Origin of the sequence: Pseudomonas auratipiscis (assembly GCF_036324085.1) — a bacterium.
Lineage (GTDB): Bacteria > Pseudomonadota > Gammaproteobacteria > Pseudomonadales > Pseudomonadaceae > Aquipseudomonas > Aquipseudomonas auratipiscis.
Map to the genome: position 1 here is coordinate 1 of NZ_JAZDCU010000025.1, position 49,955 is coordinate 49,955.

Below are 49,955 nucleotides of genomic sequence, written 5' to 3' on the forward strand. Positions count from 1 at the left end.
ACATAGCTCAGTTGGTTAGAGCACCACCTTGACATGGTGGGGGTCGTTGGTTCGAGTCCAATTGTGCCTACCAAATCTCGACAAGAAGGGCGATCCGAAAGGATCGCCCTTTTTGCTTTCATCAGGCCGCCGATTGTAACCTTTGGCCTTGCCGCCAATGTTAAAATCCGCCGCTTGTATCCAGGAGATAAACGCGTGCGCAAAGTGGCGATGGTAATGGCAGTTCTGGCTCTGGCCGGCTGCGAAAATGCAGTCGAAGGCGTGCACAAGCAGATTGCCGAGCAGTTGCCCAACCCCAAGACGGCCAAGTTCGGCAACGTGCGAATCGACAAACAGGGTACCATCTGCGGTCAGGTGCGCAGTAAAGACGACGCCGGAACTTTTTTGCCCTACCGCAGCTATGTGGCTTTCAAGCAAACCGAGGGCTACGAGATCGTTCTCGCCGACAAGGGTAGCAACCTGCGCATTCGCGAAGCCTGTGGTGGCGCCGAGCTGCAGCGCAGCGCCGAAGCCGTGGCAGACAAGCCTGCGCCTGAAGGTTGGGACGTCGAAATCGTCCAGGGTGCGAACATGGGTGCCTTGAGCGACATGACTGCCCGCCTGATCGAAAAGCAGATCCCTTCGTCAGTGGTGTACCGCGACGGCAAGCCAGTGGTTTTGCTGGGTCCGTTCCCGAGCAAGGCTGAAGCCCAAGCGCGGCAGGCTGATGTAATGGCACGTCTGGGCACCGACTCGATCGTTATCCAGCACGACGCACCACGCTAGCCACAGCCTTCCCGGGCCCCGTACACTCACAGCTCTACGCAAGGAGAGCTGTGATGAAGGAATCGTCCCCCGCCATAACCCTGCAACCTGTCGAATCGACTGCAGGCGCCGACAAACAACCGGCGCTCACGCTTTACCTGCGCCATGACTTTGATGTCGAAGGACAATTGCTTGACTATGCTATGCATGAGGACTGGCTGAACAACGTCCACAGTAAGGCGCGCCATAAGCCGCGCGAGCATTGAGCAGGAGGGCTTATGTCTACGCTGGAGCGGGCAATTGCGGTGGCAGCGAGGGCGCATGAGGGGCAGCAGGACAAAGGCGGTGCTGCCTATATTCTGCATCCGCTGCGGGTCATGTTGCAGGTCTCGACAGTCGAGCAACGCATTGTCGCGGTGCTACACGATGTGCTCGAGGATTCTTCGATGACGTTGCCGGACCTTGCTCGCGAAGGCTTTACTCTCAAGATCCTCGCCGCGGTGCAGGCACTGAGTCGTCGAGATGAGGAAAGCTATGAGGCTTTCGTTATCCGCGTAGGCGACGACCCGTTGGCGCGCGTAGTGAAACTTGCTGATCTTGCCGACAACAGTGATCTATCACGCATTGCCTCTCCCAGCCCCGAAGACCTGGCTCGTCTGGCTCGTTACCATCAGGCCAGCGCCTATTTGCAGGCGCTGGCCTGATGCTCAACCGCAAGCGCTGAGGTTTACCGGGCCGACGAACTCATTGCCGTGTCCCATCACGCAGGCCACTCGCTGATTGCGCTGGCGTTCCCAGGGTTGCGGCGGGTAGGTCTTGTTCCAGGCTTCATAGAGTTGGCGGTCTTGCTTGGACAGTTTGAGGCTGTACTGCTTGCTCATATAAAAGTAGGTGCGCGCGATCATCCCGCGAATCGATGGCCGCGGCATGACCTTCTTGGCCTTGAAATCCACTTGGGTCAGGCATGATCCATATTGTCCGCGTTGTTCGGGCAGCCAGCCGAAGCTGAAGTTGCTGCGATCGCCGTTTACCTCACCAATACTTGGTACCAGATTGTGCAGGTCGGCCTCGGCACGCTGGAACACTTTGTCATTGCGTGTGCAGTTCTTGCGCCCGCCACTTTGCCAGCACTGGCGCTGGTGGCCGATCTGCCAGGCAGGAACGATATGCTCCCATTCGATGCGCGAGGCGCGGTTGGCATTCTTGCGCGGAATGTACCCGCACGCGGCGAGGTCGACCCTGTTGCCGTTGTATTTGCAGCCACAGTAGAACTCGGTGGACTGCGGTGCGTATAAGCGCCAGGCAATTTTTTTGGCTTCGCTGAAAGTGCGGGGTGCGTCGGCGTGGGCATTGGTGAAGCTGAACAGTAGGCAAGCGACTGCAAAAAACGAAACTCTCATGCGGGTTCAATCTTCCTTTGGCACAACCCAGAAAATCTGCACGCCACCGTCATCGCGGTAGGCGAGGGTGACGTTGTCGTTCTCAGCGATTTCCTCAAGCAGGGTCGCCCAATCGTCGGGGGATTCATGCTCCAGGCGAAAGATCAGTGCGGCTCGCGCTTTCTGTGCGGTCGGTGCGTTGATGATTTTCTGGATGCGGATGCCCAGTTGCTCGTAACTGCTGGCAGGGGCGGAAGTGGTGGCCACGAAACGTTCCTTATTTAGCTGTATGTGCGTACAGTATTTTACTGTAAGCAATTTCGCAACAGCTCGTCAGTAAAAGAGCGCATGAGACCGCAAACCGCGCACTTTGCTGCGGTCTGTTTAAAGTATTTATGCATAGGGTTGGTGGGGGAGTGCTTGCCCCGTCCTACAGGAGGGGCAAGCGCTTGGAAGCGAAACTCAGTACTCCCAGAAAATCCGCTGCAGCTCTTTGCTGTCCTGGGTCTTGGTCAAGGCGACCATTGCCAGAATCCGGGCTTTCTGTGGGTTGAGGTCGTGGGCTACCACCCAGTCGTTCTTGTCGTCAGGCTGTTCGGCGTTGCGCAATACGAAGCCGCCGGCGTTCACATGCGAGGAGCGAATGATTTGCACGCCTTCCTTGCGTAGCTCTTGCAGTGCAGGCACCACGCGGGAAGATACTGAGCCGTTGCCGGTGCCGGCATGGATGATTGCTTTAGCGCCACCCTGTGCCAGCGCTTTGTAAGCGGTGTCAGTAACGTTGCCGTAACCATAGGCGATGTCTACCGCAGGCAGGCTGCTGATTTTCTTGATATCGAATTCGGAATCCACGGTGTGACGCTTGGCTGGCAGGCGGAACCAATAAGATTTGCCTTCAACCACCATGCCAAGTGGGCCCCATGGACTCTTGAATGCTTCGGTCTTGATGTTGACGGTCTTGCTGACGTCACGGCCCGACTGGATTTCGTCGTTCATGGTGACCAGCACGCCTTTACCGCGCGACTCTTTGTTGCTGGCTACGGCTACGGCGTTGTAGAGGTTGAGCATACCGTCGGCAGACATGGCCGTACCGGGGCGCATGGAGCCGACAACGACGATTGGCTTGTCGGTTTTTTCTACCAGGTTGAGGAAGTAGGCAGTCTCTTCCAGGGTATCGGTACCGTGGGTGATGACGATGCCGTCGACATCTTTACTGTCGGCAAGCTCGGCGACGCGCTTACCCAGTTGCAGCAGGTTGTCGTTGCTGATGCTTTCGGAGGCGATCTGCATCACCTGTTCGCCGCGCACATTGGCAAGGTTTGCCAGCTCCGGAACACCGGCAATCAGCTTGTCCACGCCCAGCTTGGCGGCTTGGTAAGTCGCGCTGTTGGCGGCGCTGGCGCCGGCACCTGCGATGGTGCCCCCGGTGGCGAGAATGACCACATTGGCCAGTTTCTGTTGGTTCTCGACTTCTTTGGCGTTGACGCCTGCGGGCAGTAACAGCAGCAGGGCCAATGCCCCTGGAACGAAGGAGTTAAGCGCAGCTTTCATTATTGATCTCTCTTATGAGTGGAGTTCGCTGTGTAACTCGCAGGAGGGAGCAGAAAGCGGGCCAAGTCTGCCGTTCGTCGGATTAAGCGATCAACTAACTGATATATCTAGTTTTTTTGAAAGAAAAAGGAGTCCATGAGGGTTTTTCCTGTTCGATAAACCGAATGTTCCATTTTTGGGGGTTCGGTTTTCCGAGCATTTTGATGATAATTCTTACGGGCAACTTCCAAGGCATTGACGGTAGCGAATTTGACAAAGTCTGGTTGCATTCCCATAGTGAGTTAACGCAAACGTTTGCGACCCGATAAATAACTATAAGATTCGGAGTGAATTCAATGAAGCTGCCGTTCGCAGGACGCCTTTTGGCGCTCGCCGTAATGTCTTCGCTGTCCCTGGCAATGCCTCTTTCCTCGGCCATGGCGCAGGAGAAGCCCAAGGTTGCGCTGGTCATGAAGTCCCTTGCCAATGAGTTCTTCCTCACCATGGAAGACGGAGCCAAGGCCTACCAGAAGGAGCACGCCAGTGAATTTGATCTTGTGTCCAACGGCATCAAGGATGAGACCGACTCAGGCAATCAGATTCGCATTGTCGAACAGATGATCGTTTCTGGAGTCAATGCCCTGGTTATCGCACCTGCCGATTCCAAGGCGCTCGTACCTGTGGTCAAGAAAGCCATGGACGCGGGCATCACCGTGGTCAACATCGACAACCGCCTCGACCCTGAAATCCTCAAGAGCAAAAACCTCAACGTCCCTTTTGTTGGTCCTGACAACCGCAAGGGCGCACGTCTGGTGGGCGAGTACTTGGCCAAGGAAAAGCTCAAGGCTGGCGAGGAAGTCGGCATCATCGAAGGTGTCTCGACCACTACCAATGCTCAGCAGCGCACCGCTGGTTTCAAGGAGGCGATGGAGGCGGCGCAAATCAAGGTCGTTTCGGTGCAGTCGGGCGATTGGGAAATTGCCAAGGGCAATGCCGTTGCGGCCTCCATGCTAAATGCCCACCCTGAAATCAAAGCGCTGCTGGCTGGCAACGACAGCATGGCGTTAGGCGCGGTTTCGGCGGTACGGGCAGCGGGCAAGGCTGGCCAGGTGCAAGTCGTCGGCTACGACAATATCAACGCCATCAAGCCTATGCTCAAGGATGGTCGGGTGCTTGCGACCGCTGATCAGTACGCGGCCAAACAGGCAGTGTTCGGTATTGAAGCCGCGTTGAAGATGCTCAAGGGCGAAAAGCCAGAAGTAGATGCTGACAACGTCATCCAGACCCCAGTCGAGCTGATCACCCACAAGTAGTCGCACTGCAAGCGCCTGCCTATGGCAGGCGTCAGGAGAACAGCTAATGTCAGCGACTGCGCAGGTAGTGCTTTCGGTCAGTGCAATAGGCAAAACCTACGCTCAGCCGGTGCTGGGCGATGTCAGCCTGAGCCTGCGTCGAGGTGAAGTGCTGGCCCTCACTGGCGAGAATGGCGCGGGCAAAAGTACTTTGTCGAAAATCATCGGTGGTCTGGAAACGCCCAGCACCGGGTACATGAGCTATCAAGGCCAGCCTTATCTGCCCGGCAGTCGCGCCGCCGCCGAGCGTCTGGGCGTGCGCATGGTCATGCAGGAGCTCAATCTGCTGCCGACGCTGAGCGTGGCCGAGAACCTGTTTCTCGACAACCTGCCTAGCCGTGCCGGTTGGATCAGCCGCAAGCGTCTGCACCAAATGGCTCAGGCTGCGATGGCACAAGTCGGCTTGGATGCTATCGATCCAGATACCCCGGTTGGCGAGTTGGGTATCGGCCATCAGCAAATGGTGGAAATTGCCCGCAACCTGATCGGTGAATGCCGCGTGCTCATTTTCGATGAGCCCACCGCCATGCTCACCGCGCGCGAGGTCGAGTTGCTGTTCACTCAGATCGATCGCCTGCAGCAACGGGGCGTGGCCATCGTTTACATCTCTCATCGCCTCGAAGAGCTCAAGCGAATCGCTCAGCGGATTGCCGTGCTGCGCGATGGTCGGCTGGTATGCCTCGAGCCGATGGCACGTTACAGCAGCGGCGAACTGGTCAACCTGATGGTGGGACGTGAATTGGCCGAGCATATCGACCTGGGCCAGCGCCACATCGGTGCATCGCTGCTCAAGGTCAGCGGCCTGGGTAGAGCTGACAAAGTCCGCGACGTGTCTTTCGAGGTGCGCAGTGGCGAAATTTTTGGCATTTCAGGGCTGATCGGTGCAGGTCGTACCGAATTACTACGTTTGATCTATGGTGCCGACCGCGCCGACATTGGCACTATCGAGGTGGGCAATCCTTTGCGTGCCGTGCAAATAAGTTCGCCCGCATCGGCCGTGCGCGAAGGCATTGTCTTGATTACCGAAGACCGTAAAGGCGAGGGGTTGCTGCTGTCGCAGTCAATCAGCAGCAATATTGCCTTGGGCAACATGCCGGCGATTTCCCGGGCGGGAATACTTGATCGCAATGCCGAGCATGACTTGGCGCAGCGTCAGATCGCCGCCATGCGCATCCGTAGCTCTGGTCCGGGACAGCTGGTGGGTGAGTTGTCGGGGGGAAACCAGCAGAAGGTGGTGATTGGTCGCTGGCTGGAACGTGATTGCTCGGTGCTGTTGTTTGACGAGCCTACCCGCGGCATCGACGTCGGTGCCAAATTCGATATCTACGGCTTGCTGGCTGACCTGGCGCGCCAGGGTAAGGCATTGGTGGTGGTTTCCAGTGACCTGCGTGAGTTGATGCTGATCTGCGACCGTATCGGTGTGCTCAGTGCCGGACGGCTTGTCGATACCTTCGAGCGCGAAACCTGGACTCAGGATCAATTACTGGCCGCGGCCTTTGCCGGCTATCAGAAACGTGATGCGCTGCTGCATGAGGCAGCGCCCAGGACAGACACATGAAGACCACGCCATTGGATACCGCGCCTCCTGGCAAACGTAGCGGTAGTTATTACGGCCTGGGCACATACTTGGGGTTGGCCGGTGCGTTGCTGGCGATGATTGTGCTGTTTTCGTTCCTGAGCAGCCACTTTCTCTCCCACGCTACCTTCAGCACATTGGCCAACCAGATTCCCGATTTGATGGTGCTGGCGGTTGGCATGACCTTCGTGCTGATCATTGGCGGCATCGATCTATCGGTCGGATCGGTATTGGCCCTGGCAGCCTCGGCAGTCAGTGTCGCCATGCTGGGGTGGGGCTGGAGCGTGCTGCCGGCTGCGTTGCTGGGTATGGCCGTGGCAGCGCTGACAGGGAGTATCACCGGTTCAATTACAGTCGCCTGGCGTATTCCATCCTTTATCGTTTCCCTGGGCGTACTGGAAATGGCCAGGGGCCTGGCCTACCAATTGACCGATTCGCGTACCGCCTATATTGGCGACGCTTTCGCTTGGCTCTCCAATCCTTGGGCGTTCGGAATATCACCGTCGTTCATCATCGCCTTGCTGGTGATCGTCGTTGCCCAGCTGGTACTGACGCGCACGGTGTTCGGGCGCTACCTGATAGGCATCGGCACCAATGAAGAGGCCGTACGCCTGGCCGGCATCGACCCGCGCCCCTACAAGGTCCTGGTGTTTTCGCTGATGGGCTTGCTGGCCGGCCTTGCCGCTCTGTTCCAGATTTCCCGCCTGGAGGCCGCAGACCCCAATGCTGGCTCTGGCCTTGAGCTTCAGGTCATTGCCGCTGTGGTGATCGGCGGGACCAGTTTGATGGGCGGGCGCGGCTCAGTGATCAGCACGTTCTTTGGCGTATTGATTATCTCTGTGCTGGCCGCAGGCCTGGCCCAGATCGGCGCATCGGAGCCAACCAAACGCATTATTACCGGGGCGGTAATCGTTATCGCCGTGGTCCTCGACACCTATCGTAGCCGGCGCAGTAGCCGGCGGAACTGACTCATGGCAACTATCAAAGATGTCGCGGCGCTGGCGGGTATTTCCTATACCACAGTGTCCCATGTACTGAATAAAACCCGACCGGTCAGCGAGCCTGTACGCCTCAAAGTCGAGGCGGCCATCGCTGAGCTCGACTACGTGCCCAGTGCGGTGGCTCGTTCGCTGAAGGCGCGCAGCACGGCGACGATTGGCTTGTTGGTGCCCAATAGCGTCAACCCGTATTTTGCCGAGCTTGCCCGCGGTATCGAGGATGCCTGCGAGCGAAACGGCTATTGCGTGATTCTGTGCAACTCTGACGACAACCCGCAAAAACAACGCAGCTACCTGCGCGTGTTGCTGGAGAAGCGCATCGATGGCCTGATTGTGGCGTCCGTGGGCGAAGACAGCGACTTGCAAGGTAGCCTGGCCAACGTGCGCACGCCGATGGTTATCGTCGACCGCGAGCTGGAGGGGGTTGAAGCAGATCTGGTGCGTATCGACCACGAGTTGGGTGCTTATCTGGCCACTCGCCATTTGCTGGAGCTGGGGCATCGCGACATTGCCTGTATCGGCGGCCCGGCCAGCACCAGTACGGCGCAGTTGCGTCTGGCCGGGTTTCAGCGCGCGTTGGCCGAGGCAGAAGTTAAGGTGAATGACGAGCATGTCGTCAGCAGTGATTTCACTAGCCTGGGAGGCTACGCGGCGGCTGCGCAACTGCTCGATGGGCGCCGGCCTACGGCGATTTTTGCTGGCAACGACATGATCGGCATCGGTGTGCTGCGTGCTGCAGCAGAACGCAATATTTGTGTGCCCGGTGAGCTCTCGGTCATTGGCTTCGATGACATCCAGTTGAGTCGCTATGTCTTCCCAGCGCTCACCACTGTGGGGCAATCGATTCGTGAGCTGGGCGAGAGCGCGGCTTCACTGTTGTTGTCGCGCATTGCCCAGCCTTTGCGGGGCGAGCCGGAGCAACGCATCGTTGAGCCCAAGATCGTGTTGCGTGAGTCCACGGCACCCCGCCCAGACCTCTTCAATGATTACCGCTGAGGTCGGAGCGCCTATGCACGCCAAAGTGGTGGTGGTTGGAAGTCTCAATATGGACCTGGTGGCCCGCGCCGAGCGGTTGCCGCGCGCTGGCGAAACCCTGGCGGGTGAATCCTTTGCTACCGTGCCGGGTGGCAAGGGCGCCAATCAGGCGGTGGCGGCCGCTCGACTGGGTGCTTCGGTTGCGATGATCGGCAATGTTGGTGACGACGCCTATGGCCAGCAACTGCGCCAGGCCCTGCTCGATGAGCAGGTCGATTGTCGCGCAGTGGCGGTGTGCTCCGGTGTTTCCAGCGGGCTGGCATTGATTGTGGTGGATGCCAGTAGCCAGAACGCCATCGTTATCATCCCGGGGGGCAATGGTCAGTTGCAGCCACAATCGGTGCAGGCTTTCGATGACTTGCTGCTGGATGCCGAAGTCATCATCTGCCAACTGGAAGTGCCCTCGCAAACAGTGGCCTACACCCTTGAGCGTGGCCGTGAACTGGGTAAAACAGTGATTCTCAACCCTGCGCCGTGCACGGGCCCCTTACCGCCGAGTTGGTACGCTTCAATCGATTACCTGATTCCCAATGAAAGCGAAGCGCAGGCGCTGACCGGCCTGCCGGTAACCGATCTGGCCAGCGCGGAATTTGCGGCCAGTCACCTGCGCAAACGTGGGGTAAAAAACGTGATCATCACGCTGGGTGCCCAAGGGGCGTTGTTCGCCAGTGCCCAAGGGGTGCAGCACTTTGCAGCGCCGACAGTGCAACCAGTGGATACCACGGCGGCTGGTGACACGTTTGTGGGTGGTTTCGCCGCTGCACTAGCGCGTGGAGTGGAGGAGGATGAGGCGATTGCGTTTGGTCAGCGTGCCGCAGCCCTGTCGGTAACCCGTGCCGGCGCCCAGCCTTCAATTCCTTATCTGGGCGAGGTGCAGCCATGAAAAAGACGCCGCTGCTCAACATTGCTTTGTCGCGGCTCATCGCCTCGCTGGGGCACGGCGATATTCTGGTCATTGGTGATGCCGGTTTGCCAGTGCCACCCGGTGTCGAGCTGATCGATCTTGCGTTGACCCCAGGCACTCCAGATTTTGCCAGTGTCCTGCGTGCGGTATTGTGCGAGATGCAGGTGGAGAGCCATGTGCTCGCCGATGAAATGTTCGCAGCCAATCCACCTGCCTTGATCACCGTTGAGCAATGTCATGCCCGTGCTCAGCTCGGTGCGAGAACTCGACTCAGTCATGCCGAGTTCAAGCAGCTTTGCTGCGGCGCTCGCGCAATGGTGCGTAGCGGGGAGTGCCAGTCCTATAGCAATATCGCTTTGATTGCCGGCGTCACATTTTAACGCTTAATGAATTCGTTGACTTGCTTCACGCCGCTAGACGTTAACCACAAGGAGTTCTATTGATGTCCATTTTGTCGGAAGGTGCAGGGCACACTGCGCCCATCGATTTGATCATCGATACCGACCCGGGTGCTGACGATGTGGTGGCCTTGCTGTTGGCCATGGCTTCACCTGAAGAACTGAACATTCACGCTATAACGACGGTTGCTGGCAACGTGCGCCTGGAAAAGACCTCGCGCAATGCAAGGTTGGCCAGGGAGTGGGGAGGGCGAGAGGACATTGCCATTTACGCAGGTGCGACCAGGCCATTGCTTCGCACGCCGATCTACGCCGCTGATATCCATGGCGAGGAGGGTTTGCCGGGTGTTGCCGTACATGAGCCCACTCAAGGCTTGGCCACAGGCAGTGCAATTGAATACTTGGTCCAGACGTTGAGTAACGCCGAACCCCACAGCATGACCGTGGCTATGCTCGGCCCGCAAACCAATCTGGCGCTGGCCCTGATCCAGGCCCCGGAGATAGTCCAAGGCATCAAGGAAGTGATTGTAATGGGAGGGGCCCATTTCAATGGTGGCAACATCACGCCTGTGGCTGAATTCAATCTGTTTGCCGATCCGGAGGCCGCTGAAGTGGTGCTGAGCAGCGGGGTCAAGTTGACCTATCTGCCACTGGATGTGACCCATAGGGTGCTGACCAGTGATGCACGGCTCAAACAGTTGGCGGCGGTCGACAATCAGGCCGGCAAGCGGGTGGTGGGCATTCTTGATGCCTACGTCAGGGCCGATATGCAGCGCTACGGCGTTGAGGGTGGCCCCGTGCACGACGCCAGCGTGATCGCCTACCTGATCAAACCGGCGTTGTTCAGCGGGCGACGGATTTACATGCAGGTGGACAGCCGCGAAGGCATGACCTATGGCCAGACAATTGCAGACTGGCACGGCGTCCTTGCGCAGCCGGCCAATGTCATGTGGATCGACAGTGCAGATGCTCAGGGCTTTTTTGATCTGCTCAGTACACGGCTTGCACGTCTGGAGTAGTGTGCGAGTAGCGTTCGAACACCTGGTCGACGAAACTGCGCGCGGCCTCATTGCCCAGGTCTTTGACCAATAGGTCAATGGCAATCAGCATCAGTTCCTCAGCGCTGGCGGGGCTATAGGCGCTTTGGCCTTCGGCCCACTTGACCTTGATGTCGGCATCGATGATGTGGCTTGTCATGAGCATTTCCAAAAAATAACTGCGCGCTGTGGGTTCAAATGCCGGGCCCTGGCGTTTGAAGAGGGAGGCGTGACTGCTCTCCGCCCAAGGTTGCAGTAGAGCATGTCCAGCGTGCTCAAGGCACTGCGACTTAGGCATAAGCGCGGGGGCGTGGCAAACTAACGGTTTTCAGCTTGGCGGAACAGTGCTGTGCAGATCGATTTGAGCAACCCCGAACAGTTCACCATCGAGACGGTACGCTACATGCTTGCTGCCGGTAGCAATGCGGTACACAACCAGTTGCGGGTCAGCCGCGATGGCATTGCCTGGCTGTCACAGGTTGTAGGTGGACGTGATCTGGATGGCCTGGCCTTTCGTCTGGAAACCTGGGCGGCCGGTTCAGGCTGCGTGGGGGAGCAGGCGGCAGCAGATGAGCGCTGGGTGTTGCAGGTGTTCAACGTTTTGAGCAGCAACTGGCCAAAACCGGCGAGTGATTACATTGACCTGTACTGAGTGCCAAGGCACTTTGTGCAAAATTCCGTGACGATTAGGTTTTTACCTGAGCGCGCTGGCTCAGGCAGACTTGACGGGTTTTGCAACGAAAAATCAGCGAGGCTGTCACAGAGGCAGCAGCATTCCGTTTTTTAAGGAGGATTCATGTTCCGTGCATCACTGATGAGCCTGGTAGCAGTTGCCGTATTGGCCGGTTGCAGTACTGGCGGTTCGTCGTCCAAGACCCCGGAGGCTGCGGTGGCGAACAACGACGGCCGCTGTCAGGCAAGCGGCGCCGAATTCGCCGTCGGCAAGCAAGCAACGCCAGCTTTGGTCGAGCAAGCGCGCAAGGCCAGCGGATCGCAAATGGCACATGCGCTTGGCCCGAATGATGTCATGACCATGGACTACCGCTCCGAGCGCCTGAATTTGCACACCAATGCCCAGGGTGTGGTTATCAGCGTTAACTGCGGCTGATTTCGGTTTCCCGCAGGCACAAAAAAACCCGTCACGTGGACGGGTTTTTTTATTCGGTCAGAGCTTACTCTGGACGAACTTGTGCAGCCTGCATGCCCTTCTGGCCTTTTTCGGCAACGAAGGAAACGGTCTGGCCTTCTTTCAGGCTTTTGAAACCGTCAGATTCGATAGCCTTGAAGTGAACGAACAGGTCGTCGCCGCCACCTTGTGGAGTGATGAAGCCGAAGCCTTTCTCATCGTTGAACCATTTTACGGTGCCGGTTTGGCGATTAGACATGGGTGTATCTCCAGGAAACATGATTTTCGGTAGTGCGGTGTTGCCGAGGCCAACAGGGTGCACGCGACCATCATAGTATAAATATGGGCTTGTAGCCCCTTTTACCTTCGCAGATTGCTGATCTGGAGCAATTTAGCGATGGATTATCCGGCCAAAGGCCTATTTTTTCGGGCCGCAGACCGCTGCGACTTTTTCTTGCGCGCGCTTCATTACGCTTGCATCTACGCCATCCTGCAGGGTGTCGAGGTCCTTGATCTCTTCATCGCTAAGGTTTTTTTCGAGCACGTCTCCGGCGCATTTGCAGTGCATTTGGGCTTTGTCCTGGGTCAGGCCTTGCTTCTGTGCCTGAGCCACACAGGATGCCTGGTAATCGGCAGGTAGCTGGCCGGCATTGGCGCCCATCGGCAGTAACAGGGCAGAAGCAGCCGCCAGGGCCAGAAAAGACGGAAGTCGCATAGCCAAACACTCCTTGGGGTCTAGTTTCACAAGAGTAGGTCGCTTCAGAAACTCTGAGCGGAAAATTTCCCCTCAAGTTCCCCTCAGTCGCCGCTAAGCTTTGTGCTAGCATGCCTAGCTTGAAATTGCCGCCAGCTTTTACCTACGGCTTGTGGCTTGCAATTCTCTTTTTATTCCAGTCACTCTGGTTCGTTCCCTGACAGGCTTTCGGGCTTCTGCCACTGTGAGGCAGGCTTTGCTTGTGCAAAGACAGGGGCGGATCTTGTACTGGCTCATCCCAACCCACGTGACCTTTGGTAGGGGTCACCACTAGGAGAGGAGGCGCCATGCCCATCATTACTCTTCCCGATGGCAGTCAACGTTCGTTCGACAAGGCCGTGTCCGTAGCCGAAGTCGCCGCATCCATTGGTGCAGGCTTGGCCAAGGCCACCGTAGCCGGCAAGGTCGACGGCAAGCTGGTAGATGCCAGTGATCTGATCGAACACGACGCCAAGCTGCAAATCATTACACCCAAGGACGAAGAGGGGCTGGAGATTATCCGTCACTCGTGCGCCCACCTGGTTGGCCACGCAGTCAAGCAGTTGTACCCGACCGCCAAAATGGTTATCGGTCCGGTCATCGACGAAGGCTTCTACTACGACATCGCCTACGAACGTCCTTTCACGCCTGAAGACATGGCTGCCATCGAGCAGCGTATGCAGCAGCTGATCGACACCGACTACGATGTCATCAAAAAAGTTACCCCGCGCGCCGAGGTAATCGAGGTCTTCAAGGCTCGCGGTGAGGACTACAAACTGCGCCTGGTCGAAGACATGCCGGATGAACAGGCCATGGGCCTGTACTACCACGAAGAATATGTCGACATGTGCCGCGGTCCGCACGTGCCGAACACCCGCTTCCTCAAGTCGTTCAAGCTGACCAAGCTGTCCGGTGCCTACTGGCGCGGCGATGCCAAGAACGAGCAGTTGCAGCGCGTCTATGGCACTGCCTGGGCCGACAAAAAGCAGCTGGCTGCCTACATTCAGCGCATCGAAGAAGCGGAAAAACGCGATCACCGTAAAATCGGCAAGCGCCTGGGGCTGTTCCACCTTCAGGAAGAAGCGCCGGGCATGGTGTTCTGGCACCCTAACGGTTGGACGCTGTACCAGGTGCTCGAGCAGTACATGCGCAAGGTGCAACGCGACAACGGCTACCTCGAGATCAAGACCCCGCAGGTTGTCGACCGTTCGTTGTGGGAGAAGTCTGGTCACTGGGCCAACTACGCCGACAATATGTTCACCACTCAGTCGGAAAACCGCGACTACGCCATCAAGCCGATGAACTGCCCTTGCCACGTGCAGGTGTTCAATCAGGGCCTGAAGAGCTACCGCGAGTTGCCCCTGCGTCTGGCCGAATTCGGTGCTTGCCACCGCAACGAGCCGTCGGGTGCCCTGCATGGCATCATGCGCGTGCGTGGCTTTACCCAGGACGATGCGCACATCTTCTGCACTGAAGAACAGATGCAGTCTGAATCTGCGGCGTTCATCAAGCTGACCATGGATGTCTACGCCGACTTCGGCTTTACCGACGTGGTGATGAAGCTTTCCACTCGCCCTGAAAAGCGTGTCGGCTCTGATGAACTCTGGGATCGCGCCGAAGCGGCGTTGGCGTCCGCGCTTGACAGCGCTGGTCTGCCATATGACCTGCAGCCGGGCGAAGGCGCGTTCTACGGCCCGAAAATTGAATTCTCGCTCAAGGATTGCCTCGGTCGTGTCTGGCAGTGTGGTACCCTGCAGCTCGACTTCAACCTGCCGATTCGCCTGGGCGCAGAGTTCGTATCCGAAGATAACGGCCGCAAGCATCCCGTCATGTTGCACCGTGCCATCCTCGGTTCGTTCGAGCGCTTCGTCGGAATTCTGATCGAGCACTACGAAGGTGCGTTCCCGGCCTGGCTGGCGCCAACTCAGGCGGTGGTGATGAATATCACCGACAAACAAGCCGAATTTGCTCAACAAGTGGAAAAAACTCTGGCCGAAAGCGGTTTCCGTGCCAAGTCCGACTTGAGAAATGAGAAAATTGGCTTTAAGATCCGCGAGTATACCTTGCTCAAGGTTCCTTATCTCCTAGTTATCGGGGATCGGGAAGTCGAAACGCAAACTGTCGCTGTGCGTACCCGTGAAGGTGCTGACCTGGGCTCAATGCCCGTCGCCGAGTTCGCGGACTTGCTCGCGCAAGCGGTTTCCCGGCGTGGTCGCCAAGATTCGGAGTAATTATTATTAAGCGTGATATGAGACAAGACAAACGAGCTGTACCGAAGGCCCCGATCAACGAGAATATCTCGGCACTCGAGGTTCGGTTAATTGGCGTTGACGGCGAGCAGTTGGGCATCGTCTCGATTGGTGAAGCGCTTCGTATCGCTGAAGAAGCGAAGCTGGATCTGGTAGAAATTTCTGCTGATGCCGTACCTCCTGTCTGCAAAGTCATGGATTACGGCAAGAGCCTGTTCGAAAAGAAGAAGCAACAGGCCGCGGCGAAGAAGAACCAGAAAGTCATCCAGATCAAAGAAATCAAGTTTCGTCCAGGGACGGAGGAAGGGGATTACCAGGTAAAACTACGCAACCTGGTACGTTTCCTTAGTGATGGGGACAAGACCAAAATCTCTCTGAGATTCCGTGGTCGTGAGATGGCCCACCAGGAGCTGGGTATGGAACTGTTGAAGCGGATCGAAGCTGATCTGGCCGAATACGGAACCGTCGAACAGCATCCGAAGATGGAAGGACGCCAGCTTTTGATGGTCATCGCCCCCAAGAAAAAGAAATAACCACCAGGGCACGGCAGGCCTTGCGGTTATGTTTATCAACTGAATGCGGAGTATCCGAACATGCCAAAAATGAAAACCAAAAGCGGTGCAGCCAAGCGTTTCTTGAAAACGGCTAACGGCATCAAGCACAAACACGCTTTCAAGAGCCACATCCTGACCAAAATGTCGACCAAGCGTAAGCGTCAACTTCGTGGTAGCAGCTTGCTGCACCCGTCGGACGTGGCAAAAGTCGAGCGCATGCTGCGCCTTCGTTAATTTTTGGTTCTAGATAGAGGAAGTTACTCATGGCTCGTGTAAAGCGTGGCGTCATCGCTCGTAAGCGTCACAAGAAAATTCTGAAACTGGCTAAAGGCTACTACGGCGCACGCTCGCGCGTATTCCGTGTTGCCAAGCAAGCGGTCATCAAGGCAGGCCAATACGCCTACCGCGACCGTCGTCAGAAAAAACGTCAGTTCCGCGCTCTGTGGATCGCTCGTATCAACGCTGGTGCGCGTATCAACGGTCTGTCCTACAGCCGCCTGATCGCTGGCCTGAAAAAAGCGTCGATCGAAATCGACCGTAAGGTTCTGGCTGATCTGGCAGTGAACGAAAAAGCGGCGTTTGCTGCGATTGTCGAGAAAGCTAAAGCCTCGCTGGCTTAAGTACCCCGACAATCACCCGGCGTCATTTCCGGCGCCAGGTGTTAACGTCTTAATAGGGGAAGAGCCTGCGCTCTTCCCCTATTTTGTATCTGGAGTCTGTACATGGAAAACCTGGACGCGCTGGTCTCCCAAGCCCTGGAGGCCGTGGAACGCGCTGAAGACATCAATGCCCTGGAACAGATCCGGGTTCAATTCCTTGGCAAGAAAGGCGAACTGACTCAGGTGATGAAGACCCTGGGCAACATGCCTGCCGAAGAGCGGCCGAAAGTTGGCGCGCTGATCAACGACGCCAAGGAACGCGTCACCGAGGTGCTCAACGCGCGCAAGGCTGCTTTCGAAGAGGCCGAACTCAGCGCTCGTCTGGCTGCCGAATGCATTGATGTGACCCTGCCGGGCCGTGGCCAGACCTCAGGCGGTCTGCATCCAATCACCCGCACGCTGGAGCGCATCGAGCAGTTCTTCACCCACATCGGCTACGGCATTGCCGAAGGCCCTGAGGTCGAAGACGACTACCACAACTTCGAAGCGCTCAATATTCCCGGCCACCACCCGGCTCGGGCAATGCATGACACCTTCTACTTCAATGCCAACATGCTGCTGCGTACCCACACCTCGCCGGTGCAGGTGCGGACCATGGAGTCCAGCCAGCCGCCAATCCGCATTGTTTGCCCAGGTCGCGTTTATCGCTGCGACTCGGACCTGACCCACTCGCCGATGTTTCACCAGGTCGAAGGCCTGCTGATTGATCGCGACATCAATTTCGCCGATCTCAAAGGCACCATCGAAGAGTTCCTGCGGGTGTTCTTCGAAAAGGAACTGGCGGTACGCTTCCGTCCGTCCTTCTTCCCCTTCACCGAGCCTTCGGCTGAAGTCGACATCCAGTGCGTAATGTGCAGCGGTAAAGGTTGCCGCGTGTGCAAGCAGACCGGTTGGCTGGAAGTCATGGGTTGCGGCATGGTTCACCCGAACGTGCTGCGCATGTCCGGCATTGATCCGGAAGAGTTCCAGGGCTTCGCCTTCGGCATGGGTGCCGAGCGTCTGGCCATGCTGCGTTACGGCGTCAACGATTTGCGCCTGTTCTTCGACAACGACTTGCGGTTCCTTGCGCAATTTCGCTAGGTCGCGCACCCGTAACGAATCTTTCAGGAGAGCAGGATGAAATTCAGTGAAAAATGGCTGCGCGGTTGGGTAAACCCGCAGGTATCCCGCGACGAGCTGGTTGCTCGTCTTTCGATGGCCGGCCTTGAAGTCGACAGCGTAACGCCGGCTGCCGGTCAGTTCAGTGGCATCATCGTCGGTGAGGTGCTGAGCACCGAACAACATCCCGACGCTGACAAGTTGCGTGTTTGCCAGGTCAGCAGCGGCAGCGAGACCTTCCAGGTGGTGTGTGGCGCGCCTAACGTGCGCCCTGGCTTGAAAGTCCCATTTGCCATGATCGGTGCCGAACTGCCAGGTGACTTCAAAATCAAGAAGGCCAAGTTGCGTGGCGTTGAGTCCAACGGCATGCTGTGCTCGGCTGCAGAACTGCAGATCAGCGAAGAAAACGACGGACTGTTGGAACTGGCTGCTGATGCACCGGTGGGCGAAGACATTCGCGTGTACCTGGACTTGGACGACGCCAGCATCGAGATCGGCTTGACCCCTAACCGGGGCGACTGCCTGTCGGTGGCGGGTCTGGCGCGTGACGTAGGTGCCTTGTACGACGTGCCGGTCACTCGCCTGGCCGTGCCGGCCGTTGCCGCCGTCCATGATGAAGTGCGTCCGGTTGAAGTTCTGGCACCTGCTGCCTGCCCACGCTACCTGGGCCGTGTTATCCGCAATGTCGACTTGTCGCGCCCAACCCCGTTGTGGATGGTTGAGCGTCTGCGTCGCTCCGACGTACGCAGCATCGACGCTGCTGTGGACATCACCAACTATGTGATGCTCGAATTGGGCCAGCCGATGCACGCCTTCGATCTCGCCGAAATCAACGGCGGCATCCGTGTGCGCATGGCCGAGGAGGGCGAGAAGCTCGTTCTGCTCGATGGTCAGGAAGTGGCGCTGCGTAGCGATACCCTGGTTATTGCCGATCATTCTCGCGCCCTGGCCATTGCCGGCGTCATGGGTGGCGAGCACAGCGGTGTATCCGACACCACCCGTGACATCTTCCTTGAAAGCGCTTTCTTCGAACCGATCTCCGTGGCTGGTAAGGCGCGCTCATACGGCCTGCACACTGATGCATCGCACCGCTACGAGCGTGGCGTCGACTCGCAACTGGCGCGCGAAGCCATCGAGCGTGCGACGGCGCTGCTGTTGGAGATTGTCGGCGGCGAAGCCGGTCCTGTGGTCGATGTCACCAGCGAAGCGCACTTGCCGAAAGTTGCGCCGATCACCCTGCGCGCCGAACGCTTGAGCCAAATGCTGGGCATGGAAATGGCAAGTACTGAGGTCGAGCAGCTGCTCAACGGTCTGGGCCTTGAAACCACCGCTGGAGAAGGGCAGTGGCAGGTAGAAGTACCAAGCCACCGCTTCGACATCAGCCTGGAAGTCGACCTGATCGAAGAGCTGGCCCGTTTGTACGGCTACAACCGTCTACCGGTTCGTTATCCGCAAGCACGCCTGGCCCCGCAAGCCAAGGCTGAAGCGCGTGGTGAACTGCCAGCCTTGCGGCGTTTGCTGGTTGCACGCGGCTATCAGGAGGCGATCACCTACAGCTTCATCGATCCGAAACTGTTCGAGCTGTTCACGCCAGGTGTGGAACCACTGCTGTTGGCCAATCCAATCTCCAGCGATATGGCGGCTATGCGCGCTTCGTTGTGGCCTGGCCTGGTCAAGTCGCTGCAGCACAACCTCAATCGTCAGCAGGATCGTGTGCGTCTATTTGAGAGCGGCCTGCGTTTCGTTGGCCAGTTGGGTGACCTCAAACAGGAGCCTATGCTCGCGGGTGTGGTTTGCGGTAGCCGCCTTCCGGAAGGCTGGGCGAACGGTCGCGACACCATCGACTTCTTCGATGTGAAAGCCGACGTTGAAGCTGTGCTGGGCTTCTCTGGCTCACTTGCCGAATTCAGTTTCGTTCCTGGCAAGCACCCTGCGTTGCACCCAGGGCAAACTGCTCGCATTGAACGAGATGGTCATGAAGTAGGTTACTTGGGCGCTATCCACCCAGAGCTTGCCAAGACCCTGGGTCTTGATCGTCCGGTATTCGTCTTCGAGCTGGTACTGGGTGAAGTGGTCGATGGCCGTTTACCTAAATTCAGCGAGCTGTCGAAATTCCCGGAAGTACGGCGTGACCTGGCCTTGGTTGCAGGACATGATGTTGCTTCGAGCTCGGTGCTTGAAGTAATTCGTGACAATGCAGGTGAATGGCTTACAGACCTCAGGCTGTTTGATGTTTATCAGGGTAAAGGTATTGATCCTGATAGAAAAAGCCTTGCCGTAGGCTTGACCTGGCAGCATCCGTCGCGCACTCTTAATGACGAAGAGGTGAATACCGCGACACAAAACATCCTCACCTCGCTCGAACAAAGGTTGAACACCACGTTAAGGAAATAGCGTATGGGTGCTCTGACGAAAGCTGAGATGGCCGAACGGCTGTACGAGGAGCTGGGCCTGAACAAGCGTGAAGCCAAGGAATTGGTTGAGCTGTTCTTTGAGGAAATCAGGCACGCTCTAGAAGACAACGAGCAGGTCAAATTGTCCGGATTCGGCAATTTTGACCTGCGTGACAAGCGCCAGCGGCCGGGCCGCAACCCCAAGACGGGGGAAGAGATCCCGATCACGGCGCGTCGAGTCGTCACCTTTCGTCCAGGGCAGAAGTTGAAAGCCCGAGTTGAGGCCTATGCTGGAACCAAGTCATAACGACGAGCTTCCGCCGATTCCAGGCAAACGCTACTTCACCATTGGTGAAGTAAGCGAGCTTTGTGCGGTTAAACCGCACGTGCTCCGCTACTGGGAGCAGGAGTTCCCGCAACTCAACCCGGTGAAGCGCCGCGGCAATCGACGGTACTATCAGCGCCAGGATGTGCTGATGATCCGCCAGATCCGCGCGCTGCTGTACGACCAGGGCTTCACCATCGGCGGGGCGCGCTTGCGCCTCTCTGGCGATGAAGCCAAGGACGACACCACCCAGTACAAGCAGCTGATTCGGCAGATGATTGTCGAACTGGAAGATGTTTTGGTGGTGCTGAAGAAGTAGTCTGAATCGGGCCGAGGATTGTGGAAAAAATGCTTCCATAATTCAAAAGGTTAGGGTACATTCTTCAACGTTCTCAGCAACTAGGGGAACTGCTTCAAGCCCAGTCGGGGCGTAGCGCAGCCCGGTAGCGCACTTGCATGGGGTGCAAGGGGTCGAGTGTTCGAATCACTCCGTCCCGACCATTATTTACTGAGTAAAATCAGGCACTTAAGCCGGTTATCTAAACCGGCTTTTTTGTGTCCGCGCAAAACATGCGCAAAACTCGCGCAAAACTACCCGGCGAAATCGCCGATATCCAGGTCAGCTTCGACCTCGGACCACACCACATCTTCGTGCCCTTTCTGGTAGTTCCTGGTCATGCCTTCGGTAGCATGCCCGGCGATCTTCTGCCCGTCTTTGCCTGCTCGTTTGTACAGGTGAAGCGATAGGGCGCGCACTTCATGAAACCCCGGCATCTCTTCCTCTTTGAGGTCGTTGTAGCAGCCGGCGGCATCCCTCGCATCCTTGAAGGCACGGGTGAGAAACCTCTCGTCCACCTTCGTCCAGTGATCCTTTCCTTCGCGTTTCTTCTTTCTTTCCGGCCGGCGGTGTACCAGATACGGCGACAGGATGTCGTCCCGGCACCTGGTCAGCACTTCGCCCAGTTGGTCGGTGATCTTGATTTTCAGCCAACCCGCGTCCGATGCCTTCTCGGTCTTGCTCTGGACCACGTACAAGAACCCCTCTCGCGCGTCTTCGAACTTCATGTTGAGGATGTCGCCGCGGCGCTGTGCGGTTATCAGTGCCAAGTCGATCGCGTTCTGTAGCCAGCGCGGGGACTTCTCGCGGATGGCCTTGAGGCCTTCGACGGTGTGCCGCTTACGCTGTTTCTTCTCGATTTTGGGGATGGTGCTGGCTGCTGGGTTGTCCGGGCACAAGCCCTTCGCTGCGGCGTGGTTGAACACATCGATGAGGATCGCCCGGGCTTGGTTGCTGGCGCGGGCAGTAAGTGGCTCCAAGAACTCGGCGACCATGCGGACGGTGATCTGGTCCACTGGCCGCTCGCCGAGGGCAGCTCTGACTTGCTTGAACCTGACTGCGTAAAGATCGAGCGTTGCCTTTGCCAGCTCCCGTGGGGGAAGCACATCCCGCTCGTAGGTGTCCAGGAACTCGGCGATGGTGACCGTGGTTTCGCCTAGGACAGCAGCCACTAGGTCGCCGCCGCGCAGGAAGGTGGTATTCAATTGCGAGGCGGCGTCGATAGCCTTGCCGCGATCATTACCGAACTGGAACCACTTGCCGTCCGTTGGGCGCCGGTAGCGGTAAGTGCCCCGGCGCGCATCGAAGTAGAGGTTCTGGGGAAGGCCTTTGTTGGCCTTGTTCCTTGGTCGAGGAACCATTACGCAGCTCCTTTCAGCACCATGTCGACCAGTGCGTTGCCGGTGGTCCGCTGATAGGCGGCCCAGTCAACGTACCAGATATTGCCGATACGCTCGCCGGGCAGCTTGCGGTCGCGCAGGTAATTGCGAATGGCCTGTGCGCACAGCGGGGTGCCGTTCTCACCCCATTTTCGGCGCTGAAACACGCTGATCTTGATCAGTTCTTTTTTCATGATTGTCTCCACGCCGCGCATGGCGGCAGAGGTGGGGAGGGATTAGGCGGCCTTCTGTGCGCGGGCTGCTGAGCGTCGACGGCCCATCAGCACTTGCAGGCGGTAGGCCTTAAAGCGGCGACCATCACCGGCCTCGATCTCAGGGGCCAGGCTGGACAGGTCTTCCTCAAGCATGCCGAAATAGTAGAGGTGCTCGCCGTCGCCGCACCACTCGGGCTGCGTGGTCGCCCAGTCACGGGCTTGAACGCAGGGCATGCAGGTCTTGAAACTTTCCATCGAGCCTTCCCAGCAGCCAGACACCAGTTGGTATTGCTGGCCAGGCTCGATATGCCCACGGCACTCGCAGCAGGCATGGCGCTTCCTGGCCACGGGTTCGGTTGTGGTCTGAAAATCAGACATGGTTTCTCCTCGCCCGCGCATATCGGCGGGCTTGTGTGATTTAATCGGGGTTCAATAGGAGGAACGATATGGCCAAGGAAACTAGAAAGCCGTGGGGCTATGCAGCAGTCACCCTGATACCAACTGGTGTCGGGTTTGCCTTCAGTGGGCTGATGACAGACCAGCCTGCATTCATCTACAGCGGTCTTGGCTTGGCCATACCGGGGGCATTGCTTGCCGCGACGCATTTCTGGGCTGTGTGCCGGCGGGCTTGAGTTGTAAGGTGAGGGGTTAGGCGCCCTTGAACGGGACGACGTTTTCGAGTTCGCGTTTCACGCCACCAGCGTCGCGAAAGGCCTTCCATTCGGCATGGTGCGCGGCGCAGTAATGCACGTCAGGCGCTACCTCGGTCGAGCAGTAGCCGCACAGGTTGCGGTCACAGGTCTTGCCGTCGCCGACGGGGTAGTCGCACAGGTTGGCGGCCACATCGCCGCAGCTGGAGCAGTGAGGGCCGAGGTCGCCGCAGATGTGACCTCGCGGCTTCCGGTCTTTGTCGTAGAGCGTGTAACAGCTCACGGCCTCGGCCCCTTCCAGATCATCCAGGCCATGTAGAACGGGGTGGCGATGGGTAGGAGGATCATGGCAGCAGCTCCTTCGGCACCTGGACGGTTTCGCCAAGCCTGGCAGTAACGATGGCGCGGCAGGCGGCGATGAGCGTGGATTCGCCAGCCCCGGCAGCATCCGTCAAGCCATGCAGCTTGGCGTACACCACTGGGCCTGATCGCAATATCTCGGCCTGGAGGCGGTCAATCAGCGGACCGCCCATCAACCAATCAGCGCTTGGCTTGTAGCGTACCGGGAACATCCCTTCTTGCAGGATGAACACCCGAGTAGGCACGCCATACTGCGCCGATACCACTGATGGGTTCAGGCCCATGGCCATCGCCACCGACCAGTTCAGCGCCTCGCTGGCCAGGTCGGCTGTCTTCACCTCGGTCAGGTCGGTCACGCTCGGTCCTCCTTTCGCCGCTCAACATCGATTTGGTCGTAGAGGGCATCCACTCGCTTCTGCTTGCGATTGATCGCTTCGGAACGATTCAGGTGCTCCTTCATGGCTTTACTGTAGGGCTCAATCTTCTCGATGAGCCTCAGCCGCTCATGAGGGCATGTTGATTCATTGAACTGCTTGGCCAGCCGATCGCGTTCACCGAAGTCCAAGTGATCGAGAGCGCGATTCTCTTTCTCCATTTCGGCCAGCACTTCCGCCGATTGCCGCTTCCAGCGCAGGTACAGAACATCGCTTTTCTTGGGCTTGATGAAGAAATGCTGTGACCTGATCCATTCCACCAGGTCTTCCTTGGTCATTTCGTCGAGGACATCTTTCCGGGCGGCTTTGCTCACAGCTCATACCTCTCATCAATCCAGCGCCCAGGCGCCAGTGCGGGTGTAGGTTCAGATTCGGTTTCGTGCGGGGAGAGGTTGCGCTCGGTGCCGGCCGCTTGCGGTAGCCAGACTTTCACGCAGCTGATTGCGTTATTTCCCAGGGAGTTCATGGCGTAGCAGACTACGCCGCGAGGCTTGTCCTCGAAGGACCAGACGCCGGACGGGAGATCGCCTGCGCTGGCGCCAGTGGCCAACAGCAGGAGGCAGAGGGCGAGGCGGGTCATGACTGCACCTCGCCGCTGTAGCGCTCGAAGCCTTCGCCATACTCATGGCAATAGGTTGCCGGCCAGCACCCCCGAGTGCCCTCGGGCACCATGTTGTACATGCAGTCGTAGGTACCACGACCTGGCGTCGTCTTGATCCATACGTGGATCGGCCCACCAAGTGCCCAGCCTGGGTACTGCTTGATGGCGGCGGCCATGAACGCATCGAGGTCGTGATGCCCCTTACTCATGACGATGTAGGTATCTTCGCCAACGCTCTGCACGTCGAGCGGATGCTGTTTTGCAGGCATGCAGGTTCCTTGGCCGCCATATCGCGGCAGTGAATAGAGGGGAGAGGGGGTTAGGGTTGAGTGGAGTACAAATGTGCTCCTTGAGAGGCTTAAGGAATATGTAGTTGCCTGGATTAGTCCAGAACTGCAAAATCCCGCTCCGCCTTAACCGAACAGGAGTTTCTCGCTTGGTAACGATACCTACTGACAGCCTGCCAAAATGTCTCGCGATTCTGGGCTTGGTAATGATTTTTGGTAGTTACTACTACTGGTGGCCTCTCAAGGTTGAGGCAGACACTGACTATGTTGAGATGCGGTACCAAACGGATAAGTACCGGGAGTCATATCGCGAGATGGCTGAGTCCACGAACAAAGCGATTAAGCTTATCAACAGTGTCGGGGGTGACCGATCTAAGCTTGATGACGTTCAAATGGACTTCATCAAAAAGCAGTTGGATATTGCTACGCCGGCCTCTAAAAAGACCGAGCAAACCATGAAAGAGATGGAGAAGCCCCTTAAGCTTGCCGCCGCAAGATATGAAAGATTTGTGCTAGCCAGCTGGGTTTTTGGCGCTGTTTTTGTGCTGGGTCTTCTGTGTTCTTGCGGTGGTTTCTACATGTGGGGTAAGTCTGCGTTCACCAAACCCTAATCACCGCAGAAGCAGTCGATATCTTCAGCCAGGTAGTCGAAATCGAAATCCGTCTGCCTGGCGCGCTGGTCTGCTGACCAGGCCAGCGACTGGTAATTGGGCCGGTCCCGCCGGAACACCTGACCGAACCGCTCTTCGGTGCCAGACCACCAGATCACCCTGGCCGGGTCTTCCTGAATGGTCCTGATCAGCTTGGCCTCGTTCTTCTTCCAGCACAGGTCGCAGTTGCCGTAGTCTGAATCCATGCCCAGGTCGAATGGCTGTGCGGCCCAGAAAGCCGCCACGTCCTCTTTGATGACGCCGGCGACGTAGGATGGGCAGGCGCTGTCCCAGCGGGCATTGCCGCGTTCGTTGGCTGTCATCATCCGGCTGTATCGGCGGGGCTCGTCGTAGCGGATGCCGACGATGCAATCCCACTCGTCATAGCCCAGGGCGCGCATGTGCTTCTCGCCGATCTTTACCTTCAGGTAGGCAGTGCACATGTTGTTGCTGAAGTTCGGCAGCACGGCCGGCAGGTTCTTTTCGGCCTTCCGGTATGCCTGGTAGTACTCCAGCATCATGGTGAAGGGCTCTCCGTTGCGGCTGGCCGTCTCGAAGTCGACGATCTTGTACCAAGGCGCGTCGTCCGGCTGGCCGTACACCCTGCACCATTCCATCCAGACGATGTTGACGCCCCAGTGCTTGGCCATGGCGTCGATGAATACCAGTGTTTCCTCGCGCTCTTTGCCGGTGTTCTGGAAGAAGGCGTGCACATCTGCCGGGAGCTTGCCGCCGTGGGCCTCAAGGATTTTCCAGAGCATGTGCCCGCTGGTGCGGCCGCCACTGACGCCGATCTGCGCCGGACCAGTGATCTGGTAGGGGGTCATGGGCAATCTCCATTGCAGGCGCCGCCCTCGCCGGGGTGGCGTGATTCGTTGAAGTGGGGTAGAAGGTGTCCGGCATTCATTCAAGGAGAGAAAAATGAACGCGGCACAGAAGAATTTAATTGAGAAAACTCTTGGTGTTGTCGGCTACCTACTGCTGGTGATCATGTCTCTGATCATTACCGTGGGATTCATCGATTACGGAAAACGATTCGTTGGCTACATGTTTGATGCGGACGAGTTCGCTGTAGTCATCTGGCCTTTGGCGGCAGGAGCTGTAGCGTCCCTTTGGGTGCGGTCATTCATTCGAGCAGGAAAGACCTCTTGACTGCTTAGGCGCTTACGGGCAGCACTGAATTTTCAGGCCGACAGAGTACCGTTGAACACATCGAACGACTCGTAGATCACCCAGCCGCCCTCACTTGCGTCGCCTTTGTTGTCGATCACATAGGCGCCGGCCTTGAAGTAGAACGGGTACTTGCTCCACTTCGTGTTCACTGGTGCGCTGGCGCTGAGTTCGTCCAGCGTGGCGGTCAACTTGCCAAGCTCGTCGACCTGCACGCAGTACTCAAACACCTGGCCAAGCGGGATTTGCTTCTTCAGTAGCGTGCGAGTGGTGCCGAGTGGCACATCGCGGAAATCGATGCGTACATATCCATTCCACCAGATCACCATCAGGAAGGGGTTCAGGGCGTTTACTGCATGGATCTGCCCGATGATGACCTTGCCGCTGGAGGGAGCGGTTTGGACTCGAACGCGGCCTGCCATTGAGTGCCTGGCGCTTCCCGGTAGCCAGTTGAACGATACCGCGGTGCCGGGCAGCGTCTGCCGACCCTCTGAGCGCGGGTTCTTCGAACTACCGCTGGTGCCGCCCTGGACTGAACACCAGTAGTTGGTGTGTCCGTTCTGGTCGATCCAGACGAGGTCTTGCGGTAGTTCATCTGGGTAAAGATAGACCGTGCCGTGCGCTGTGATGTTGCCGAAAGCTTGCATGGTGTTCTCCCTTTTCGTGAGATGTGCTGCGCGCATGCGCCGCCCTCGCTAGGGGTGGCGTGATTCGTTGAAGTGGGGTATTGGTGTGCGTCTCGACGCGGGGCTGGAACTAGGAGTAGTGATGAGCTGGGAGTGCATTTCTTATTGGATTGAGCATCATCCAGGGCTGGCGTCTTGGGTTCAGGCGGTTGGTTCAATAGCAGCGATTCTTGCTGCGATCTGGATAGCATCGCGTGATTCAAGAATAAGGCGAAACGCGGAGGCCGAAAGCCGAAAAAATGCTCTTGTTCGAGCGGAGGCCGCGGTGAAGGAAGCTACTTTAAGGGTGCGTTTAGCTATCGACGTACTTAAGGACTCAGTTCCTCCCTTTCAGACGGAAGTGATTTCCATAGGGTTGAGTCAGTCGCTGCAGCATTTGACGGAAGTTGTTTCAAGTGATGGGGTTAACTCTGCAATTCATACGCAGTTATTTCTGACAAGGGTTGCAGTTGAAGATGTCGCCCTTTTTGTAAATATGATTACCCCAGAAAGAAATTGGAATGAGAGCACGCGTCTTTCAGTTCAGAAAAGACTGAATGGAATCGAGTCTGCTCACGCTGCTCTGGTCGCCATGTAGTAACCGCACTTGTCACCAGTATCAGAGCGGTCGGTACTGAATCGAGAAACACGGCCATCTGTTTGACGTCTCGATGCAATAGCCTAACAGTATGCGGTGCTTCTGGGTCAGTTTGTGGTCTTTGCGTGCAGGCGCCGACCTCGCCGGAATGGCATGATTCGTTGAGGTAAAGGGTGGTTCAGGCGCTGGGCGGGGTCAGCTATAGTGCGACTCTTCAAAGGAGGCTCTATGTACTGGTTGCTGGCGGTCGTTCCGTTTTTTATTTATTGGGTTCATCAGAATGACAAGAACCATAACCGCACCGTTCGAGAGTGCTACGACTTGAGAGAGGAGTTGAAAGAGCTCCGACAGCGCGTTGCTTCTCTCGAAACCGATCTAGAGCGCGTCCAGGCGGATAGATAATCTGTGGTGGCGGTTGTATTCGCCATGGGTCACTCTTCAATCAGGCTGCCACAGCGTGCCGAAGCTGGTCGATCAGTTGTGTTGGAAGGTTCTTGATGGTCAGGCTGGCGCTATCCTTGTCGAACTCGACTCGTTTGCCCAGCAGGTGCGCTTCGAAACTGATCGACATACCTTCGGTGCGGCCGGTGTAGCGGCGGTACTGGTTGAGGGTTCGCTTGTCGGCGGCGAAAGTTTCGGAGATCCCATAGTCGCCTGCCCGGATGAAGTCGGCGAAGGTCTTGGGGTTGTCTTCGTTCATTAGCGAGGACAGCTCATTGATGCTGATCGGGTCGCCGATCTTGTTTTGCGTCTGGGCATAGGACAATAGTTCGTGGCTCTTCTCGCTGGCAGTGTCGTCGGGCAAGTCCTCGGCCTTCAAGTAGTCGGCGAATGCTTTGAGCAGTGTTCGCGTTTCGCCTGGGCTGTCGATCCCTTCCTGGCAGCCGATGAAGTCGCGGAAGTAATCGGATGCCTTGCGACCATTCTTGCCTTTGATGAACGAGATGTACTGTTTCGATGATGGGCATTCGCGCCACTCGCTTAAGTTGATGCGGGCAGCGAGGTGCAGGACGCTGGTGTCAAGGTGACGCGACACTGATACGGTGAGGTCATTCGCAACTGTGATCGTCTCGATCTGCTGCAGAATGGCGATGGTCAGGTACTCAGTCATGCCCTGCTGGTACAAGGCGAACAGTACGTGCCCGCCAACGCTCAGATTCGACTCCTCCATCAGCTTGGTCAGGTGCTCAGCCGCAGTACGAGTGAAGTCTATGAACTCCATGTCGCCGCCGTTGAGTTTGCTAAGCCAGCCGCTGAGCGGATAGGCGCCTGATTCGGTATGGAAGAAGCCCCAGGCCTTGCCTGCCTTGGCGTTGTAGGCGCCATTCACGTCGTACAGCAGGTTTTCGATGGCCTGGGTTTCCGGCAGGTTCTCAGCGGCCAGGTGCAGGATTGCAGGGCTACCGTCGGGCTTCTTGTCGATCTGGTGGATTACAGCGCGGCGAATGGGCATGGGTGTTCCTCCGTGGATGCGGCATGGTGGCAATTTGGTTTGGGATGGGGTATTACGAGTCACCGGCATAGAGCCGGATCACAAGGAGCTATGCATGAGCGAAGATGTGAAACTGGCCGTGGATCGACCTCGTAATGTCCGCTGGCACGGACCGAAAGGCCAAGAGGGCTACCTTCAGTTCAAATGGAGCGAAGATTCAGCGGACCAAGTCCCCAAAGGAATCCGAATTGAGGTGAAGGCTAAGGACGGTCGGACGGGGCGTCATGACGATAACGAAGCATGCACTTCCTATGAGACCTGCCGAGATCGAGGCATTCGCGTTATGCAGCGAATGATGGACGAGATCGACCCTGACTAATCTGGAACGGCGTGTTCGTCGCCAGGGTTCCGCCTCAATTCGACGCGGCTGGCATCTTCGAACTGTCGCGCTAGCTTTGGCGATATCTCAAAAGCTGGCGCGTCAGGTTGTTGCAGTCGACGCGCTTGCTCTTCTGGTGAGGCAGCCAGGAACGACCGGTGCAGGTTCTGAAGTAACTCCTGCAGCTGGGTGTAGCCGTGGGCTTTCATGGCTCGTGTCATTCCCGCCCGGGTTCCGGCAGCCATCTCCACGGGTAACGTCTCGATACCAAAGCGCTGCGCATCGGCCTTCTTCCTCTCTCGGTAGTCCGCCGAGTGCTTGGCTGCTCCCGTCTTCTTCTCGGCCATTGCCGGTACCTCTCAAGCCGCTCGGCGGCAAGTTGATCCATTGCTGGCGTCGGCCGTGCCGAACGCGGTTCATGCGCTTCACTTCAACTTTCCCCGCAAAGGGAAGTCGATACTGTGATCACTGATCAGACGAGCCAAAAGGCAGTAACTAATTCCGAGCTGCTGCGCCACCTGGTTACGGGTGATGCCGGTACCGGCCAATGCCCGGATCTGCTTGCAGTGTTCAGCCTTCTGGTCTTCGCGCTGCTTCTTCGCAACAGCTCGCGCTCTCCGCTCGGTGCTGCTGACCAGGAACGTGATCATGTGTGCCTTTGAAAGCTGGAGAAGCCGGGGGCGCTTTATGCCGCTTGCCTCGACCGCCTCGGTGAAGGTGTGCGTCTTGGCCAGCTCGCGCACCAGATTGATCTCTGTGCGGCTACCTGGCTTCGGCGGGCCGTCGTCTTCGGCCATGGCGCCAGCAGCAATCGGGCGAATGGGCCGGGGCGCGAATGTGGGGCCGTCCAACTGCTCAGGCTGGCGCCCGGAGGCGAAGAAACTGTCGATACGCGCATTGAGGTCAGCCAGTACCTGGTCGCGCGGGCTTGGGATTGGATCGCCGATCATTGCCGCCCGACCAGCTTGCGTGTTGCAGCTGCCTCCAACGCTTGGGCGAAGTTCACCGCTGCTCGATAGCTGAAGCAAAACCCTTTGGTCTTACCCGTTGCCAGTTCGACGATGTGGTAGGCCTTGGCTTTAGTGACGACCTGGTAGCGAATCTGTTGGGCCGGTGCCGGGCGTCCGATCTTGGCGTAGAAGTCGGCGGTGACCAGGACGGATCGTTCGCGCAGGGCGGCCAAGCCGTCCACGCGCTGCTGCATGGCTGGATGCATGTAGAGCTCCTTGAGGTAGGTGTCAGGCGTGCAGGTCGAACGATTCGGCCTTGCGGATGATTCGAACCTGGGCAATACGTCGCTCAGGTACGCGGCGATCGCGCCGCATCGGGTCGGCATCGCCACTGACGGCGTGCATCGCCATCAGCCCGACGAGTACGAAACACATCGGGCTGATGATCTGGCGCTTCATGGCTTCAGCCACCAAGGCAGCACGACGATGAACGCCAAGCTTGAACATCGCTGCCTCCAGCCGCTTCTTCACGGTGCTGGGCGCAATGTTTATGAGTCGGGCTATCTCTTTCCCGGTCATGCCCTGGGCTGTTGCCAGAACACATTCCAGTTCTCGCGGAGCAAGGCCACACCCAAGATGGCCCTTCCATGTGCCGCTGGTAATCGTTTCCATGAGGTGTCCTCGGTGGGCTGCATTGGTCGTAACGCTCGCAAGCCATGAACATCCCGGACCAGGGGAGGGCGAACGTCACGACCGATGCAGCCTGGCGATGGGGAGCCAGGCGCTCGGGCAGTTAGCGTCAGGCTGACGTGGCGCTGGTTGATTCATCTGTGACTTTCGGTTCATCCGCTTTGCACTTCACGCCGCAGAATGGGCAGTAGGTGGAAGCTATGTAGGTGTCGATCTTCACCTTCTTGAAACCGCCTGCCTTCTTCGGTGCTTGATATTCACCCTTGATATCGAAGACGGGCATGGTGACCAGGCCTTTATCGGTGAGGCCGATGCGGATCGACGGGAAGTCGAATTCCAGGCCCTGCGAGCCTTGAGGCATTTGCTCTCGAATCTTTTCCTCAATCAGGTTCTTCACTCGGCTGTAGCATTCGCATTGCATGGCTGCTGCTCCTGTTGATTTCCCGTCTGGCCCTGTCGCCAAGGCCAGCCAGTGAAATCTGGTGTTTCTTTCTCTCCGACCGCGACCCTCGTCCGCCGGATAACTGATTTCGCGCTTTACGCTGCACGCCTGGGTCAGTTGCCAACCCTCTGAACAGTTGAGGCCCGTCCATCGCTGCCTTTGTTTCTGGCCGGTGATGATCCGGCGATGGAGTAAAGTTAACCGGCGGTAATCTTTGCGTCAATACCGGCGGTTAATTATTTTTCCGATTGATTCGGCTAAGCTCACGAATACTGTACGGATATACAGCTATGGGGGTAGGAAATGGGAGCGGCACAAAAAGTCATGGCACCATTTGAGAGAGAGGAGCTAACAAGCCTGGAAAGGCTAGGGTTGCGCGTTTCGGCGATGATCAATTCACCTCTGGCGCAACTAGATAGGAGGGTGCTGATCCACCGCATGGACACGGATAGCGATCAGGATTGGGATGCGATTATGGAACTGCTATCGGAAACTGACGGCCTGGACATGACCTTCTGCGATGACGGCTCAGTTTTCCTAAAATGGGATGCGCCGACAGATGACGATCGGGTGATCGATAGGGGAGAGGACGTCTACCTGGTTGAGCGGGAAGAGGAGGAGGCACCTTTTTGATGAGCATAAAAAAGCCCGCAGAGCGGGCTAGATGCACTCAGTGAGCTGTTACTTCTCAGGTGCCTGTGTTTCTGGGCTTTTCACTTGATCTTTACCTGCCTGGAATACAGATACCGTAGTTGAAACGGCAGACAACACATTAGCCTGATTGGCAAAATAGGCGCCAACTACAATGGCCCCGACCGCAAGGAGCTGCGCAATAACACTGGCCCAGAAATGGGTTTTCAGCGTCGCGGCTTCTTTTGCAGATGCGTCAGCGCTGGCAGCAGCTTGTACTGACTGCTCAGCAAGCATTCGGAATTTTTGGTTCCATTCGTCAGACAGCGCTATCGACGAATTCAGACGCTCATTAAAGCGCTGATCTCTTTCGGCCTGAACGGCCAAGAACGTATCGATTTTTGACACAACAGCTTCTACACGAGCATCCATTTTGACTTCAATGGTCTCGAGCTTGGCGTTGAGTTCTTCGCGGGTAATGTCAGTCATGCGATCAGTATCGACCATAGCCGCTTGCTTGTCACTTGGCGCCGGTTGCACGCTCAGGGACTTGAGGCGCTCAAGATTTTTTGCCCAAGTATCCGGCAATCCGCTGTCGGAAAAATTACCTTGACTCATCATTTTTCGCCAAATTTAAAAGCTCTTGCAGGGCCTTGATCTGCTCATCAATAGATTGAGACGCTCTTTCCGCGTCCTCCCGCACCGCTTCAGGCAAGTTTGGAATTGCCGCTAGGCCACTCCAAAGGCGCATAACGGTCTCAAGGTTAATGATGGCTAAGCGTTCAAGCTTGCTTATCCTCCAGCGCAATTCTAATTCTGTACTAGTATCCATCGCTCATCCTATTAGCCAAGGTTTGCCCAGCGTAGCCGTCATACCTTTCGTGCATTCCAGACCAGTAGCACCTTGGCGTGAATCGTCACATCGTCGATTCTGGCTTCAAGGTCTTTGTTTTTAGGGTTGTCCGAGATCAGCCAGACGTGATCTTCATCTTTCCGCTGCAGGCGCTTGATCAGCAGGTCACCATGCCAGCTCAGTACATACACCCCTTCACCTGCATAGTCATTGACGCCCCGATCGACAATCACAGGGTCTTTGTCGTTGATCGTGCCTTCCATACTCTGACCCCATCCAGTGATGATCGCTAAGGCCTGAGCTGTGGTGTAGGTCACACCCTTGTCGCGCAGCAGCTCCTCGCTGATCACGACATTGCGAATTACCTCGTTGTATTCGGCAGGTACCTGACCGTGTCCCATCGCGGCGCGGATGTCGTACTGAGGGATTGAGATATCGCCAGGGCATGGCGCTCCCGCGGCCGGCATATGCTCTCCCGCTGGGGTTGGTATTGAGGACTCGGCCAGGCTGTCCGCCACGGCTTTCGCAATCTTGTCCTGCGCGGCGGCATCCAGAGATTTGCCGCCATGCTTGCGAAGCATCTCCAGGACTTTCTCGGCGGCGCCAGTTGACGCCGTCTGGCCTTTGGCTGGAGCGCCTCGCATCTGCGCTATCTCTGAAGCAAGCCGTGGACTGAATCGCTCTACCGGCTCTTCAAGCAGCCGAGACAGAACCGCAGCAAATTTGGCGTTCAGCGGATTGGTGCCATTCAGATACATGGCTACGCCGGCCGGAGAAATATCAGCAGCTTCGGCAACCTTCGCCTGCGTAAGCCCAAGGGCGTTCTTCTTCTGCATGAACAGCTTCTTTGCTGCTTCGCATTCGGCCTTGAGGTCTGGGGAGAGATCTTTCTTTTTCGTCATGCGCGAAATTTAACCGGAGGTTAATTTATTCGCCTCAACCGCCGGTATTGATCAAGTGGTAACCGGCGGTTAATATTGAGGCCATTCAATATCGAGGCAATGCCATGAATAAAACACTGCTGCCCGAGCTCGTTGAGCGAATTGGTCAGACCGCTGTGGCTAAGGGGCTCGATGTGAGCGCCCCCGCAATCGCCAAGGCTATGAAAACGGGCCGAGTCATTTTTGTAATCGAAAACGACGACGGGACCATGTCCGGCGAGGAAGTTCGTCCGTTCCCGAGTCGACCGGTTCTACACCGTGCTGGCACCTGACGAGAACAATTATGCGTGCCCTAGCCTTGCACCAGTAGTCGCTCCAAGGATCTGTTGATTCATCCAGTACCCAAATCGCAGGCACAAAAAAGCCGGTGGCTAGACCGGCTTCTTCAAAACACTCAACGAGGTGGATTATGCATCCCGCACTCGATACCGGCAACACCCATCCTCCCGCGTCAGGTTTTGCCAATGGTTCAAATCTGACGCGTCAGGTCATGTCGTCGCGCGAGATCGCCGACTTGGTGGAGGCTCGCCACAACGACGTTGTCGCCACTATTGATCGGCTTTTCGAAAAAGGGCTTTTACGATCTCCTCGTAAAACTCACCGCGAGGCTACTGGTGGTCGCCCAGTTGAAGTTTATGACCTGATCGAGCGCGACACACACCTTGTGGTCGCGGGGTACAGCGATGAGCACCGCGCCCGGGTGATCGATCGCTGGCAGGAGCTAGAGGGCAGGGTGGTTGCTCACCTCCAGGTGCCGACCAACTTCGCCGACGCCCTTCGTTTGGCTGCTGAGCAGGTCGAGAAGAACCAGCAACTACAGCAAGTAATTGAGCGCCAGGCCCCGAAGATCGCCGCGATCAAACGCTTGGCCGCTGCTAGTGGGGCGATCTGCATCACCGATGCCGCCAAGCACCTGCAGCTTCAGCCCTCGAAACTGTTCGATTGGCTTGAGCAGCACCGCTGGATCTACCGCCGCAAAGGCTCCCGCCGCTGGATCGCTTATCAACCACGCATTACTGCCGGCCTGATGAAACACAAAGTTACCGACCTAAAGCCAGACCCGGAAACCGGCTTGGACCGTGCCGCGTTTGACGTACTGGTGACGCCGAAAGGCCTGAGCCGTTTGGCAGAACTGCAAGCTGAGGGCTCGATGTGAGTGTTCAAGCTATGACCTGGGCTTTGGCCATACCCAAGGCCGCCCTGGATAACCCCGCTGCACGCCATGTCCTTTTGTGCCTGGCCAACTACGCCGGCAGCGATGGCCGAGGCGCATTTCCTTCGGCAGGAACCTTGTCGGAAGACACCGGCCTGTCCGAACGCACTGTGCGCTTGAAACTGGATGAGCTGGAGAAGGCAGGGTGGATCGCTGAAGGCAATCAGGCAATTGCTGCCGCCTATATCGACCGCCGTGACCGGCGCCCAGTGGTTTATGACCTCCAGCTGAAACGGGGTGCAAATGCTGCACCCCGCAAAGAACGGGGTGCAGATAACCGCACGGGGTGCAGCTCACAGCAGAACGGGGTGCAGGAAAACGCAGAACGGGGTGCAGCAGCTGCACCCAATCCGTCACTGAACCATCAAGGAACCGAAGAGCAGCAGCCGCGCGATCTGTCGGACGTGATCGCCGAGCAGGATCGCCAAGCGCTGGAATCGCAGGGTGACTTGCAGCGCTTCGCAATGTTCGCCGAGTGGAATCCCCCGACCAAAACCGTGACAGCCCAACTGACCTTGGCCGGACTGACCTTGGATGTGCTCACCGAGGAAACGCTCAAGAGCTTCCTGGGTTACTACGTCGCCAAGCCGCGGGTGTTCGATAGCAACGGCGGTTGGTGCTTCCGGCTGGCTAAGTGGCTCAAGAGCGAGAAAGCCAAAGGCGGAGCGGAGCAGGGTGAAGCCGGTACCGACTGGACCGAAAAGGGAGTTCGAGTATGACCGCAACCAACGTTCGACAGCTGCTGGCTAATCGCCGGACCGATCCAACCTACCAGCCCCCGGCAGAGCCTGGTGCGATGCCGATTGATCCGGCCACCCGCCAAGTGATCGAAGACCTGTTTCTCCGGTTGCGCGGTGCCTGCGGCGCTTGGCGGCAGTCCTGGCCAACCCCTGCTGTGATGGATGCGGCCAAGCTGGAATGGCTCGGCGAATTCATGCGCTCAGGTATCACCCGCCTGGAGCAGATCGACCATGGCATGCGAGTACTGAGCGCGAGCAAGTCCGCGTTCGTTCCGGCGCCGGGCGTCTTCGTGAGCTGGTGCTTTGCTCCGGAAGGCCTGGGCTTGCCCAGCACCGAGAAGGCCTACGCCCAAGGCCTGCGCAATTGTCATCCAGCGATGCGCGATTCAGCGAAGTGGATGCACCCAGCTGTCTATCACGCCACCGCTGCCGCTGGTTTCCACAGCCTGCCGCTGATGTCGCGGGAGCTCGGGATGAGCTGTTTCGAGAAGCACTACCTGGTGCAGTGCCGGAAGATTTGGAAGGGCGAAAGGCTGGGTCCAGTGCCGGTTGCCGAACTCGCTGCCCCAGTCGCCCCGCGTTCGATGGCAGTTGGTCGCGCCGCCCTTGAGGCGCTCCGCTCAGCTCGAGGCGCTCGAGCATGACCGACCCAATGCTGCTCGCACCGGATCCAGCAGAGTTCCGCTTTGCGCTGTATTGCCGCAGCCACTTATTCGGCCTTTCTGACAAGCCTGAGCCGCCCGTTGCCATCTACCGAGACGAGCAGGTTGCCCGGGCCCATGGCAGCAAACTATGGCCATCCACCTGGATCGTTGTTGATCTCCACAAGGACGACCGCTCATGAAGCAATCCAAATTGACCAAAGCCGCGCGCGGTCGGGAATGCCAGGTGCGTATCCCTGGCGTTTGCAACGGCAATCCCGAAACCACCGTGCTGGCCCATTACCGGATGTCCGGCACCTGCGGCGTTGGCATGAAACCCAATGACCTGCAGGGCGCTTGGGCGTGCAGCGCCTGCCATGACGCTTGTGATGGCCGGAACCAACTTATCAGTCGCGCCGAGGCCCGCCAGCACCACGCAGAGGGCGTCATGCGTACCCAGGCCAAGCTGATCAGTGAGGGGGTGGTTGCTGCATGTTGAAAGCTGCCAAACCCAAGCTGTTCACAGCCAAGCCGAAGCGCAAGAAGCCGATCGATCGCGAAGGGCAGGAACAGGCCGCATTGATGGCAGAGCTTGCATTGCGCTTCCCGGCCGCCGCCAAGCTGATCTACCACGTCCCGAATGGTGGGCACCGGGTGAAGGCGGTAGCCGCAAAGCTCAAGGCCCAAGGCGTGAAGGCAGGCATCCCTGACCTTGTGCTGCCCATGGCCCGTGGCGGGTACTTTGGTCTGTACATCGAATTCAAGGCCAAGCCGCCGTTCGACGCACCGGTGTCGGCCAGCCAAGACGCTTGCCTTCAGGCGCTGCTGGGGCAGGGCTACCTGGCCATCGTGTGCCGCGGCTCCATCGACGCAGTTGAGGCGATCCGCGCATATCTGTTGCTGCCACAGACCAAGGTGGCGGCATGAGTGCAACTCGGGTTGTGAAGTTGAGCGAGGCCGAGGTTCGCCGTCAGGCTGCCGACGTATCGGTGCGCGACCTGCGCGACCCGCGCCACCCCGGGCTGTACCTGCGCTTCTGGAGCACCCGCGATCGCGGCACCTGGCATCTGGTGCGGGGCAAGCGCTGGGTACCGATTGCGCGCTGGCCGGAGCTGGGCGTGGCGGCGGTGTTGGCTGAACTGCCTGTGCTGCGTCAGCGCCTGATGCGTAGCCCAGCGACCGCACCGGTGGCCTCGGGCATGGTCACGGTGGGTCAGTTGCTCGATTGGTACATCGATCGAATGACCCGCGATCGCTCGCTGTCCGCCAAGCGCAAGGCCGGCGCCCGTTCCGCTATCGCCCAGCACCTGAAGCCACGCCTGGATGACCTGGCCTTGGCCGAGGTGAATGCCGACTCGCTGGACAAGCGCCTGATGTGGCCTTGTCAGGCCGTGGTGTCACTGTCCTACCTGCGGCAGATGTTTGCGCTGCTGCTGACCGGCTTCCGCCAGGCGCTGCAGTTGGGCCTGATCGACAGCAACCCGATGGCCGGGATGCGCTTCAGCGACTTCACCAAGGCCAAGATTCTGCCGAAGGCGGCGCGTCTGCGTGACGTGCAACTGCCCGAGCTGATGCAGCAATTGGCCGAGGCTTTCAAGACGAACCCAGGTGACGCCATGCTGGCCCTGATGATGCTGGCCCACGGCACCCGGATCGGTGAGACCCGTATGGCGCGCTGGAGCGAGATCTCGCTGTGCGCTGCCGAGTGGTTCATCCCGGCTGCCAACACCAAGACCCGTACCGAGCACCGCCTGCCACTGACCGACCAGCTCAAGGCGCTGCTGGTCCGGTACCGGGCTATCCAACAAGCCCAAGGGTACGTGGGCGCCTACCTGTTCCCGAACCGTCGCGGCTTCTCGTTGAGCGAGACCCAGGCCAGTGCCGTGTTCACCCGGCTGGGGCAGGGCGAGTGGACCAGTCACGACCTGCGCAAGGTATCCCGCAGCACCTGGACTGATCTCGGCATCGACGGTCACATCGGCGAGATGCTGCTGAACCACACGCTCGGCAAGATTGCCAGCACCTACATCCACACCCAGGCCATGCAGCAGCGCAAGTTGGCCCTGGAGAAGTGGCATGGCTGGCTGGATCAGATCGGTTTCAAGGCCATTCACCGCCTTACAGAGGCCTTATTTGAAATTCCGCAGAGTTCGCCACAGCCCGTAGCTGGCAAGGCGTTGAGCGACCTTAGCGCATTTGTAATTAGCGAGGATTCGAAATGAAGAACAGCGACAAAATCCGCGCCCAATTCGAGGAGCGCTATCCAGTCCCGAGCGGTATGCGCTGGGAGCCAGAGGTTGGCCCGGCGGGCGATTACATTCTGGACTGTTCCGGCTGCTGCTCCGGTGAGCGCGCTGCCCGATATGTCGCGCGCTGGGAAGCTTGGCAGGCCTCTCGCGAAACTCTGCGCATCACTAATCCGTTTCCTGTCCAGATGGGCGACACGGATGGGGATTGGGCGCGAGAGGTGGCCGAAAAGTCGCTGCGGACCCAGGGGCTGAAGGTGGTCGATTGATGAAGAAGCACGGTCCAGCCTTCAAGAAGGAAGTGATCGAGCTGGCTCAGTGCCCGGCCTGTAAAGGTAAAGCTGTTATCCAGGGCGTGTTCCACCAGATGGCATGCGTGCAGTGCAACGCCTCGGGTTGGGTGGCCGCAGGGACTGGCGATGCTCTGCCAGTTGAGGAGCTGGTCACGCAATTGAGCCTGCGCTTGCAGGCTGCGCAGCGACACATCAACGAATTGAAGCACCCTCGGGCCGTAGGGCCGGAGGCGCTGTATCAGGAAGGCAACCGGCTGGGCGGCGGTGGCACAAATTTCACAGGGGATTGAGGGGAAGGGCATGAGCAATGTAGAAAAAACGGCTGAATATCTGCTGGAGCATTGGGGGCGCTGGGTGGTGCTGGGTTCCGGGGTGTCTTGCTGCGCTTCGCGGGAGAATGTATTGCTAGACCCCATGATTACTGACGATGATGCACTGATGGTTGATCGCCTTGTGGGGCGACTTCTCAAGCGATACCCAGAGTGCGGCAAGGTGATTATGAAGTACTACACCTCCCGGGATACATCACTTATGCAGGTGGGGAAGAAGCTGGGCTTCGGCGAAGAGAAGACACGTCAGCTCTGGAAAGCTGGGACTGCTTGGATTGATGGGGCATTAGAGCATCATCGTCAAGCAGCTTGACCGTGTCCTAGCTATAGTACGGGAGGCTGCACCGCCAAATTCTGGATGATTGGATCGACAAAGCTGACTAACAACAGATCAACTCGTTTGTTCTGTTGTTGCTTAAGGTAGGTCACATGAGCGCTTCCATTGTCGTGCTAAAAACGTACCGAAGCTGGTTTGCCAAGATACTCATAATTTCCCTCGTAATTCTGCTGGCAAAAGATTTACAACTGGCGGAATTTACAGCCCCCGAGTCTCGCCCTGACCCTAGTGCTGGTCAATCTTGGTTCTTGAATTCGAAAGATTTCGTCACTGGTGTAACACTTTTTTCTTCTATCGCATCGTTGGCGGGAATCTTGATTACAACTGGTATTGCCTGGCGCAAGGAACGCCGAGATGGGAAAAGTGGCGATGTTGACCTTGAGAAAAGCAGGTTGGAGCTAGAGTTGATGCGACTCGACCTCGAGAAGAAACGCCAAGAACATGCCGATCAAGGCAATTCGAAGGACTTGGATTAAGCCGCGCAGTACAAATGTCGCTTTTGGATTGTTGACATCCCCGGTCCCTACCTGTAAGTTTTCGTTACTTTGCGGTTTTTCCGCGTGCAAAGCCCATCTTTAGAGATGGGCTTTTTGCTTTCTGTGATTTATGAAACTATTCCCGCTTTTCTACGGAGGGATTAGTTGTGATTGACCAAGATACAAAGAGTCAAATAGGGAAAATTATCCACGATCTTACTGATCAAGCTGACCGCCATTTCGGTGATCCTTCAGTGATAGAGCCGTTGGAGCGACGGGTCAATCGTGGTGGCGAGTCGCTAGAGCACTCCCGACTTGTCTGCGAGGGAGCCAAGATTGGTCTTCGTCAGGATCTACCCCACTTGGTGGTGAATGCCCAGGTCGACGAAAAGGATTATCTGTTTACATTCGAGCGCCAGTAGTTCTTGTAGGCGATCGATCAGTAGTCCGCAGTTCAATGCAAACAGCCTCGGCACTCGCCGGGGCTTTTTTATTTCTGCTCCCCGTAACGGGAGGAATCGAGATGCCTGACATGCCCGAGAAGGACCCCGGCCTGTGGGCCGCAGTGATTGCCTGGGCGATCGCCCACCAGCCGCAGCTGTACACCGGTGGCACAGCCGCAGCTGTTGCGATGTGCCGCGTTATCTACGGTGGTGGCGGCCGCCGCAAGGTCATCCTCGAAGGGATCCTCTGTGGTTTGATCGGTACAAGCCTGATGCCGGTACTCGAGTACTTCGCGCTGCCCACCAACCTGGCGGTGTTCGCCGGCTGCATGGTCGGCTTCATAGGAGTGGAGAAGCTGCGCGAATACTCCGACCGGTTCATGAGCCGGAAGGTTGGGGGCTGATGGTTCGGCTTAAGACGCTCGGCTCTCGGGTTAAGGAAGGCTCAGGCTCTCGCCTCAAGACCATCACTCCAGGCAGTTGGCGAGGCGACAAGACCAGCACTCAGCGTGGCTACGGTTATAAGTGGCAGAAGGCGCGAGAGCGCTACTTGTTCGACAACCCGCTGTGCGCGTACTGCGCACGGCGCGGACTGACTGCCGCGGCCAGCGTGGTTGACCACATCATCCCGCACCGTGGCGATCAGGATCTGTTCTGGAATCAAACCAATTGGCAGCCGCTCTGCAAGCCGTGTCACGACTCGGTGAAGCAGGCCGAGGAAACTGCTGGCCTGGCACGCTGAGGAGTCATCGGATCATCGTCACAAGCGCCGAGATCGGGTCTCTGGTGGCAGTAACGTGCCACATAGGGTAGGGGGTGTTAAAGCTTGGCGTTCTGACTTAACTAGACCGCCCTCGACCCCACGCACAGATTTTTTTCCCCCACAGGATTTTTGTTAAATGGCTTTAACATCCCGCAAGCGCGCATTCATCGCAGCGCTGAGGGAAGGTGCGTCCAATCGGGACGCAGCTGTGGCAGCTGGTTATTCGGAGAAGACCGCGTCTGCGGCGGGGTCTCGGCTGGTAAAAGACAAGGACGTGGCGGCTGAGCTGGCCAAGCTTCGCGCCTTGGGCCTGATGCCTCCAGATGTTAAAGGCGGTGTTAAAGCAGGTGTTAAAACTGGTTCCGTCTCGAAGCACTCCGAGCAGGCCGAACAATCGCCTGAGCCGGCGCCATCCGCTGATGACCAAGCCGAGCCTGAGCCTCCCAGCTTCGACCTAATGCAGGCGTTGCTTCACCGCGACCCGAAGGACTTCCTGCTGTCGGTAATGAACGATCTGGGGGCTGAGCAGAAACTGCGTGTTGATGCAGCCAAGGCTCTGATGCCCTTCGTGCATCCCCGCAAAGGGGAAAGTGGCAAGAAGGACCAGGCCAAAGAGAAGGCCGCAGAGGCAGCCAGCGGTAAGTTTGGTGCCCGGCGCGGGCCGCTCAGGTCGGTTAAATAATGGAGTGGACAACTGCATGCCCCGACTGGGAGCAGCGCATTGTTGCGCGCCAGAGCCTGATCCCCTTCAAGCCGTTGTTCCCGTCCGAGGCCGAGGAAGCCCTCGACGTGTTCGGCGCGCTCCGGATGGTCGATGCCACCGGCAGCCCGCTGATGTGCGAGACGGTACGGGACTGGGTTAACCAGTTCGTCGCGGCCATATTCGGGGCCTACGATCCCGACGACGGCCGGCGCCTGGTCAGCGAGTTTATGCTGCTGATCAGCAAAAAGAATGGCAAATCTACGATCGCCGCCGGGATCATGCTCACTGCATTGATCCTCAACTGGCGGCCTTCGGGTGAATTCATCATCCTGGCGCCGACCAAGGAGATCGCTGACAACTCCTACATCCCGATCCGTGACATGGTGCGGGCGGACGAGGAGCTCGACGCCTTGCTCAAGGTGCAGGACCATCTGCGCACCGTGACCCACCGGCAGACCAATGCAACGCTCAAGGTCGTGGCGGCTGACAGTGAGACGGTTTCAGGCAAGAAGGCCATCGGCGTGTTCGTCGATGAACTATGGGTGTTCGGCAAGCGCGCGAACGCCGAAGCGATGCTGCGCGAGGCAACCGGTGGACTGGCATCACGCCCCGAGGGCTTCATCATTTGGGCTACCACCCAGTCCGACGCACCCCCGGCCGGCGTGTTCCGGCAGAAGCTGATGTACGCCCGCAAGGTGCGGAATGGTGAAATCGTCGATAAGTCGTTCCTGCCGGTGTTGTACGAGTTTCCGAAAGCCATGCTCGATGCGGGTGCACACCGGGACTTCTCCAACGCCTATATCACCAACCCGAATCTAGGACTGTCGGTCGATGAGCCGTTCATCGAGCGGGGGTATGCCCAGGCTCAACTGGACGGTGAGGAGTCGTTCCGCGGCTTCCTGGCCAAGCACCTTAACGTTGAGATTGGCCTGGCGCTGCTCTCGGATCGTTGGGCGGGCGCTGATTTCTGGGAGGTTCAAGCTTCCGAGCTGTGCCGCACGCTGGAGGATCTGATTGATTGCTGCGAGGTGATCGATATCGGTATTGACGGCGGCGGGTTGGATGACTTGCTGGGCCTGGCTGCCGTAGGCCGCGAACGCGGAACTCGGCGGTGGCTGACCTGGACCCATGCCTGGGCGCATCCCTCAGTGCTCGAGCGGCGCAAGGCCGAAGCCCCGCGGATTAGAGACTTTGCCAAGGATGGTCACCTGACACTGGTTGAGCGTATCGGCGATGACATCGAAGAGGTCGCTCAACTGGTGGCTCAGGTGGAGCAGGCCGGCCTGCTGGATAAGGTCGGCTTGGACCCGGCCGGCGTCGGCGCGATCCTCGATGCGCTGGAGGCAGTCGGCATCCCACGGGGAAAAATCGACGGCATTTCTCAGGGCTGGAGACTGGGCGGGGCGATCAAAACGGCTGAGCGCAAGTTGGCAGAAGGCACGTTGCTCCATGGTGGGCAGCCAATGATGGCTTGGTGCTGCGGCAACGCCAAAGTCGAACCCCGGGGCAACTCGATACTGATCACCAAGCAGGCAAGCGGCTCGGCAAAGATCGACCCGCTGATGGCGCTGTTCAACGCCGTGACGCTGATGGCCCTCAATCCCGAAGGGCAGGGCGGCATGGAAAACTTCATGGCCGGCATTCGAGACCCATTGATCGCATGAACGCATTTCACTACTTCATCATCTGCGCGCTGGTTGCGTTCGGCCTGGCCTGCGCTGGTGTCTGGATGTTGGCCGGTACCGGCTGGGCGTTGCTGGCAGGCTCGATCAGCATGTTCAGCATTGCAGCATTCATTCGGCGGGGGTTGAGCAGTGAGTAAATCCCTCTCCCAGGCGCTGGGCGCTGCCGTTGCCAAGCCTTCGGCCAGCATGAGCAGTTGGCTCGGCAAGACGATTCGACTATCCGATGGCGGATTCTGGAACGCTTTTCTTGGCGCCCAATCGAGCAGCGGTAAATCGGTTACGGTGGACAAGGCCATGCGCTTATCCGCGGTGTGGGCGTGCGTGCGCATCATCTCAACCTCGGTTGCTGGCCTGCCGCTCAGCATCTATCGGCGCCTTCCAGATGGTGGGCGCGAGACAGCGCGGGACTTTCCCCTCTACGACGTGGTGCACAACAGCCCCAACGAGGACATGGCGGCCTTCCATTTCTGGCAGGCGGTTGTGGCCTCGATGCTGCTATGGGGCAATGCCTACTGCGAAATTCATCGCGCTGCGGGAAGAGTGATCGCGCTGGACTTTCTGATACCGGCGCGAGTTGATCTGGAGACGGACGACGATGGTCGGCTGCGCTACTTCTTCCGGCCGCGCAAGGGCGGCCGTCGGGAGATCGCCCGGGAAGACATGCTGCATATTCCGGCCTTCACCCTCGACGGCAGAGTGGGGCTGTCGGCCATTCGCTACGGCGCAGATGTATTCGGCTCAGCGATGTCAGCGGATGATGCGGCCAATACCACCTTCAAAAACGGCATGATGCCTACTGTGGCCTTCTCAGTGGACAAGACGCTGAATCCCACGCAGCGTGCCGAGTTTCGCGAATACGTCACGACCATCTCCGGCGCGCTCAATGCGGGCAAAAGCCCGGTACTCGAGCAAGGCGTCAAGCCCGAGATGATCGGTATCAACCCGGCCGATGCACAGTTGCTCGAGTCCCGCGGCCACAGCATTGAGGAAATCTGCCGCTGGTTTGGTGTACCTCCTTGGATGGTCATGAAGACCGACAAAGGGAGCAACTGGGGCACAGGCCTTGAACAGCAGCAGATCGCGTTCCTGACCTACTGCATCATGTCTTACACGGCGCCCATCGAGCAGTGCGTGAATAAGCATTGCATGACAGCGGTTGATCGCATCAAGCACTACTCGGAGTTTTCGTTGGAGGCCTTCCTCCGTGCTGACAGTGCTGGCCGTGCAGCCTATCTCAGCACCATGAGTCAAAACGGCCTCATGACGCGCAACGAAGGGCGGCGTAAGGAAAACCTACCGAGCATGCCCGGCGGCGACATCCTCACCGTGCAATCGAACCTGGTACCGCTGGACCAACTCGGCCAGCAGACCGATGGCCAGGCCGCACGCGCGGCACTGATGAACTGGCTCCAAAGCAACTCCGGGGAATAACTCATGAAACACAAGATCCAGTCTCGCGGCCTGCGCAGCGAGATGAGCCCGCGCGCGCTCGATAAATGGAACCCTGCGATTCAGGCGGCCGTCGAGAGCACCTCCGACACCATCACCGTGTACGGCGTGATCGGCGAGGACTGGTACGGCGAGGGTGTGACCCTCAAGCGGATCGATGCTGCGCTTCGCTCTATCGGCGAGAAGGATGTGACGGTGTACATCAACTCGCCAGGCGGTGACATGTTCGAAGGCATCGCCATCTACAACCGCTTGAAGGAGCACAGCCACAAGGTGACCACAAAGGTCCTCGGCATGGCAGCCAGCGCCGCATCGGTGATTTACCTGGCCGGTAGCACCCGAGAGGTGGCAAGCAGTGCCTTCCTCATGATCCACAACTGTTGGACCTTTCTCGCCGGTAACCGGCACTACTTGCGCGATGTTGCTGCCGACATGGAGGACTTCGACGCCGCGATGGCCGACCTCTATGCAGAGACCAGCGGTCAATCTGCCGAGGACATGGCCGAGTTGATGGACGACGAAACCTACATCCGTGGCAAGCGAGCCGTCGAGCTGGGCCTTGCCACCGGTGTCTTGTCTTCGGCTGAGATCACCGAGCGCGAAACCGAAGAGGGTACCCAGGCGAATGCGCTAAAGGCCATGGACGTGGCGCTGGCCAAAGCCGGCATGCCTCGCTCCGAGCGCCGTGAGTTGTTCGCGAGTTTCAAGTCCGGCATGCCACGCGCTGCCGGCGGGGGCACGCACGTCGCTGCCCCGACCGACAAGCCTAGCGCTGTCGCTCCTGACCTTTCCGCCTCGCTTACTGATGCGGCCGCAATCCTCAATTCCATCATAGGACTTTCGCGATGAGCGACAACTACGAAAAGCAGTACAACGAGCTGAACGCCACCCTTAAAGGTATTGGCGATCAGATCAAGAGCCAGGCAGAGTCGGTCGACAAACAGATCAAAGCCTCCGGCGAGATGAACGCTGAAACGCGTGCGAAAGTCGATGAACTTCTGACCGCGCAGGGCGAGCTGCAGGCGCGTCTGGGCGAGGCCGAGCAGAAGCTCGTGAACGCCAATCGCGACCGCAACCACCAGGAAGAGCCGCAGAAGTCGGTTGGCGCGCTCGTGATCGAAAGCGAAGAAATGAAGGACATGAATTCGTCCTTCCGCGGCTCGCGTCGCGTCTCGATACCGCGGGCTGCCATCACCACTGCAACTGGCGGTGACCTGGTGCAGACTCAGCGCTTGCCGGGGATCATTGCTCCGCCGCAACGCCGGCTGACCATCCGCGACCTGGTCGCGCCGGGTTCCACCGAATCGAACTCGATCGAGTACATCCGCGAGACCGGTTTCACCAACAGTGCGCGCCCCGTCGCGGAAAACACCGCCAAGCCGTACTCCGATCTCACTTTCGCTCTGGCAACGGCCAACGTCCGCACCATCGCTCACCTTTTCAAAGCAAGCCGCCAGATGCTCGATGACGCGAAGGCGTTGCAGAGCTACATCGACGGTCGCGCGCGTTACGGTCTGACCATGGCGGAAGAAGCGCAGTTGCTTTACGGCAGCGGCGCTGGTGCAAACCTGCAGGGCCTCATGACCGTGGCTCAGCTGTACGCGGCACCGGCCGGTGTTGTCGTTGTCGGTGAGCAGCGCATTGACCGGCTCCGTCTGGCGTTGCTGCAGGCCGAACTGGCCGAGTTCCCGTCCGATGGCATCGTGCTCAACCCGATCGACTGGGCAGCCATTGAGCTGACCAAGGACGGGGAGGGCCGTTACATCATCGGCCAGCCTCAGGACGGCACCAACGCGAAACTTTGGAATCGCCCAGTGGTTTCTACCCAAGCCATGACACAGAACGACTTCCTGGTCGGCGCTTTCAAGCTCGGCGCTCAGATCTTCGATCGCATGGAGATCGAAGTGCTGATCTCGACCGAGAACGACAAGGACTTCGAAAACAACATGGCAACGATCCGCGCTGAAGAGCGTCTGGCCTTTGCCATCTATCGCGATGAGGCGTTCGTCACTGGTCCACTGATCACTCCCTAATCCCTTTGGCAAAGGGCGTCAGGAATGACGCCCGACTGGAGTACTTCCATGGCACGTAAACAGGAAACACCAGCATCCACGGCAAAGGTGAAAGATCCTGTATCGCCTACTGAGCCCACTACTGTTCAGCCCGAGGGTGGCAGCCTGCCTCCTTCGCCTGACCCTGCGGCTTTGCCGAATTCTGGCGAGGACGGACCCCCGGCAACTGATCCAGGCCTGGCGGATAGCACCGGACAGGGCCTACCAGTAGGCCAGGCAAGCTCGAGCTTCGAAACGGATGCGGCTGCGACCAACCAGGCTGCCGACACCAATGCCCCAGTTACTGGCGCCGACGACAGCGAAGGTGCCGGCCAGGTCGGATTGGTGGCAACTGATGGCGGCAAAGACTCCGATCAACTTGTGGGCGGAGAGGATCTTGTGGTCAATCCCAACCCTGTAGTTGTTCAAATTTACCCGATGCGATCCTACATGGACGAGGGCGAGCTGCGTCGCCGCGGCGGTCCTGCTTATTCAGTGCCGCGCCGGCATGCCGAAGAGCTGATGCAGCGGAAGCTGGCAGCTCTCGAGCCGCTGAAGGAGTAAGGCATGCCGGTTATCAGCTTGACCATCGCTAGGCATCACCTTCGCGATCCGGATGATGATGACGAGTATCTGGAGCTTTTGGTTGAAGCTGCGGAGGGGCAGGCAATGGATTACCTGAATCGTCGGTTCTACGCCGATGAGCAGTCAATGGCAGAGGCTGTCGCGGCAGGAGAGGCGGGTGATTCACCAATGCTAGTCAATCCTTCCATTAACGCGGCCTGCTTGTTGATCCTTGGGCATCTCTACGCGAACCGTGAGGATGTCGTGACCGGCACCATCGCAACTGAGATGCCTATGGGCTCACGCGCGCTTCTTACGCCGCATCGTGTGGGGTGGGGAATATGAGAGCAGGCCCCCTTAGAAACCGCTGCACAGTAACCAGGCCGCATCGACAGCTGAACAGTTCTGGGGGGGCAACCCAGACTTGGGTCGAAGCTGGCAAGGTATGGGCAGAGATCACCTTGCCGACGGGCCGAGTGTCACCTGTCGCTGAGCAGTTAGAGGCAATTATCAGCGCCGAAATCCGTATCAGGCCCCGGATGGACATTGTCGCGGGTTGGCGTCTGACGCATCGAGGAGTGACTTATCAGGTTCAAGCCCCGCTGATCGACAACATTCGATCCATGATGCGGCTCCTTTGCTCCACTGTTCCTAACCCATGAGGAAAACAACATGAAAATTCGTGCACTGGGTGTGCTCTCCGGCGCTGTTGGCGACCGCGAGAAAGGCGAAGAGTTCGAAGTTCCCGCTGATATCGGCAAAGGCTTGATTGTCCGCGGCTACGCCGAGGAAGTCGTAGAGAAGAACGTGAAGCCAGCCAAGGTCGAGCCGGCCAAGGAGTAACTCATGGCCGTTCGCCGCTCCAGGATGTCCGGCGACTTCAAGCTTCGGCGTCTATTGCGCAATATCCACAAGAACGTAGACAACGAGCTCAAACCAGCAATGCAGAAGGCTGCCGACCGGGTACTGCAAACGATGAAGGACCTGGTGCCCAAGGACACGGGCGATGCCGCGGCAGCGCTGACTGCGTTCGTCTCGTCCAGCGGTCTTAATGCTGAGGTGGGCCTGCGCGGCAAGCTGAACAATCAGCGCTATTTCTACCTGCGCTTCCTTGAGTACGGCACCAAGGGTTACTCCGGTAAGGTTTACCATCGGACCGATGCTGATGCCGTATCGGGTAGCCACACAACGAATCGGGATCGCTCCCAGCTAAAGGGCAAGAATCGGTTAGGGCGTCGGGACACGAAGAACAAGAGCGACGGCGCGAACTTCTTCGGTAAGTATCCGGATATTCCGGCAAGGCCCGCACACCCCTGGCTTCGGCCTGCAATGCAGGTCAACCGGGAGTTCGTTCTGGCAGAGATCGAGGCGGCAGTCACTCGTACGCTTCGTAAAGCAAGCCAGGGGGTGGGAAATGGCTGATCCATCGGTAGCTTTGCAGGAAGCGCTATTTGCGCGGCTCGCGGCTGAAGTCAGTTGTCGCATTTTTGATGGCGCGCCGATGAACGCGCCGAAGCCGTATGTCTCCATTGATCGCGAGGTCTCGGCGAACATTCGTCCGATCGCAGGCCGCAAGCGCGAGCAGCGTTTGATCTACCTCTCGGTATGGTCCGATACCATTGGCCAGGCCGAGGTCAAGCGCATCAATGGCGAGATCATCAATGCCCTGGACGAACGCAGGCTACCGCTTTCGACCGGTCGCGCTGTTTCGGTTCGTGTTGAGCAGGCCGACTCCCAGCGCGATGCCGACGGCGTGACCTATCAAGGCTCAATCACGGTTCGCGTGATCACCACTCACTAAATCCACCACCGGCCGCGCTGCGGCTTTTATCCAATGTGCCTTTGGAGGCATCTCCATGTCTGAAGACAACCTCAATACAGCTGCCGGCTGCCGACTTGCCATCGGTGGTAAAACTGCTGCGGATACCGAAACCGAATACAAGGCTGACACCTACGTCGACGTGGGTGAGATCGAGGACCTTGGAGAGTTCGGCGATACCTTCAGCGCTGTTAACTTCACGGCGTTGAGCGACGGCCGGGTGCGCAAATACAAGGGCACCGCTGACGCCGGCAACATGACTATGACCGTCGGCCTGGACAGTGGCGACGCTGGCCAGAAAGCGGTCGCCGTAGCTCACAAAGACCGCTCCAAGGGTAACTACAACGTTAAGGTCACCCTGAATGATGGTGATCCTGATGCTACCCCGGTAATTCTGCCGACCACCTTCTACTTCGGTGTGAAGGTAATGAACAACACCGTCGCCCCAGG

Annotated in this window: 79 protein-coding genes and 1 tRNA gene (1 of these 80 running past the window's edge); 55 read left to right on the forward strand and 25 right to left on the reverse strand. The window is 58.1% G+C overall.

What is annotated here, in order from left to right; translation table 11 throughout:
• The first annotated feature begins 195 nt into the window (after positions 1-195).
• Genes V0R60_RS24260 through V0R60_RS24270 form a run of 3 tightly spaced genes read left to right on the forward strand, consistent with a single transcriptional unit; the run spans position 196 to position 1,448 of the window.
• Positions 196-765: an SPOR domain-containing protein gene (locus V0R60_RS24260; RefSeq protein WP_136475510.1), complete on the forward strand. Its 570-nt coding sequence runs from the start codon at positions 196-198 to the stop codon at positions 763-765.
• A 53-nt stretch (positions 766-818) separates the two neighbouring features.
• Positions 819-1,010: a hypothetical protein gene (locus tag V0R60_RS24265; protein ID WP_330079490.1), complete on the forward strand. Its 192-nt coding sequence runs from the start codon at positions 819-821 to the stop codon at positions 1,008-1,010.
• 12 nt (positions 1,011-1,022) lie between these two features.
• Entirely contained in the window at positions 1,023-1,448 is a 426-nt protein-coding gene (locus V0R60_RS24270) for a bifunctional (p)ppGpp synthetase/guanosine-3',5'-bis(diphosphate) 3'-pyrophosphohydrolase (RefSeq protein ID WP_136475512.1), read from the forward strand.
• A 3-nt stretch (positions 1,449-1,451) separates the two neighbouring features.
• Here the strand turns inward: V0R60_RS24270 and V0R60_RS24275 are convergent, their stop codons facing one another.
• The 3 genes from V0R60_RS24275 to V0R60_RS24285 all read right to left on the reverse strand — a co-directional run bounded on the left by V0R60_RS24275 (position 1,452) and on the right by V0R60_RS24285 (position 3,674).
• Positions 1,452-2,144: an endonuclease I family protein gene (locus tag V0R60_RS24275; protein WP_330079491.1), complete on the reverse strand. Its 693-nt coding sequence runs from the start codon at positions 2,142-2,144 to the stop codon at positions 1,452-1,454.
• Between the two features lie 6 nt (positions 2,145-2,150).
• Entirely contained in the window at positions 2,151-2,441 is a 291-nt protein-coding gene (locus V0R60_RS24280) for a DUF1654 domain-containing protein (RefSeq protein WP_136475514.1), read from the reverse strand.
• A 144-nt stretch (positions 2,442-2,585) separates the two neighbouring features.
• Positions 2,586-3,674 (reverse strand): asparaginase, encoded by a 1,089-nt coding sequence (locus V0R60_RS24285; protein ID WP_136475515.1) that lies wholly within the window; start codon positions 3,672-3,674, stop codon positions 2,586-2,588.
• Positions 3,675-4,009: 335 nt separating this feature from the next.
• Between V0R60_RS24285 and V0R60_RS24290 the strand changes: the two genes are divergently transcribed.
• From V0R60_RS24290 to V0R60_RS24320, 7 genes are all read left to right on the forward strand, one after another.
• Positions 4,010-4,966, forward strand: a complete 957-nt coding sequence (locus tag V0R60_RS24290) for a sugar ABC transporter substrate-binding protein (RefSeq protein WP_136475516.1) — start codon at positions 4,010-4,012, stop codon at positions 4,964-4,966.
• 46 nt (positions 4,967-5,012) lie between these two features.
• Positions 5,013-6,563, forward strand: a complete 1,551-nt coding sequence (locus V0R60_RS24295; protein WP_330079492.1) for a sugar ABC transporter ATP-binding protein — start codon at positions 5,013-5,015, stop codon at positions 6,561-6,563.
• Positions 6,560-7,549: an ABC transporter permease gene (locus V0R60_RS24300; protein WP_330079493.1), complete on the forward strand. Its 990-nt coding sequence runs from the start codon at positions 6,560-6,562 to the stop codon at positions 7,547-7,549. The genes V0R60_RS24295 and V0R60_RS24300 overlap by 4 nt, the downstream gene beginning before the upstream one ends.
• Before the next feature lie 3 nt (positions 7,550-7,552).
• Complete coding sequence (locus V0R60_RS24305) at positions 7,553-8,575, forward strand: LacI family DNA-binding transcriptional regulator (protein ID WP_136475519.1); 1,023 nt, start codon at positions 7,553-7,555, stop codon at positions 8,573-8,575.
• Positions 8,576-8,588: 13 nt separating this feature from the next.
• Positions 8,589-9,497: a ribokinase gene (gene rbsK / locus V0R60_RS24310; RefSeq protein ID WP_330079494.1), complete on the forward strand. Its 909-nt coding sequence runs from the start codon at positions 8,589-8,591 to the stop codon at positions 9,495-9,497.
• Positions 9,494-9,898, forward strand: a complete 405-nt coding sequence (gene rbsD, locus V0R60_RS24315; RefSeq protein ID WP_330079495.1) for a D-ribose pyranase — start codon at positions 9,494-9,496, stop codon at positions 9,896-9,898. Before rbsK ends, rbsD begins: the two co-directional genes overlap by 4 nt.
• A 62-nt stretch (positions 9,899-9,960) precedes the next feature.
• Positions 9,961-10,935 carry a nucleoside hydrolase gene (locus V0R60_RS24320; protein WP_136475522.1) on the forward strand — a complete coding sequence of 325 codons (975 nt, stop codon included), beginning with the start codon at positions 9,961-9,963 and terminating at the stop codon, positions 10,933-10,935.
• On the opposite strand, the gene V0R60_RS24325 is transcribed toward V0R60_RS24320, so the two are convergent.
• Positions 10,907-11,113, reverse strand: a complete 207-nt coding sequence (locus tag V0R60_RS24325; RefSeq protein ID WP_136475523.1) for a hypothetical protein — start codon at positions 11,111-11,113, stop codon at positions 10,907-10,909. The two genes, V0R60_RS24320 and V0R60_RS24325, sit on opposite strands and share 29 nt — an antisense overlap.
• Positions 11,114-11,302: 189 nt before the next feature.
• Here V0R60_RS24325 and V0R60_RS24330 point away from each other — a divergent pair, with 189 nt between their 5' ends.
• Together V0R60_RS24330 and V0R60_RS24335 are read left to right on the forward strand one after the other, a co-directional pair.
• Complete coding sequence (locus V0R60_RS24330) at positions 11,303-11,605, forward strand: hypothetical protein (RefSeq protein ID WP_136475524.1); 303 nt, start codon at positions 11,303-11,305, stop codon at positions 11,603-11,605.
• A gap of 144 nt (positions 11,606-11,749) precedes the next feature.
• Entirely contained in the window at positions 11,750-12,061 is a 312-nt protein-coding gene (locus V0R60_RS24335) for an I78 family peptidase inhibitor (protein WP_136475525.1), read from the forward strand.
• 64 nt (positions 12,062-12,125) lie between these two features.
• On the opposite strand, the gene V0R60_RS24340 is transcribed toward V0R60_RS24335, so the two are convergent.
• Entirely contained in the window at positions 12,126-12,338 is a 213-nt protein-coding gene (locus V0R60_RS24340; protein ID WP_003179963.1) for a cold-shock protein, read from the reverse strand.
• A 159-nt stretch (positions 12,339-12,497) separates the two neighbouring features.
• Entirely contained in the window at positions 12,498-12,794 is a 297-nt protein-coding gene (locus V0R60_RS24345; RefSeq protein WP_136475526.1) for a hypothetical protein, read from the reverse strand.
• A gap of 326 nt (positions 12,795-13,120) precedes the next feature.
• Between V0R60_RS24345 and thrS the strand changes: the two genes are divergently transcribed.
• The 9 genes from thrS to V0R60_RS24390 all read left to right on the forward strand — a co-directional run bounded on the left by thrS (position 13,121) and on the right by V0R60_RS24390 (position 20,591).
• A complete protein-coding gene (gene thrS, locus V0R60_RS24350) occupies positions 13,121-15,043 on the forward strand; it encodes a threonine--tRNA ligase (RefSeq protein WP_330079496.1) in 1,923 nt (640 codons plus the stop codon).
• A complete protein-coding gene (gene infC / locus V0R60_RS24355; RefSeq protein WP_178084210.1) occupies positions 15,043-15,594 on the forward strand; it encodes a translation initiation factor IF-3 in 552 nt (183 codons plus the stop codon). The genes thrS and infC overlap by 1 nt, the downstream gene beginning before the upstream one ends.
• A 60-nt stretch (positions 15,595-15,654) precedes the next feature.
• The gene (rpmI, locus tag V0R60_RS24360; protein ID WP_002553160.1) at positions 15,655-15,849 is read left to right on the forward strand and encodes a 50S ribosomal protein L35; all 195 of its coding nucleotides are present in this window, start codon (positions 15,655-15,657) and stop codon (positions 15,847-15,849) included.
• Positions 15,850-15,878: 29 nt separating this feature from the next.
• Positions 15,879-16,235, forward strand: a complete 357-nt coding sequence (rplT, locus tag V0R60_RS24365) for a 50S ribosomal protein L20 (RefSeq protein WP_010222414.1) — start codon at positions 15,879-15,881, stop codon at positions 16,233-16,235.
• A gap of 102 nt (positions 16,236-16,337) precedes the next feature.
• The gene (gene pheS, locus V0R60_RS24370; RefSeq protein WP_028941672.1) at positions 16,338-17,354 is read left to right on the forward strand and encodes a phenylalanine--tRNA ligase subunit alpha; all 1,017 of its coding nucleotides are present in this window, start codon (positions 16,338-16,340) and stop codon (positions 17,352-17,354) included.
• A gap of 36 nt (positions 17,355-17,390) precedes the next feature.
• Positions 17,391-19,766 carry a phenylalanine--tRNA ligase subunit beta gene (gene pheT, locus V0R60_RS24375; protein WP_330079497.1) on the forward strand — a complete coding sequence of 792 codons (2,376 nt, stop codon included), beginning with the start codon at positions 17,391-17,393 and terminating at the stop codon, positions 19,764-19,766.
• 3 nt (positions 19,767-19,769) lie between these two features.
• Positions 19,770-20,072: an integration host factor subunit alpha gene (ihfA, locus tag V0R60_RS24380; RefSeq protein ID WP_002553164.1), complete on the forward strand. Its 303-nt coding sequence runs from the start codon at positions 19,770-19,772 to the stop codon at positions 20,070-20,072.
• On the forward strand, positions 20,053-20,409 hold the full coding sequence (locus tag V0R60_RS24385; RefSeq protein ID WP_010222411.1) for a MerR family transcriptional regulator: 357 nt from the start codon (positions 20,053-20,055) through the stop codon (positions 20,407-20,409). Before ihfA ends, V0R60_RS24385 begins: the two co-directional genes overlap by 20 nt.
• Positions 20,410-20,514: 105 nt before the next feature.
• Positions 20,515-20,591: transfer RNA gene (locus V0R60_RS24390), tRNA-Pro, on the forward strand.
• A 90-nt stretch (positions 20,592-20,681) separates the two neighbouring features.
• Here the strand turns inward: V0R60_RS24390 and V0R60_RS24395 are convergent.
• From V0R60_RS24395 to V0R60_RS24405, 3 genes are read right to left on the reverse strand one after another with little or no spacing between them, the layout of a single operon-like run.
• Positions 20,682-21,788, reverse strand: coding sequence for a phage integrase Arm DNA-binding domain-containing protein (locus V0R60_RS24395; protein ID WP_330079498.1), 1,107 nt, complete (start codon positions 21,786-21,788; stop codon positions 20,682-20,684).
• Positions 21,788-22,000, reverse strand: coding sequence for a hypothetical protein (locus V0R60_RS24400; protein WP_330079499.1), 213 nt, complete (start codon positions 21,998-22,000; stop codon positions 21,788-21,790). The genes V0R60_RS24395 and V0R60_RS24400 overlap by 1 nt, the downstream gene beginning before the upstream one ends.
• Before the next feature lie 42 nt (positions 22,001-22,042).
• Complete coding sequence (locus V0R60_RS24405) at positions 22,043-22,399, reverse strand: hypothetical protein (protein ID WP_330079500.1); 357 nt, start codon at positions 22,397-22,399, stop codon at positions 22,043-22,045.
• Positions 22,400-22,467: 68 nt separating this feature from the next.
• On the opposite strand from V0R60_RS24405, the gene V0R60_RS24410 reads away from it, so the two are divergent.
• Positions 22,468-22,653 carry a hypothetical protein gene (locus tag V0R60_RS24410; protein ID WP_330079501.1) on the forward strand — a complete coding sequence of 62 codons (186 nt, stop codon included), beginning with the start codon at positions 22,468-22,470 and terminating at the stop codon, positions 22,651-22,653.
• A 16-nt stretch (positions 22,654-22,669) separates the two neighbouring features.
• On the opposite strand, the gene V0R60_RS24415 is transcribed toward V0R60_RS24410, so the two are convergent.
• From V0R60_RS24415 to V0R60_RS24435, 5 genes are all read right to left on the reverse strand, one after another.
• The gene (locus V0R60_RS24415) at positions 22,670-22,954 is read right to left on the reverse strand and encodes a hypothetical protein (protein ID WP_330079502.1); all 285 of its coding nucleotides are present in this window, start codon (positions 22,952-22,954) and stop codon (positions 22,670-22,672) included.
• Positions 22,955-23,015: 61 nt separating this feature from the next.
• Positions 23,016-23,387, reverse strand: coding sequence for a phage protein NinX family protein (locus tag V0R60_RS24420; protein WP_330079503.1), 372 nt, complete (start codon positions 23,385-23,387; stop codon positions 23,016-23,018).
• Positions 23,384-23,779: a hypothetical protein gene (locus tag V0R60_RS24425; protein WP_330079504.1), complete on the reverse strand. Its 396-nt coding sequence runs from the start codon at positions 23,777-23,779 to the stop codon at positions 23,384-23,386. Before V0R60_RS24425 ends, V0R60_RS24420 begins: the two co-directional genes overlap by 4 nt.
• On the reverse strand, positions 23,776-24,045 hold the full coding sequence (locus tag V0R60_RS24430) for a hypothetical protein (protein WP_330079505.1): 270 nt from the start codon (positions 24,043-24,045) through the stop codon (positions 23,776-23,778). Before V0R60_RS24430 ends, V0R60_RS24425 begins: the two co-directional genes overlap by 4 nt.
• Positions 24,042-24,335: a hypothetical protein gene (locus V0R60_RS24435; protein WP_330079506.1), complete on the reverse strand. Its 294-nt coding sequence runs from the start codon at positions 24,333-24,335 to the stop codon at positions 24,042-24,044. Before V0R60_RS24435 ends, V0R60_RS24430 begins: the two co-directional genes overlap by 4 nt.
• Positions 24,336-24,502: 167 nt before the next feature.
• On the opposite strand from V0R60_RS24435, the gene V0R60_RS24440 reads away from it, so the two are divergent.
• Positions 24,503-24,964 carry a hypothetical protein gene (locus tag V0R60_RS24440; protein ID WP_330079507.1) on the forward strand — a complete coding sequence of 154 codons (462 nt, stop codon included), beginning with the start codon at positions 24,503-24,505 and terminating at the stop codon, positions 24,962-24,964.
• On the opposite strand, the gene V0R60_RS24445 is transcribed toward V0R60_RS24440, so the two are convergent.
• Positions 24,961-25,830, reverse strand: coding sequence for an adenine nucleotide alpha hydrolase family protein (locus tag V0R60_RS24445; protein ID WP_330079508.1), 870 nt, complete (start codon positions 25,828-25,830; stop codon positions 24,961-24,963). The two genes, V0R60_RS24440 and V0R60_RS24445, sit on opposite strands and share 4 nt — an antisense overlap.
• 94 nt (positions 25,831-25,924) lie before the next feature.
• On the opposite strand from V0R60_RS24445, the gene V0R60_RS24450 reads away from it, so the two are divergent.
• On the forward strand, positions 25,925-26,155 hold the full coding sequence (locus tag V0R60_RS24450; protein WP_330079509.1) for a hypothetical protein: 231 nt from the start codon (positions 25,925-25,927) through the stop codon (positions 26,153-26,155).
• Between the two features lie 32 nt (positions 26,156-26,187).
• On the opposite strand, the gene V0R60_RS24455 is transcribed toward V0R60_RS24450, so the two are convergent.
• Complete coding sequence (locus tag V0R60_RS24455) at positions 26,188-26,820, reverse strand: polysaccharide lyase family 7 protein (protein WP_330079510.1); 633 nt, start codon at positions 26,818-26,820, stop codon at positions 26,188-26,190.
• Positions 26,821-26,941: 121 nt separating this feature from the next.
• On the opposite strand from V0R60_RS24455, the gene V0R60_RS24460 reads away from it, so the two are divergent.
• Positions 26,942-27,436: a hypothetical protein gene (locus V0R60_RS24460; RefSeq protein ID WP_330079511.1), complete on the forward strand. Its 495-nt coding sequence runs from the start codon at positions 26,942-26,944 to the stop codon at positions 27,434-27,436.
• Positions 27,437-27,878: 442 nt separating this feature from the next.
• Here V0R60_RS24460 and yejK read toward each other — a convergent pair whose 3' ends face one another.
• Positions 27,879-28,889 carry a nucleoid-associated protein YejK gene (gene yejK / locus V0R60_RS24465; RefSeq protein ID WP_330079512.1) on the reverse strand — a complete coding sequence of 337 codons (1,011 nt, stop codon included), beginning with the start codon at positions 28,887-28,889 and terminating at the stop codon, positions 27,879-27,881.
• Between the two features lie 94 nt (positions 28,890-28,983).
• Between yejK and V0R60_RS24470 the strand changes: the two genes are divergently transcribed.
• Positions 28,984-29,247, forward strand: a complete 264-nt coding sequence (locus V0R60_RS24470; protein ID WP_330079513.1) for a hypothetical protein — start codon at positions 28,984-28,986, stop codon at positions 29,245-29,247.
• Here V0R60_RS24470 and V0R60_RS24475 read toward each other — a convergent pair.
• From V0R60_RS24475 to V0R60_RS24495, 5 genes are all read right to left on the reverse strand, one after another.
• A complete protein-coding gene (locus V0R60_RS24475; protein WP_330079514.1) occupies positions 29,244-29,594 on the reverse strand; it encodes a hypothetical protein in 351 nt (116 codons plus the stop codon). The genes V0R60_RS24470 and V0R60_RS24475 overlap by 4 nt on opposite strands.
• 78 nt (positions 29,595-29,672) lie before the next feature.
• Positions 29,673-30,197, reverse strand: coding sequence for a hypothetical protein (locus V0R60_RS24480; protein ID WP_330079515.1), 525 nt, complete (start codon positions 30,195-30,197; stop codon positions 29,673-29,675).
• Entirely contained in the window at positions 30,194-30,463 is a 270-nt protein-coding gene (locus V0R60_RS24485) for a hypothetical protein (RefSeq protein ID WP_136477030.1), read from the reverse strand. Before V0R60_RS24485 ends, V0R60_RS24480 begins: the two co-directional genes overlap by 4 nt.
• Before the next feature lie 22 nt (positions 30,464-30,485).
• On the reverse strand, positions 30,486-30,869 hold the full coding sequence (locus V0R60_RS24490) for a response regulator transcription factor (RefSeq protein WP_136477029.1): 384 nt from the start codon (positions 30,867-30,869) through the stop codon (positions 30,486-30,488).
• Between the two features lie 127 nt (positions 30,870-30,996).
• Positions 30,997-31,308: a hypothetical protein gene (locus tag V0R60_RS24495; protein ID WP_330079516.1), complete on the reverse strand. Its 312-nt coding sequence runs from the start codon at positions 31,306-31,308 to the stop codon at positions 30,997-30,999.
• A 324-nt stretch (positions 31,309-31,632) separates the two neighbouring features.
• Between V0R60_RS24495 and V0R60_RS24500 the strand changes: the two genes are divergently transcribed.
• On the forward strand, positions 31,633-31,962 hold the full coding sequence (locus V0R60_RS24500) for a DUF1654 domain-containing protein (protein ID WP_330079517.1): 330 nt from the start codon (positions 31,633-31,635) through the stop codon (positions 31,960-31,962).
• A 48-nt stretch (positions 31,963-32,010) separates the two neighbouring features.
• On the opposite strand, the gene V0R60_RS24505 is transcribed toward V0R60_RS24500, so the two are convergent.
• Genes V0R60_RS24505 through V0R60_RS24515 form a run of 3 tightly spaced genes read right to left on the reverse strand, consistent with a single transcriptional unit; the run spans position 32,011 to position 33,714 of the window.
• Entirely contained in the window at positions 32,011-32,577 is a 567-nt protein-coding gene (locus V0R60_RS24505; protein ID WP_330079518.1) for a hypothetical protein, read from the reverse strand.
• Positions 32,564-32,791 carry a hypothetical protein gene (locus V0R60_RS24510; protein WP_330079519.1) on the reverse strand — a complete coding sequence of 76 codons (228 nt, stop codon included), beginning with the start codon at positions 32,789-32,791 and terminating at the stop codon, positions 32,564-32,566. The genes V0R60_RS24505 and V0R60_RS24510 overlap by 14 nt, the downstream gene beginning before the upstream one ends.
• Positions 32,792-32,829: 38 nt before the next feature.
• Positions 32,830-33,714: a LexA family transcriptional regulator gene (locus V0R60_RS24515; RefSeq protein WP_330079520.1), complete on the reverse strand. Its 885-nt coding sequence runs from the start codon at positions 33,712-33,714 to the stop codon at positions 32,830-32,832.
• 104 nt (positions 33,715-33,818) lie between these two features.
• Between V0R60_RS24515 and V0R60_RS24520 the strand changes: the two genes are divergently transcribed.
• The 28 genes from V0R60_RS24520 to V0R60_RS24655 all read left to right on the forward strand — a co-directional run.
• Positions 33,819-34,025 carry a Cro/CI family transcriptional regulator gene (locus tag V0R60_RS24520; RefSeq protein WP_330079521.1) on the forward strand — a complete coding sequence of 69 codons (207 nt, stop codon included), beginning with the start codon at positions 33,819-33,821 and terminating at the stop codon, positions 34,023-34,025.
• Positions 34,026-34,243: 218 nt separating this feature from the next.
• The gene (locus V0R60_RS24525; protein ID WP_330079562.1) at positions 34,244-34,909 is read left to right on the forward strand and encodes a phage antirepressor KilAC domain-containing protein; all 666 of its coding nucleotides are present in this window, start codon (positions 34,244-34,246) and stop codon (positions 34,907-34,909) included.
• 11 nt (positions 34,910-34,920) lie between these two features.
• Complete coding sequence (locus V0R60_RS24530; RefSeq protein ID WP_330079563.1) at positions 34,921-35,685, forward strand: helix-turn-helix domain-containing protein; 765 nt, start codon at positions 34,921-34,923, stop codon at positions 35,683-35,685.
• A complete protein-coding gene (locus tag V0R60_RS24535; protein WP_330079522.1) occupies positions 35,682-36,350 on the forward strand; it encodes a replication protein P in 669 nt (222 codons plus the stop codon). Before V0R60_RS24530 ends, V0R60_RS24535 begins: the two co-directional genes overlap by 4 nt.
• Positions 36,347-36,550 carry a hypothetical protein gene (locus tag V0R60_RS24540; protein ID WP_203542684.1) on the forward strand — a complete coding sequence of 68 codons (204 nt, stop codon included), beginning with the start codon at positions 36,347-36,349 and terminating at the stop codon, positions 36,548-36,550. Before V0R60_RS24535 ends, V0R60_RS24540 begins: the two co-directional genes overlap by 4 nt.
• Positions 36,547-36,846 carry a DUF1364 domain-containing protein gene (locus tag V0R60_RS24545; RefSeq protein ID WP_330079523.1) on the forward strand — a complete coding sequence of 100 codons (300 nt, stop codon included), beginning with the start codon at positions 36,547-36,549 and terminating at the stop codon, positions 36,844-36,846. Before V0R60_RS24540 ends, V0R60_RS24545 begins: the two co-directional genes overlap by 4 nt.
• Positions 36,840-37,274, forward strand: coding sequence for a VRR-NUC domain-containing protein (locus V0R60_RS24550; protein ID WP_330079524.1), 435 nt, complete (start codon positions 36,840-36,842; stop codon positions 37,272-37,274). The genes V0R60_RS24545 and V0R60_RS24550 overlap by 7 nt, the downstream gene beginning before the upstream one ends.
• The gene (locus V0R60_RS24555; RefSeq protein ID WP_330079525.1) at positions 37,271-38,569 is read left to right on the forward strand and encodes a tyrosine-type recombinase/integrase; all 1,299 of its coding nucleotides are present in this window, start codon (positions 37,271-37,273) and stop codon (positions 38,567-38,569) included. Before V0R60_RS24550 ends, V0R60_RS24555 begins: the two co-directional genes overlap by 4 nt.
• Positions 38,566-38,862, forward strand: a complete 297-nt coding sequence (locus tag V0R60_RS24560; RefSeq protein WP_330079526.1) for a hypothetical protein — start codon at positions 38,566-38,568, stop codon at positions 38,860-38,862. The genes V0R60_RS24555 and V0R60_RS24560 overlap by 4 nt, the downstream gene beginning before the upstream one ends.
• The gene (locus V0R60_RS24565; RefSeq protein WP_330079527.1) at positions 38,859-39,176 is read left to right on the forward strand and encodes a hypothetical protein; all 318 of its coding nucleotides are present in this window, start codon (positions 38,859-38,861) and stop codon (positions 39,174-39,176) included. The genes V0R60_RS24560 and V0R60_RS24565 overlap by 4 nt, the downstream gene beginning before the upstream one ends.
• Before the next feature lie 10 nt (positions 39,177-39,186).
• Complete coding sequence (locus V0R60_RS24570) at positions 39,187-39,528, forward strand: antiterminator Q family protein (protein ID WP_330079528.1); 342 nt, start codon at positions 39,187-39,189, stop codon at positions 39,526-39,528.
• A gap of 116 nt (positions 39,529-39,644) precedes the next feature.
• Positions 39,645-40,028 carry a hypothetical protein gene (locus tag V0R60_RS24575; RefSeq protein WP_330079529.1) on the forward strand — a complete coding sequence of 128 codons (384 nt, stop codon included), beginning with the start codon at positions 39,645-39,647 and terminating at the stop codon, positions 40,026-40,028.
• A gap of 167 nt (positions 40,029-40,195) precedes the next feature.
• Entirely contained in the window at positions 40,196-40,450 is a 255-nt protein-coding gene (locus tag V0R60_RS24580) for a hypothetical protein (RefSeq protein ID WP_330079530.1), read from the forward strand.
• Positions 40,451-40,551: 101 nt separating this feature from the next.
• Complete coding sequence (locus V0R60_RS24585; RefSeq protein WP_330079531.1) at positions 40,552-40,875, forward strand: phage holin, lambda family; 324 nt, start codon at positions 40,552-40,554, stop codon at positions 40,873-40,875.
• A complete protein-coding gene (locus V0R60_RS24590) occupies positions 40,875-41,213 on the forward strand; it encodes an HNH endonuclease (protein WP_330079532.1) in 339 nt (112 codons plus the stop codon). The genes V0R60_RS24585 and V0R60_RS24590 overlap by 1 nt, the downstream gene beginning before the upstream one ends.
• Before the next feature lie 157 nt (positions 41,214-41,370).
• Positions 41,371-41,916, forward strand: a complete 546-nt coding sequence (locus V0R60_RS24595) for a terminase small subunit (protein ID WP_330079533.1) — start codon at positions 41,371-41,373, stop codon at positions 41,914-41,916.
• A complete protein-coding gene (locus V0R60_RS24600; RefSeq protein WP_330079534.1) occupies positions 41,916-43,601 on the forward strand; it encodes a terminase large subunit in 1,686 nt (561 codons plus the stop codon). The genes V0R60_RS24595 and V0R60_RS24600 overlap by 1 nt, the downstream gene beginning before the upstream one ends.
• Positions 43,598-43,759 (forward strand): hypothetical protein, encoded by a 162-nt coding sequence (locus V0R60_RS24605; RefSeq protein ID WP_330079535.1) that lies wholly within the window; start codon positions 43,598-43,600, stop codon positions 43,757-43,759. Before V0R60_RS24600 ends, V0R60_RS24605 begins: the two co-directional genes overlap by 4 nt.
• Positions 43,752-45,053: a phage portal protein gene (locus V0R60_RS24610; protein WP_330079536.1), complete on the forward strand. Its 1,302-nt coding sequence runs from the start codon at positions 43,752-43,754 to the stop codon at positions 45,051-45,053. The genes V0R60_RS24605 and V0R60_RS24610 overlap by 8 nt, the downstream gene beginning before the upstream one ends.
• Before the next feature lie 3 nt (positions 45,054-45,056).
• A complete protein-coding gene (locus tag V0R60_RS24615) occupies positions 45,057-45,920 on the forward strand; it encodes a head maturation protease, ClpP-related (protein WP_330079537.1) in 864 nt (287 codons plus the stop codon).
• Positions 45,917-47,104: a phage major capsid protein gene (locus V0R60_RS24620; protein WP_330079538.1), complete on the forward strand. Its 1,188-nt coding sequence runs from the start codon at positions 45,917-45,919 to the stop codon at positions 47,102-47,104. The genes V0R60_RS24615 and V0R60_RS24620 overlap by 4 nt, the downstream gene beginning before the upstream one ends.
• A gap of 48 nt (positions 47,105-47,152) precedes the next feature.
• On the forward strand, positions 47,153-47,686 hold the full coding sequence (locus tag V0R60_RS24625; protein WP_330079539.1) for a hypothetical protein: 534 nt from the start codon (positions 47,153-47,155) through the stop codon (positions 47,684-47,686).
• A 3-nt stretch (positions 47,687-47,689) separates the two neighbouring features.
• On the forward strand, positions 47,690-48,031 hold the full coding sequence (locus V0R60_RS24630) for a head-tail connector protein (RefSeq protein ID WP_330079540.1): 342 nt from the start codon (positions 47,690-47,692) through the stop codon (positions 48,029-48,031).
• The gene (locus V0R60_RS24635; RefSeq protein ID WP_330079541.1) at positions 48,028-48,348 is read left to right on the forward strand and encodes a phage head closure protein; all 321 of its coding nucleotides are present in this window, start codon (positions 48,028-48,030) and stop codon (positions 48,346-48,348) included. The genes V0R60_RS24630 and V0R60_RS24635 overlap by 4 nt, the downstream gene beginning before the upstream one ends.
• Before the next feature lie 10 nt (positions 48,349-48,358).
• Positions 48,359-48,529, forward strand: a complete 171-nt coding sequence (locus tag V0R60_RS24640) for a hypothetical protein (RefSeq protein WP_330079542.1) — start codon at positions 48,359-48,361, stop codon at positions 48,527-48,529.
• A gap of 24 nt (positions 48,530-48,553) precedes the next feature.
• Entirely contained in the window at positions 48,554-49,108 is a 555-nt protein-coding gene (locus V0R60_RS24645) for an HK97-gp10 family putative phage morphogenesis protein (RefSeq protein WP_375547271.1), read from the forward strand.
• Positions 49,101-49,487: a DUF3168 domain-containing protein gene (locus V0R60_RS24650; protein WP_330079544.1), complete on the forward strand. Its 387-nt coding sequence runs from the start codon at positions 49,101-49,103 to the stop codon at positions 49,485-49,487. Before V0R60_RS24645 ends, V0R60_RS24650 begins: the two co-directional genes overlap by 8 nt.
• 55 nt (positions 49,488-49,542) lie before the next feature.
• A protein-coding gene (locus V0R60_RS24655) for a hypothetical protein (RefSeq protein ID WP_330079545.1) crosses the window boundary here: on the forward strand, positions 49,543-49,955 show its 5' portion. It continues 88 nt past the right edge of the window; only the first 413 of its 501 coding nucleotides appear in the window; it begins with the start codon at positions 49,543-49,545; its stop codon lies off the right edge, out of view.

Excerpts from the sequence above, each read along its gene's own strand:
- V0R60_RS24645 (WP_375547271.1), top strand. The coding sequence starts at position 48,554 with ATGTCCGGCGACTTCAAGCTTCGGCGTCTATTGCGCAATATCCACAAG.
- V0R60_RS24510 (WP_330079519.1), bottom strand. The coding sequence starts at position 32,791 with ATGGATACTAGTACAGAATTAGAATTGCGCTGGAGGATAAGCAAGCTT.
- rplT (WP_010222414.1), top strand. The coding sequence starts at position 15,879 with ATGGCTCGTGTAAAGCGTGGCGTCATCGCTCGTAAGCGTCACAAGAAA.
- V0R60_RS24625 (WP_330079539.1), top strand. The coding sequence starts at position 47,153 with ATGGCACGTAAACAGGAAACACCAGCATCCACGGCAAAGGTGAAAGAT.
- V0R60_RS24530 (WP_330079563.1), top strand. The coding sequence starts at position 34,921 with ATGACCTGGGCTTTGGCCATACCCAAGGCCGCCCTGGATAACCCCGCT.
- V0R60_RS24320 (WP_136475522.1), top strand. The coding sequence starts at position 9,961 with ATGTCCATTTTGTCGGAAGGTGCAGGGCACACTGCGCCCATCGATTTG.
- V0R60_RS24345 (WP_136475526.1), bottom strand. The coding sequence starts at position 12,794 with ATGCGACTTCCGTCTTTTCTGGCCCTGGCGGCTGCTTCTGCCCTGTTA.
- thrS (WP_330079496.1), top strand. The coding sequence starts at position 13,121 with ATGCCCATCATTACTCTTCCCGATGGCAGTCAACGTTCGTTCGACAAG.
- V0R60_RS24395 (WP_330079498.1), bottom strand. The coding sequence starts at position 21,788 with ATGGTTCCTCGACCAAGGAACAAGGCCAACAAAGGCCTTCCCCAGAAC.
- V0R60_RS24545 (WP_330079523.1), top strand. The coding sequence starts at position 36,547 with ATGAAGCAATCCAAATTGACCAAAGCCGCGCGCGGTCGGGAATGCCAG.
- V0R60_RS24295 (WP_330079492.1), top strand. The coding sequence starts at position 5,013 with ATGTCAGCGACTGCGCAGGTAGTGCTTTCGGTCAGTGCAATAGGCAAA.
- V0R60_RS24300 (WP_330079493.1), top strand. The coding sequence starts at position 6,560 with ATGAAGACCACGCCATTGGATACCGCGCCTCCTGGCAAACGTAGCGGT.
- V0R60_RS24495 (WP_330079516.1), bottom strand. The coding sequence starts at position 31,308 with ATGCAATGCGAATGCTACAGCCGAGTGAAGAACCTGATTGAGGAAAAG.
- V0R60_RS24455 (WP_330079510.1), bottom strand. The coding sequence starts at position 26,820 with ATGCAAGCTTTCGGCAACATCACAGCGCACGGCACGGTCTATCTTTAC.
- V0R60_RS24335 (WP_136475525.1), top strand. The coding sequence starts at position 11,750 with ATGTTCCGTGCATCACTGATGAGCCTGGTAGCAGTTGCCGTATTGGCC.
- V0R60_RS24400 (WP_330079499.1), bottom strand. The coding sequence starts at position 22,000 with ATGAAAAAAGAACTGATCAAGATCAGCGTGTTTCAGCGCCGAAAATGG.
- V0R60_RS24285 (WP_136475515.1), bottom strand. The coding sequence starts at position 3,674 with ATGAAAGCTGCGCTTAACTCCTTCGTTCCAGGGGCATTGGCCCTGCTG.
- V0R60_RS24615 (WP_330079537.1), top strand. The coding sequence starts at position 45,057 with ATGAAACACAAGATCCAGTCTCGCGGCCTGCGCAGCGAGATGAGCCCG.
- V0R60_RS24550 (WP_330079524.1), top strand. The coding sequence starts at position 36,840 with ATGTTGAAAGCTGCCAAACCCAAGCTGTTCACAGCCAAGCCGAAGCGC.
- V0R60_RS24270 (WP_136475512.1), top strand. The coding sequence starts at position 1,023 with ATGTCTACGCTGGAGCGGGCAATTGCGGTGGCAGCGAGGGCGCATGAG.
- V0R60_RS24505 (WP_330079518.1), bottom strand. The coding sequence starts at position 32,577 with ATGAGTCAAGGTAATTTTTCCGACAGCGGATTGCCGGATACTTGGGCA.
- yejK (WP_330079512.1), bottom strand. The coding sequence starts at position 28,889 with ATGCCCATTCGCCGCGCTGTAATCCACCAGATCGACAAGAAGCCCGAC.
- V0R60_RS24290 (WP_136475516.1), top strand. The coding sequence starts at position 4,010 with ATGAAGCTGCCGTTCGCAGGACGCCTTTTGGCGCTCGCCGTAATGTCT.
- V0R60_RS24265 (WP_330079490.1), top strand. The coding sequence starts at position 819 with ATGAAGGAATCGTCCCCCGCCATAACCCTGCAACCTGTCGAATCGACT.
- V0R60_RS24515 (WP_330079520.1), bottom strand. The coding sequence starts at position 33,714 with ATGACGAAAAAGAAAGATCTCTCCCCAGACCTCAAGGCCGAATGCGAA.
- V0R60_RS24385 (WP_010222411.1), top strand. The coding sequence starts at position 20,053 with ATGCTGGAACCAAGTCATAACGACGAGCTTCCGCCGATTCCAGGCAAA.
- rbsD (WP_330079495.1), top strand. The coding sequence starts at position 9,494 with ATGAAAAAGACGCCGCTGCTCAACATTGCTTTGTCGCGGCTCATCGCC.
- V0R60_RS24500 (WP_330079517.1), top strand. The coding sequence starts at position 31,633 with ATGGGAGCGGCACAAAAAGTCATGGCACCATTTGAGAGAGAGGAGCTA.
- V0R60_RS24410 (WP_330079501.1), top strand. The coding sequence starts at position 22,468 with ATGGCCAAGGAAACTAGAAAGCCGTGGGGCTATGCAGCAGTCACCCTG.
- ihfA (WP_002553164.1), top strand. The coding sequence starts at position 19,770 with ATGGGTGCTCTGACGAAAGCTGAGATGGCCGAACGGCTGTACGAGGAG.
- V0R60_RS24445 (WP_330079508.1), bottom strand. The coding sequence starts at position 25,830 with ATGACCCCCTACCAGATCACTGGTCCGGCGCAGATCGGCGTCAGTGGC.
- V0R60_RS24590 (WP_330079532.1), top strand. The coding sequence starts at position 40,875 with ATGGTTCGGCTTAAGACGCTCGGCTCTCGGGTTAAGGAAGGCTCAGGC.
- V0R60_RS24405 (WP_330079500.1), bottom strand. The coding sequence starts at position 22,399 with ATGTCTGATTTTCAGACCACAACCGAACCCGTGGCCAGGAAGCGCCAT.
- V0R60_RS24540 (WP_203542684.1), top strand. The coding sequence starts at position 36,347 with ATGACCGACCCAATGCTGCTCGCACCGGATCCAGCAGAGTTCCGCTTT.
- V0R60_RS24570 (WP_330079528.1), top strand. The coding sequence starts at position 39,187 with ATGAGCAATGTAGAAAAAACGGCTGAATATCTGCTGGAGCATTGGGGG.
- V0R60_RS24525 (WP_330079562.1), top strand. The coding sequence starts at position 34,244 with ATGTCGTCGCGCGAGATCGCCGACTTGGTGGAGGCTCGCCACAACGAC.
- V0R60_RS24535 (WP_330079522.1), top strand. The coding sequence starts at position 35,682 with ATGACCGCAACCAACGTTCGACAGCTGCTGGCTAATCGCCGGACCGAT.
- V0R60_RS24595 (WP_330079533.1), top strand. The coding sequence starts at position 41,371 with ATGGCTTTAACATCCCGCAAGCGCGCATTCATCGCAGCGCTGAGGGAA.
- V0R60_RS24605 (WP_330079535.1), top strand. The coding sequence starts at position 43,598 with ATGAACGCATTTCACTACTTCATCATCTGCGCGCTGGTTGCGTTCGGC.
- V0R60_RS24450 (WP_330079509.1), top strand. The coding sequence starts at position 25,925 with ATGAACGCGGCACAGAAGAATTTAATTGAGAAAACTCTTGGTGTTGTC.
- V0R60_RS24430 (WP_330079505.1), bottom strand. The coding sequence starts at position 24,045 with ATGACCCGCCTCGCCCTCTGCCTCCTGCTGTTGGCCACTGGCGCCAGC.
- V0R60_RS24520 (WP_330079521.1), top strand. The coding sequence starts at position 33,819 with ATGAATAAAACACTGCTGCCCGAGCTCGTTGAGCGAATTGGTCAGACC.
- V0R60_RS24435 (WP_330079506.1), bottom strand. The coding sequence starts at position 24,335 with ATGCCTGCAAAACAGCATCCGCTCGACGTGCAGAGCGTTGGCGAAGAT.
- V0R60_RS24275 (WP_330079491.1), bottom strand. The coding sequence starts at position 2,144 with ATGAGAGTTTCGTTTTTTGCAGTCGCTTGCCTACTGTTCAGCTTCACC.
- V0R60_RS24305 (WP_136475519.1), top strand. The coding sequence starts at position 7,553 with ATGGCAACTATCAAAGATGTCGCGGCGCTGGCGGGTATTTCCTATACC.
- V0R60_RS24620 (WP_330079538.1), top strand. The coding sequence starts at position 45,917 with ATGAGCGACAACTACGAAAAGCAGTACAACGAGCTGAACGCCACCCTT.
- pheT (WP_330079497.1), top strand. The coding sequence starts at position 17,391 with ATGAAATTCAGTGAAAAATGGCTGCGCGGTTGGGTAAACCCGCAGGTA.
- pheS (WP_028941672.1), top strand. The coding sequence starts at position 16,338 with ATGGAAAACCTGGACGCGCTGGTCTCCCAAGCCCTGGAGGCCGTGGAA.
- V0R60_RS24475 (WP_330079514.1), bottom strand. The coding sequence starts at position 29,594 with ATGGCCGAGAAGAAGACGGGAGCAGCCAAGCACTCGGCGGACTACCGA.
- V0R60_RS24600 (WP_330079534.1), top strand. The coding sequence starts at position 41,916 with ATGGAGTGGACAACTGCATGCCCCGACTGGGAGCAGCGCATTGTTGCG.
- V0R60_RS24630 (WP_330079540.1), top strand. The coding sequence starts at position 47,690 with ATGCCGGTTATCAGCTTGACCATCGCTAGGCATCACCTTCGCGATCCG.
- V0R60_RS24470 (WP_330079513.1), top strand. The coding sequence starts at position 28,984 with ATGAGCGAAGATGTGAAACTGGCCGTGGATCGACCTCGTAATGTCCGC.
- V0R60_RS24485 (WP_136477030.1), bottom strand. The coding sequence starts at position 30,463 with ATGCATCCAGCCATGCAGCAGCGCGTGGACGGCTTGGCCGCCCTGCGC.
- V0R60_RS24640 (WP_330079542.1), top strand. The coding sequence starts at position 48,359 with ATGAAAATTCGTGCACTGGGTGTGCTCTCCGGCGCTGTTGGCGACCGC.
- V0R60_RS24575 (WP_330079529.1), top strand. The coding sequence starts at position 39,645 with ATGAGCGCTTCCATTGTCGTGCTAAAAACGTACCGAAGCTGGTTTGCC.
- V0R60_RS24480 (WP_330079515.1), bottom strand. The coding sequence starts at position 30,197 with ATGATCGGCGATCCAATCCCAAGCCCGCGCGACCAGGTACTGGCTGAC.
- V0R60_RS24490 (WP_136477029.1), bottom strand. The coding sequence starts at position 30,869 with ATGGAAACGATTACCAGCGGCACATGGAAGGGCCATCTTGGGTGTGGC.
- V0R60_RS24555 (WP_330079525.1), top strand. The coding sequence starts at position 37,271 with ATGAGTGCAACTCGGGTTGTGAAGTTGAGCGAGGCCGAGGTTCGCCGT.
- V0R60_RS24325 (WP_136475523.1), bottom strand. The coding sequence starts at position 11,113 with ATGACAAGCCACATCATCGATGCCGACATCAAGGTCAAGTGGGCCGAA.
- V0R60_RS24650 (WP_330079544.1), top strand. The coding sequence starts at position 49,101 with ATGGCTGATCCATCGGTAGCTTTGCAGGAAGCGCTATTTGCGCGGCTC.
- V0R60_RS24585 (WP_330079531.1), top strand. The coding sequence starts at position 40,552 with ATGCCTGACATGCCCGAGAAGGACCCCGGCCTGTGGGCCGCAGTGATT.
- V0R60_RS24635 (WP_330079541.1), top strand. The coding sequence starts at position 48,028 with ATGAGAGCAGGCCCCCTTAGAAACCGCTGCACAGTAACCAGGCCGCAT.
- V0R60_RS24340 (WP_003179963.1), bottom strand. The coding sequence starts at position 12,338 with ATGTCTAATCGCCAAACCGGCACCGTAAAATGGTTCAACGATGAGAAA.
- rbsK (WP_330079494.1), top strand. The coding sequence starts at position 8,589 with ATGCACGCCAAAGTGGTGGTGGTTGGAAGTCTCAATATGGACCTGGTG.
- V0R60_RS24460 (WP_330079511.1), top strand. The coding sequence starts at position 26,942 with ATGAGCTGGGAGTGCATTTCTTATTGGATTGAGCATCATCCAGGGCTG.
- rpmI (WP_002553160.1), top strand. The coding sequence starts at position 15,655 with ATGCCAAAAATGAAAACCAAAAGCGGTGCAGCCAAGCGTTTCTTGAAA.
- V0R60_RS24560 (WP_330079526.1), top strand. The coding sequence starts at position 38,566 with ATGAAGAACAGCGACAAAATCCGCGCCCAATTCGAGGAGCGCTATCCA.